The 44,028-nt window shown below is 74.9% G+C and carries 39 protein-coding genes (1 of these 39 only partly in view); 17 read left to right on the top strand and 22 right to left on the bottom strand.

Features of this window, described 5'->3' with window-relative positions:
- Positions 1-117 precede the first annotated feature (117 nt).
- The 5 genes from RND61_RS20645 to RND61_RS20630 form a co-directional block, all read right to left on the bottom strand.
- Positions 118-1,080 carry an electron transfer flavoprotein subunit alpha/FixB family protein gene (locus RND61_RS20645; protein ID WP_315879496.1) on the bottom strand — a complete coding sequence of 321 codons (963 nt, stop codon included), beginning with the start codon at positions 1,078-1,080 and terminating at the stop codon, positions 118-120.
- Positions 1,081-1,144: 64 nt separating this feature from the next.
- Positions 1,145-1,930, bottom strand: coding sequence for an electron transfer flavoprotein subunit beta/FixA family protein (locus RND61_RS20640; RefSeq protein ID WP_315879495.1), 786 nt, complete (start codon positions 1,928-1,930; stop codon positions 1,145-1,147).
- Positions 1,931-2,120: 190 nt separating this feature from the next.
- Positions 2,121-2,654, bottom strand: a complete 534-nt coding sequence (locus tag RND61_RS20635; protein WP_315879494.1) for a flavin reductase family protein — start codon at positions 2,652-2,654, stop codon at positions 2,121-2,123.
- Between the two features lie 52 nt (positions 2,655-2,706).
- Complete coding sequence (locus RND61_RS32725; protein WP_391653810.1) at positions 2,707-2,787, bottom strand: putative leader peptide; 81 nt, start codon at positions 2,785-2,787, stop codon at positions 2,707-2,709.
- Positions 2,788-2,850: 63 nt separating this feature from the next.
- On the bottom strand, positions 2,851-3,210 hold the full coding sequence (locus tag RND61_RS20630; protein WP_315879493.1) for a TlpA family protein disulfide reductase: 360 nt from the start codon (positions 3,208-3,210) through the stop codon (positions 2,851-2,853).
- Between the two features lie 241 nt (positions 3,211-3,451).
- Here RND61_RS20630 and RND61_RS20625 point away from each other — a divergent pair, with 241 nt between their 5' ends.
- Entirely contained in the window at positions 3,452-4,165 is a 714-nt protein-coding gene (locus tag RND61_RS20625) for a lysophospholipid acyltransferase family protein (RefSeq protein ID WP_315879492.1), read from the top strand.
- Between the two features lie 406 nt (positions 4,166-4,571).
- Here the strand turns inward: RND61_RS20625 and RND61_RS20620 are convergent, their stop codons facing one another.
- The 3 genes from RND61_RS20620 to RND61_RS20610 are packed head-to-tail and all read right to left on the bottom strand — an operon-like array spanning position 4,572 to position 7,884.
- The gene (locus RND61_RS20620) at positions 4,572-5,651 is read right to left on the bottom strand and encodes a threonine aldolase family protein (RefSeq protein ID WP_315879501.1); all 1,080 of its coding nucleotides are present in this window, start codon (positions 5,649-5,651) and stop codon (positions 4,572-4,574) included.
- Entirely contained in the window at positions 5,648-6,406 is a 759-nt protein-coding gene (locus RND61_RS20615) for an SDR family NAD(P)-dependent oxidoreductase (RefSeq protein WP_315879491.1), read from the bottom strand. The genes RND61_RS20620 and RND61_RS20615 overlap by 4 nt, the downstream gene beginning before the upstream one ends.
- A 59-nt stretch (positions 6,407-6,465) precedes the next feature.
- Positions 6,466-7,884 carry a DUF6421 family protein gene (locus tag RND61_RS20610; protein ID WP_315879490.1) on the bottom strand — a complete coding sequence of 473 codons (1,419 nt, stop codon included), beginning with the start codon at positions 7,882-7,884 and terminating at the stop codon, positions 6,466-6,468.
- A gap of 285 nt (positions 7,885-8,169) precedes the next feature.
- On the opposite strand from RND61_RS20610, the gene RND61_RS20605 reads away from it, so the two are divergent.
- Entirely contained in the window at positions 8,170-10,785 is a 2,616-nt protein-coding gene (locus tag RND61_RS20605) for an ATP-dependent Clp protease ATP-binding subunit (protein ID WP_315879489.1), read from the top strand.
- Here the strand turns inward: RND61_RS20605 and RND61_RS20600 are convergent.
- Positions 10,769-11,317, bottom strand: a complete 549-nt coding sequence (locus tag RND61_RS20600) for a GNAT family N-acetyltransferase (RefSeq protein WP_315879488.1) — start codon at positions 11,315-11,317, stop codon at positions 10,769-10,771. The genes RND61_RS20605 and RND61_RS20600 overlap by 17 nt on opposite strands.
- A gap of 177 nt (positions 11,318-11,494) precedes the next feature.
- On the opposite strand from RND61_RS20600, the gene RND61_RS20595 reads away from it, so the two are divergent.
- The 7 genes from RND61_RS20595 (at position 11,495) to RND61_RS20565 (ending at position 18,155) form a co-directional block, all read left to right on the top strand.
- A complete protein-coding gene (locus RND61_RS20595) occupies positions 11,495-12,430 on the top strand; it encodes a M56 family metallopeptidase (RefSeq protein WP_315879487.1) in 936 nt (311 codons plus the stop codon).
- Positions 12,431-12,583: 153 nt separating this feature from the next.
- Positions 12,584-13,294 carry a phosphatase PAP2 family protein gene (locus RND61_RS20590; RefSeq protein WP_315879486.1) on the top strand — a complete coding sequence of 237 codons (711 nt, stop codon included), beginning with the start codon at positions 12,584-12,586 and terminating at the stop codon, positions 13,292-13,294.
- A gap of 262 nt (positions 13,295-13,556) precedes the next feature.
- Positions 13,557-14,162, top strand: coding sequence for a TetR/AcrR family transcriptional regulator (locus tag RND61_RS20585; RefSeq protein ID WP_315879485.1), 606 nt, complete (start codon positions 13,557-13,559; stop codon positions 14,160-14,162).
- Positions 14,163-14,335: 173 nt separating this feature from the next.
- Positions 14,336-15,421: a WD40/YVTN/BNR-like repeat-containing protein gene (locus RND61_RS20580; RefSeq protein WP_315879484.1), complete on the top strand. Its 1,086-nt coding sequence runs from the start codon at positions 14,336-14,338 to the stop codon at positions 15,419-15,421.
- Positions 15,422-15,456: 35 nt separating this feature from the next.
- The gene (locus RND61_RS20575) at positions 15,457-16,134 is read left to right on the top strand and encodes a uracil-DNA glycosylase (protein ID WP_315879483.1); all 678 of its coding nucleotides are present in this window, start codon (positions 15,457-15,459) and stop codon (positions 16,132-16,134) included.
- Positions 16,131-17,147, top strand: coding sequence for an N-acetylglucosamine kinase (locus tag RND61_RS20570; RefSeq protein ID WP_315879482.1), 1,017 nt, complete (start codon positions 16,131-16,133; stop codon positions 17,145-17,147). The genes RND61_RS20575 and RND61_RS20570 overlap by 4 nt, the downstream gene beginning before the upstream one ends.
- An 87-nt stretch (positions 17,148-17,234) precedes the next feature.
- Positions 17,235-18,155 (top strand): sirohydrochlorin chelatase, encoded by a 921-nt coding sequence (locus RND61_RS20565; protein ID WP_315879481.1) that lies wholly within the window; start codon positions 17,235-17,237, stop codon positions 18,153-18,155.
- Between the two features lie 75 nt (positions 18,156-18,230).
- On the opposite strand, the gene RND61_RS20560 is transcribed toward RND61_RS20565, so the two are convergent.
- The 4 genes from RND61_RS20560 to RND61_RS20545 all read right to left on the bottom strand — a co-directional run bounded on the left by RND61_RS20560 (position 18,231) and on the right by RND61_RS20545 (position 23,806).
- A complete protein-coding gene (locus RND61_RS20560) occupies positions 18,231-19,295 on the bottom strand; it encodes a lactonase family protein (RefSeq protein WP_315879500.1) in 1,065 nt (354 codons plus the stop codon).
- Between the two features lie 321 nt (positions 19,296-19,616).
- Complete coding sequence (locus RND61_RS20555) at positions 19,617-21,152, bottom strand: FUSC family protein (RefSeq protein ID WP_315879480.1); 1,536 nt, start codon at positions 21,150-21,152, stop codon at positions 19,617-19,619.
- A 283-nt stretch (positions 21,153-21,435) separates the two neighbouring features.
- The gene (locus RND61_RS20550) at positions 21,436-22,533 is read right to left on the bottom strand and encodes a mandelate racemase/muconate lactonizing enzyme family protein (RefSeq protein ID WP_315879479.1); all 1,098 of its coding nucleotides are present in this window, start codon (positions 22,531-22,533) and stop codon (positions 21,436-21,438) included.
- A gap of 43 nt (positions 22,534-22,576) precedes the next feature.
- On the bottom strand, positions 22,577-23,806 hold the full coding sequence (locus RND61_RS20545) for a helix-turn-helix domain-containing protein (RefSeq protein ID WP_315879478.1): 1,230 nt from the start codon (positions 23,804-23,806) through the stop codon (positions 22,577-22,579).
- A gap of 128 nt (positions 23,807-23,934) precedes the next feature.
- On the opposite strand from RND61_RS20545, the gene RND61_RS20540 reads away from it, so the two are divergent.
- The gene (locus tag RND61_RS20540; protein ID WP_315879477.1) at positions 23,935-25,071 is read left to right on the top strand and encodes a DegT/DnrJ/EryC1/StrS family aminotransferase; all 1,137 of its coding nucleotides are present in this window, start codon (positions 23,935-23,937) and stop codon (positions 25,069-25,071) included.
- Positions 25,072-25,086: 15 nt separating this feature from the next.
- On the opposite strand, the gene RND61_RS20535 is transcribed toward RND61_RS20540, so the two are convergent.
- Positions 25,087-26,064 carry a dihydrodipicolinate synthase family protein gene (locus tag RND61_RS20535; protein WP_315879476.1) on the bottom strand — a complete coding sequence of 326 codons (978 nt, stop codon included), beginning with the start codon at positions 26,062-26,064 and terminating at the stop codon, positions 25,087-25,089.
- 88 nt (positions 26,065-26,152) lie between these two features.
- Here RND61_RS20535 and RND61_RS20530 point away from each other — a divergent pair, with 88 nt between their 5' ends.
- A complete protein-coding gene (locus tag RND61_RS20530; protein ID WP_315879475.1) occupies positions 26,153-27,139 on the top strand; it encodes an LLM class flavin-dependent oxidoreductase in 987 nt (328 codons plus the stop codon).
- Between the two features lie 3 nt (positions 27,140-27,142).
- On the opposite strand, the gene RND61_RS20525 is transcribed toward RND61_RS20530, so the two are convergent.
- The 4 genes from RND61_RS20525 to RND61_RS20510 form a co-directional block, all read right to left on the bottom strand.
- Complete coding sequence (locus RND61_RS20525; protein ID WP_315879474.1) at positions 27,143-27,946, bottom strand: carbohydrate ABC transporter permease; 804 nt, start codon at positions 27,944-27,946, stop codon at positions 27,143-27,145.
- Positions 27,946-28,848 carry a carbohydrate ABC transporter permease gene (locus tag RND61_RS20520; RefSeq protein ID WP_315879473.1) on the bottom strand — a complete coding sequence of 301 codons (903 nt, stop codon included), beginning with the start codon at positions 28,846-28,848 and terminating at the stop codon, positions 27,946-27,948. Before RND61_RS20520 ends, RND61_RS20525 begins: the two co-directional genes overlap by 1 nt.
- A gap of 50 nt (positions 28,849-28,898) precedes the next feature.
- Positions 28,899-30,155, bottom strand: a complete 1,257-nt coding sequence (locus tag RND61_RS20515) for an ABC transporter substrate-binding protein (RefSeq protein WP_315879472.1) — start codon at positions 30,153-30,155, stop codon at positions 28,899-28,901.
- A gap of 100 nt (positions 30,156-30,255) precedes the next feature.
- Positions 30,256-32,283, bottom strand: a complete 2,028-nt coding sequence (locus tag RND61_RS20510; protein WP_315879471.1) for a hypothetical protein — start codon at positions 32,281-32,283, stop codon at positions 30,256-30,258.
- Between the two features lie 344 nt (positions 32,284-32,627).
- Between RND61_RS20510 and RND61_RS20505 the strand changes: the two genes are divergently transcribed.
- A complete protein-coding gene (locus tag RND61_RS20505; RefSeq protein ID WP_315879470.1) occupies positions 32,628-33,143 on the top strand; it encodes an Lrp/AsnC family transcriptional regulator in 516 nt (171 codons plus the stop codon).
- Complete coding sequence (locus tag RND61_RS20500) at positions 33,140-33,838, top strand: HAD family hydrolase (RefSeq protein ID WP_315879469.1); 699 nt, start codon at positions 33,140-33,142, stop codon at positions 33,836-33,838. Before RND61_RS20505 ends, RND61_RS20500 begins: the two co-directional genes overlap by 4 nt.
- Before the next feature lie 451 nt (positions 33,839-34,289).
- Here RND61_RS20500 and RND61_RS20495 read toward each other — a convergent pair whose 3' ends face one another.
- Positions 34,290-34,712 carry a secondary thiamine-phosphate synthase enzyme YjbQ gene (locus RND61_RS20495; protein ID WP_315879468.1) on the bottom strand — a complete coding sequence of 141 codons (423 nt, stop codon included), beginning with the start codon at positions 34,710-34,712 and terminating at the stop codon, positions 34,290-34,292.
- 63 nt (positions 34,713-34,775) lie between these two features.
- Between RND61_RS20495 and RND61_RS20490 the strand changes: the two genes are divergently transcribed.
- Positions 34,776-35,876 (top strand): NAD(P)-binding domain-containing protein, encoded by a 1,101-nt coding sequence (locus tag RND61_RS20490; RefSeq protein ID WP_315879467.1) that lies wholly within the window; start codon positions 34,776-34,778, stop codon positions 35,874-35,876.
- Between the two features lie 14 nt (positions 35,877-35,890).
- On the opposite strand, the gene mltG is transcribed toward RND61_RS20490, so the two are convergent.
- Positions 35,891-36,754, bottom strand: coding sequence for an endolytic transglycosylase MltG (gene mltG, locus RND61_RS20485; protein ID WP_315879466.1), 864 nt, complete (start codon positions 36,752-36,754; stop codon positions 35,891-35,893).
- A 258-nt stretch (positions 36,755-37,012) separates the two neighbouring features.
- Positions 37,013-38,902, bottom strand: coding sequence for an ABC transporter ATP-binding protein (locus tag RND61_RS20480; protein WP_315879465.1), 1,890 nt, complete (start codon positions 38,900-38,902; stop codon positions 37,013-37,015).
- A gap of 119 nt (positions 38,903-39,021) precedes the next feature.
- Here RND61_RS20480 and RND61_RS20475 point away from each other — a divergent pair, with 119 nt between their 5' ends.
- The 3 genes from RND61_RS20475 (at position 39,022) to RND61_RS20465 (ending at position 43,543) form a co-directional block, all read left to right on the top strand.
- The gene (locus RND61_RS20475; RefSeq protein ID WP_315879464.1) at positions 39,022-39,471 is read left to right on the top strand and encodes a MarR family winged helix-turn-helix transcriptional regulator; all 450 of its coding nucleotides are present in this window, start codon (positions 39,022-39,024) and stop codon (positions 39,469-39,471) included.
- A 488-nt stretch (positions 39,472-39,959) separates the two neighbouring features.
- On the top strand, positions 39,960-41,759 hold the full coding sequence (locus RND61_RS20470) for an ABC transporter ATP-binding protein (RefSeq protein ID WP_315879463.1): 1,800 nt from the start codon (positions 39,960-39,962) through the stop codon (positions 41,757-41,759).
- Positions 41,756-43,543 carry an ABC transporter ATP-binding protein gene (locus RND61_RS20465; RefSeq protein WP_315879462.1) on the top strand — a complete coding sequence of 596 codons (1,788 nt, stop codon included), beginning with the start codon at positions 41,756-41,758 and terminating at the stop codon, positions 43,541-43,543. Before RND61_RS20470 ends, RND61_RS20465 begins: the two co-directional genes overlap by 4 nt.
- 46 nt (positions 43,544-43,589) lie before the next feature.
- Here the strand turns inward: RND61_RS20465 and RND61_RS20460 are convergent, their stop codons facing one another.
- Positions 43,590-44,028: the 3' portion of a metal-dependent hydrolase gene (locus RND61_RS20460; RefSeq protein WP_315879461.1), read on the bottom strand. It continues 353 nt past the right edge of the window; 439 of the gene's 792 nt are visible here — the last part of the coding sequence; its start codon lies off the right edge, out of view; its stop codon occupies positions 43,590-43,592.

Below are 44,028 nucleotides of genomic sequence, written 5' to 3'. Positions count from 1 at the left end.
CGGATCACCGCGGACGGCGTGGGCGGCGGCCGGGGGGTCCGGGCGGCGCGAAAAAACGGCCGGGGGCCGCGCGGTGGTGTTCCACCGCGCGGCCCCCGGCCGTGTGCGGGTCGCGGATCAGCCCTTGCGGGACTTGATCTCCTCGGTGAGCTGCGGGACGACCTCGAAGAGGTCGCCGACCACGCCGTAGTCGACCAGGTCGAAGATCGGGGCCTCGGGGTCCTTGTTGATGGCCACGATGGTCTTCGAGGTCTGCATGCCGGCGCGGTGCTGGATCGCGCCGGAGATGCCGGTGGCGACGTACAGCTGCGGCGAGACCGACTTGCCGGTCTGGCCGACCTGGCTGGTGTGCGGGTACCAGCCGGCGTCGACGGCGGCGCGGGAGGCGCCGACGGCGGCGCCGAGCGAGTCGGCCAGGCCCTCGATGAGCGCGAAGTTCTCGGCGCCGTTGACGCCGCGACCGCCGGAGACCACGATCGCGGCCTCGGTCAGCTCGGGGCGGCCGGTCGACTCGCGCGGCGTGCGGGAGACGACCTTGGTGCCGGTGGCCTTCTCGGAGAAGGAGACCGCGAGGGCCTCGACGGCGCCCGCGGCGGGAGCGGCCTCGACGGGGGCCGAGTTCGGCTTGACCGTGATGACCGGGGTACCCTTGGAGACGCGGGACTTGGTGGTGAACGCGGCGGCGAACACGGACTGCGTCGCGACCGGGCCCTCGTCGCCGGCCTCCAGGTCGATGGCGTCCGTGATGATGCCGGAGCCGATGCGGACCGCCAGGCGGGCCGCGATCTCCTTGCCCTCGGCGGAGGACGGGACGAGCACGGCGGCCGGGGAGACGGCCTCGTACGCGGCCTGGAGGGCGTCGACCTTCGGGACGACGAGGTAGTCGGCGAACTCGGCGGCGTCGGCCGTGAGGACGCGGGTCGCGCCGTGCTCGGCGAGCGTGGCGGCGGTGGCCTCGGCGCCGGGGCCGAGGGCGACGGCGACGGGCTCGCCGACGCGGCGGGCCAGCGTCAGCAGCTCCAGGGTGGGCTTGCGGACGGCGCCGTCCACGTGGTCGACGTAGACGAGAACTTCAGCCATGGGAATGCTCTCCTGCGAATGCGAAGTCTGAGGGGGCTGTCGGTGGCTCTGCGCTGCGCGAGCCCTAGATGAACTTCTGGCTCGCGAGGAACTCGGCCAGCTGCCTGCCGCCCTCGCCCTCGTCCTTGACGATCGTGCCGGCCGTGCGGGCCGGGCGCTCCGTGGCGGAGTCGACCTTCGTCCAGGCGCCTTCGAGGCCGACCTCGTCGGCGTCGATGTCCAGGTCGTCGAGGTCCAGGGACTGCACCGGCTTCTTCTTGGCGGCCATGATGCCCTTGAAGGACGGGTAGCGGGCCTCGCCGGACTGGTCCGTCACGGACACGACGGCCGGGAGGGACGCCTCCAGCTGCTCGGTGGCGGCGTCGCCGTCGCGGCGGCCCTTGACCACGCCGTCCTCGACGGAGACCTCGGAGAGCAGGGTGACCTGCGGGACGCCGAGGCGCTCGGCGAGGATCGCCGGCAGGACGCCCATGGTGCCGTCGGTGGACGCCATGCCGCAGATAACCAGGTCGTAGCCGGTCTTCTCGATCGCCTTGGCGAGCACCAGGGAGGTGCCCATGACGTCGGTGCCGTGGAGGTCGTCGTCCTCGACGTGGACGGCCTTGTCGGCGCCCATCGACAGCGCCTTGCGCAGGGCGTCCTTGGCGTCCTCGGGACCGACGGTGAGCACGGTGATCTCCGCGTCGTCCGCGTCCTCGGCGATCTGCAGCGCCTGCTCGACCGCGTACTCGTCCAGCTCCGACAGCAGGCCGTCGACGTCGTCGCGGTCGACGGTCAGGTCATCGGCGAAGTGCCGGTCGCCGGTGGCGTCGGGCACGTACTTCACACAGACAACGATCCTCAAGCTCACGCCGGCTCTCCTACTGCATCGTCATTACTGGCTGCCTTGTTGCACGCAGCATAGGCGCCTGATGGGGCGGTTTCCGCGCGGGGCGACGGCCGCCCCACGACGAAATATTACTCGTCAGTACACCGGGAGCATTCCCACTAAGCAAGCGCTTTGCACTGTGACCTTGCCAACGCTGAGTAACCGGAGCCTCTCAGTCCCTCAGCGCGTTGAAACGGCCGTGGTGGTACAGCAGCGGCCGGCCCTCCCGGGCCGCGGCGTCCCCGGCGACGACCTCGGCGATGACGATGCGGTGGTCCCCGGCCGGGACGCGGCCGACGACGCGGCACACCAGCCAGGCGAGGACGCCGTCGAGCAGCGGGACGCCCTCGGGGCCCGCGGTCCAGCGGGTCGGCGGGGCGAAGCGGTCGGCGCCGCTGCGGGCGAAGGTGGCGGCCAGCTCCTGCTGGTGCTCCCCGAGGAGGTGGACGCCGACGTGGGTGGCGGCGGACACGACGGGCCAGCTCGACGAGCCCGTGCCTATGCCGAAGGAGATCAGCGGCGGCTCGGCGGAGACCGAGGCGAGGGAGCTGGCGGTGAACCCCGCGGGCCGGCCGCCGTGCGCGGGGCCGCCGGGAGCGGTGATCACGGCGACGCCGGCGGCGTGCCGCCGGAAGGCGGAGCGCAGCAGCTCGGGTCCGGCTTCGGCCGTGCGCGCGTCGGTGCCGGGATCGTGGGTGACCGTCATGGAGTTGTCCTTCTGCGGGAGGTGCGTGCGCGGGGCCGTGGTCCTGGGGTGGTCAGACACCGGGACAGAGCGCGCTCGCGTGGCGGGCGAGGTCGATGTGGACCCGTCCGTGGAGAAGGAGTTCGTACGGCACGGGCGTCAGCCTGACGACGCGCGGTCGGCCGCGTCAAGGCCGCACGGGCAGATGCGATCAGCGTCACGGCCGGTCAGCGGGGGTTTCGAGGGCCTGTCCGAGTGCGGCGATCACATCGGCCCTGCGGGGCTGCCCGGCGGCGCGGCGGACGACGCGGCCGGCCGCGTCGAGGACGAGCACCGTGGGCGTCGCGGTGACGCCGAGGGCCCGGACGAGGGACAGCTCTCGCTCGGCGTCGATCTCGACGTGGGCGACGCCGCCGACCATGCCCGCCACGTCGGCGAGGACCCGCCGGGTGGCGCGGCAGGGCTGGCAGAAGGCGGTGGAGAACTGCACGAGCGTGGCCCGCTCCCCCAGTTCGGCGCCCAGGTCACCCGGGCCGAGCACCCGCCCGTACCGCTCCTCCGCGCCGTCGCGCACCACCGCAGCCCCGCTTCCCGTCGTCCGGTCTTCCCGCCCGTACAGCGCCGCGCGGGGCCGCGGCGATTCCCCCGGTGAGGCGACGTGACGAGTATCTCGCCGCATTCCGCCCTCCGAAGCGGGGTTCGGGCTGGCCTGGGCGAGGTACATGGTGCAGCATCGGGCGCAAGCCGGTTACCTACGGCTGCGTAACTTCCGCCGGGAGGACCCTCCCCAGGCAGACAGAAGAAGGGTGTTCTCTCAGATGGCAGAACTCGTCTATCGGCCGGTCGTCGGCGCCGCGCTCACGATGTTCAAGGCGCTCGACCTCAAGATCGACATTCAGGGTTCGGAGAACATCCCGCGCACCGGCGGCGCGGTGCTCGTCAGCAACCACATCAGCTACCTCGACTTCATCTTCACGGGGCTCGCAGCCCGGCCGCAGAAGCGCCTGGTGCGGTTCATGGCGAAGGACTCGGTCTTCCGCCACCGGATCTCCGGGCCGCTGATGCGGGGGATGAAGCACATCCCGGTGGACCGCGGGCAGGGCGAGGCGGCGTACCGGCACGCGCTGGAGTCGTTGCGCTCCGGCGAGGTCATCGGCGTCTTCCCGGAGGCGACGATCTCCCAGTCGTTCACCCTCAAGAGCTTCAAGTCGGGCGCGGCGCGGCTGGCCCAGGAGGCCGGCGTGCCGCTGGTCCCGATGGCTCTGTGGGGGACGCAGCGGCTGTGGACGAAGGGCCGCCCCCGGAACTTGAGGCGCAGCCACATCCCCGTGACCATCCGGGTGGGCGAGCCCGTGGAGGCGCCGACGGACCAGTACGCCGGCGCGATCACGCGGCGGCTGCGCGAGCGGGTCCAGGACCTGCTGGAGGCCGCGCAGCGGGCGTACCCGGTACGGCCCAGGGACGCGGAGGACACCTGGTGGATCCCGGCACACCTGGGCGGCACCGCGCCGACCCCGGCGGAGCTGCGCTGAAGCCGGCGCGGCCGCGCTGAGGGCCCGGTGGGACCGGACGAGCCCGGCGCAGCCGCGCCGAGCGCGTGTCGCGGGTGTGCCGCCCTTCGGGGCGCGCCCGCCCGACCGGGGGTCGGGCGGGGCCCGGACCGTGACCCGCGCGCCGGGGCCGGGCCCCTCCAGCACCTCGGCGGCCCCGGGGGCGAGGCGGCCCCGGGGCCGAAGGCGCGCCTGGCCGTGGCCGGTGGGGCGGACGGTGGGCGCGGGGCCACGGCCCGCCGCCGGGTCCCCGGGGACGGGCCCTCCCCGGACCTTCCCCGGGTACGACCGGTGCCCGGGGCCGCGCGGGACACCGCGCGGGGAAGGGCGAAGCGGCCGGCCCTTCGCGGGCATCCGGCCGGCCGCTCCCCGTGCGCGCGCCCCGCGCCTAGCGGGCCATCTCCTCCTTGAGCGCCAGGAGGAACGCGTCCACGTCGTCCTCCGTCGTGTCGAAGGAGCACATCCAGCGCACGTCGCCGGCCGCCTCGTCCCAGAAGTAGAACCGGAACCGCTTCTGCAGCCGCAGGCTCACCTCGTGCGGGAGCCGCGCGAAGACCGCGTTGGCCTGCACGGGGTAGAGGACCTCCACCCCGTCGACGGACCGGACGCCCTCGGCGAGGCGCTGTGCCATCGCGTTGGCGTGCCGGGCGTTGCGCAGCCACAGGTCCTTCGCGAGCAGCGCCTCGAACTGCACGGAGACGAACCGCATCTTGGAGGCGAGCTGCATGGACATCTTGCGCAGGTGCTTCATGTGGCGGCCGGCCTCCGGGTCGAGGACGACGACCGCCTCGCCGAAGAGCAGGCCGTTCTTGGTGCCGCCCAGTGACAGGACGTCCACGCCCGCGGCGTTGGTGAACGCGCGCATCGGGACGTCCAGCGAGGCGGCCGCGTTGGCCAGCCGGGCGCCGTCGAGGTGGACCTTCATGCCCAGGCCGTGGGCGTGGTCGGTGATCGCCCGGATCTCGTCCGGCGTGTAGACCGTGCCGAGCTCGGTGTTCTGGGCGAGGGAGACGACCTGCGGCATGGCGCGGTGCTCGTCGTCCCAGCCGAACGCCTGCCGGTCGATCAGCTCGGGGGTGAGCTTGCCGTCCGGGGTGGGCACGGTGAGCAGTTTGAGCCCGGCCATGCGCTCGGGCGCGCCGCCCTCGTCGACGTTGATGTGCGCGGACTCGGCGCAGATCACCGCACCCCACCGGTCGGCGAGCGCCTGCAGGGCGGTGACGTTGGCGCCGGTGCCGTTGAACACCGGGAACGCCTCGGCGGTCGGACCGAAGTGGCTGCGCAGCACCCGCTGGAGGTGGTCGGTGTAGTCGTCCTCGCCGTAGGAGACCTGGTGGCCGCCGTTGGCGACGGCCAGCGCGGCGAGGACCTCCGGATGGGCTCCCGCGTAGTTGTCGCTGGCGAAGCCCCGTACCGACGGGTCGTGGTGACGGCGCGCGTCGGTACGGGTGGGGAACGCCGGGGTCACGGCTTCGGGGTCAGCCACAGGCGCTGTCCATTCACTTCCTGGGCGGGCCGGTCCCAGACGCCGGCGATGGCGTCGGCCAGGTCCTTGACGTCGGTGAAGCCCGCGAACTTCGCATTCGGGCGCTCGGCGCGCATGGCGTCGTGCACCAGTGCCTTGATCACCAGGATCGCAGCAGCGGCCTTCGGCCCGTCCTCGCCCCCCGCCTTGCGGAAGGAGTCGCCGAGCGCGAGGGTCCACGCCTCGGCGGCGGACTTGGCGGCGGCGTAGGCGGCGTTGCCCTCGGTGGGGTTGCTCGCGCCGGACTGGCTGACGAGGACGTACCGGCCCCGGTCGCTGCGCTTGAGCGCCTCGTGGAAGGCGAGGGAGGTGTGCTGGACGGTGCGGACGAGCAGCTTCTCCAGCAGCTCCCAGTCGGCCGGGTCGGTCTCGCCGAACGTGGCGCTGCCGCGCCAGCCGCCGACGAGGTGGACGAGGCCGTCGACCCGCCCGAACTCCTTCTCGGTCCTGTCGGCCCACGCGCGGGTCGCGACCGGGTCGAGCAGGTCGACCGTGTCGCCGGTGACGGTGGCGCCGCCGTGGGCGTAGCGGGCGGCGTCGACGGCCTCGGCGAGGCGCCCGGGGTCGGCGTCCGCGCCGACGACGGTCGCGCCCGCCTCGGCGAGCCGCAGCAGGGCGGCGCGGCCCGCGGGGCCCGCCGCTCCGGCGACCGCGATGACGGCGCCGTCCAGCGGCCCGCCGTTCCCGTTGCTGGTCATCGTGCTCGTCTCCTCCGTCTGCGTACCGGACGTCCCGGCCGTACCCGGCGCGTGCCCGCTCACGCGGCGGCCTTCTCGACGCCGGCGGCCTTCTCGACGTCCGCGGCGGTGATGCCCCGGGTGGAGGCGATCACGGACTTCAGCTTCTTGGAGAGGGCCTCGTAGAACATGCTCAGCGGGAACTCGTCGGGCAGCACGTCGTCGACGAGCTTGCGCGGCGGCTGGGAGACGTCCAGGGCGTCGGGGCCCTTGGCCCAGCGGGAGCCGGGGTGCGGGGCGAGGTAGGTGGAGACGAAGTCGTACGCGGCGAACCAGTGGACCAGCTTCGGGCGGTCGATGCCGTCGCGGTACAGCTTCTCGATCTCGGCGCACAGCCGGTTGGTGACCTCGGGGGCGCGCTGCCAGTCGATGCGCAGGGTGTTGTCGGTCCAGCGCACCACGTCGTGCCGGTGGAGGTACGCGAAGAGGAGCTGGCCGCCGAGGCCGTCGTAGTTGCGGACGCGGTCGCCGGTGACCGGGAAGCGGAACATCCGGTCGAACAGCACGGCGTACTGGACGTCGCGGCCGTGCGGGTTGCCCTCGGCCTCGAGGCGGACGGCCTCCTTGAAGGCGGTGAGGTCGCACCGCAGCTCCTCCAGGCCGTACATCCAGAACGGCTGGCGCTGCTTGATCATGAACGGGTCGAAGGGCAGGTCGCCGTGGCTGTGGGCGCGGTCGTGGACCATGTCCCACAGGACGAACGCCTCCTGGCAGCGCTGCTGGTCGTCGAGCATCCGCTGGATGTCGGCGGGCAGCTCCACGCCGAGGACCTCCACGGCGGCCTCGGTGACGCGGCGGAAGCGGGCGGCCTCGCGGTCGCAGAAGATGCCGCCCCAGGTGAACCGCTCGGGGGCCTCGCGGACGGCGACGGTCTCGGGGAAGAGGACGGCCGAGTTGGTGTCGTAGCCCGAGGTGAAGCCCTCGAAGGTGATGCCGCAGAAGAGCGGGTTGTCGTAGCGGGTGGCCTCCAGCTCCGCGAGCCACTCGGGCCACACCATGCGCAGGACGACGGCCTCCAGGTTGCGGTCCGGGTTGCCGTTCTGCGTGTACATCGGGAACACGACGAGGTGCTGCCGGCCGTCGACGCGCTCGGCGGCGGGCTGGAACGCCAGCAGGGAGTCGAGGAAGTCCGGCACGCCGTAACCACCGGCCGCCCACCGGCGCAGGTCGGCGACGAGGGCGCGGTGGTACGCGGCGCCGTGCGGAAGCAGCGGGGAGAGCCGCTCGACGGCGGCGACGATCCGGTCCAGCACGGCGTCGGCGTCCGCGCGGGCCGGGGCGCCCTCGGCGTCGAAGTCGATGGAGCCGTCGGCGGACTGCCAGACGCGGATCTCCTCCACGGCATTCTTGAGCTGCGGCCACGCGGGGTGGTCGACCACCCGGACGTCGGTGGACAGCTCGTCACCGACAACAGCATCCTGCACAAGAATTTCCGTCATCTCACTTCCTCCACAGGAGAACCTCGCGTGAAGGCACCGTATCCATCTGCGGTTCTTCGCCACAAGAGGCTTCAGCGGAAATTATCCTGCCCACCCCCCGTGGTCACCGACGTTTTTCCCGTCTCGTGGGGTTGGGACGGTCACATCGGCCATATCGTCCGGGTTGCCACGTGACCCACGGGTGTAACGGATCCCCCCGGGGGAACCCGCGTGGCTGGATTTCGCCACGACTGGCATGAAAACCGAACGGACAGTGACGTACTGGGACAACTGGGACGGTCATTTATGAGCAATGGATTCCTCGGCCCCGAGGGCTTCGGCCCCGACCCGTTCAGTGAGTTCCTGGGCCGGCTGTTCGGGGGCACCCCGGCCTCCCCGGCCGCCCGGCGCGGACCCCGGTACATCGACATCGCGCGGATGATGAGCGAGCCCGCCCGCCGCATGGTGGACGACGCCGCCACGTACGCCGCCGAGCACGGCAGCGCGGACCTGGAGACCGAGCACCTGCTGCGCGCCGCGCTCGACACCGAGCCGACGCGCGACCTGGTCGTCCGGGCCGGAGCCGACCCCGACGAGCTGGCCGCGGAGATCGACCGCACGGCCGGCGAGGGCCCGCCGCAGGCCCGGATCGCCGTCACGCCCGCCGTCAAGCGCGCCCTCCTCGACGCCCACGACCTGGCGAGGAACATCGGCGCCTCCTACATCGGGCCCGAGCACGTCCTCGCCGCGCTGGCCGCCAACCCGGACTCGGCGGCCGGCCGCATCCTGCGCGCCGCCCGGTTCGACCCCGGCTCCGTCCCCGGCCCGCCGTCCCGCACGCCCACCCCGCGCGGCGGGCCGTCCGGCGGGTGGGAGAACAACGCGGCCGACCAGCGCCCGGCGCCCCAGCACGGCACGCCGACCCTGGACAAGTACGGGCGCGACCTCACCGACATAGCCCGCGCCGGCCGCATAGACCCGGTCATCGGCCGGGAGTCGGAGATCGAGCAGACCGTCGAGGTGCTGTCGCGGCGCGGGAAGAACAACCCCGTCCTCATCGGCGACGCCGGCGTCGGCAAGACCGCCGTCGTCGAGGGCCTCGCCCAGCGCATCGCCGACGGCGACGTGCCCGACACGCTCCTCGGCCGGCGCGTCGTCGCCCTCGACATGACGGGCATCGTCGCCGGCACCCGCTACCGCGGCGACTTCGAGGAGCGGATGAACGCCATCATCGAGGAGGTCCGGGCCCACTCCGGCGAACTCGTCCTCTTCATCGACGAGCTCCACACGGTCGTCGGTGCGGGCGGCGGAGGCGGCTCGGAGGGCGGCTCCATGGACGCCGGCAACATCCTGAAGCCCGCGCTCGCCCGCGGCGAGCTGCACGTCATCGGCGCGACCACGCTGGAGGAGTACCGCCGCCACGTCGAGAAGGACGCCGCCCTCGCCCGCCGCTTCCAGCCGATCCTCGTCCCCGAGCCGAGCCCCGAGGACGCCCTGGAGATCCTGCGCGGGCTGCGCGACCGGTACGAGGCGCACCACCAGGTCCGCTACACCGACGACGCGCTGCGCGCCGCCGTCGAGCTGTCGGACCGCTACCTCACCGAGCGGTTCCTGCCCGACAAGGCCATCGACCTGATCGACCAGGCGGGAGCGCGCGTCCGGCTGCGCTCCCGATCGCAGGACACCGACGTGCGGGCCCTGGAACGGGAGGCCGAGCAACTGGTCCGCGACAAGGACCAGGCCGTCGCCGCCGAGCAGTACGAGCGGGCGACCGAACTGCGCGACCGCATCCAGGAGCTGCAGGACCGCATCAAGGCGGGCCGGGGCGAGCCGCTGATGCGGGACGACCGCGTGCTGGAGGTGACCGCCGAGGACATCGCGGAGGTCATCAGCCGGCAGACCGGCATCCCCGTCAGCCGGCTCACCCAGGAGGAGAAGGAGCGGCTGCTCGGCCTGGAGCAGCACCTGCGGGAGCGGGTCGTCGGCCAGGACGAGGCGGTCTCCGTCGTCTCCGAGGCGGTGCTGCGCTCCCGGGCGGGTCTCGCCGACCCGCGCCGCCCGATCGGCAGCTTCCTCTTCCTCGGCCCGACCGGCGTCGGCAAGACCGAGCTGGCCCGCGCCCTCGCCGACGCGCTGTTCGGCAGCGAGGAGCGCATGGTGCGGCTCGACATGAGCGAGTTCCAGGAGCGGCACACCGTCAGTCGGCTGGTGGGCGCCCCGCCCGGGTACGTCGGCCACGAGGAGGCCGGGCAGCTGACGGAGGCGGTGCGCCGGCACCCGTACTCGCTGCTCCTCCTCGACGAGGTGGAGAAGGCGCACCCGGACGTCTTCAACATCCTCCTCCAGGTGCTCGACGACGGGCGGCTGACCGACGCGCAGGGCCGCACCGTCGACTTCAAGAACACGGTCGTCGTGATGACCAGCAACCTCGGCTCAGAGGCCATCGGCACCGGACGCGGCGTGCTCGGCTTCGGCGCGGACGCGGTGGACGACGAGGAGGCGGCCCGCGACCGGGTGCTGCGGCCGCTGCGCGAGCACTTCCGGCCCGAGTTCCTCAACCGCATCGACGAGATCGTCATCTTCCGCCGGCTCACGGAGCCGCAGCTCCGGCAGATCACCGACCTGCTGCTGGAGGACACCCGCCGCCGGATGCGGGCGCAGCACGTGTCCGTGGACTTCGCCCCGCAGGCCGTCGACTGGCTGGCCCGGCGGGGCTACGAGCCCGAGTACGGCGCCCGGCCGCTGCGCCGCACGATCCAGCGCGAGGTGGACAACCAACTGTCGCGGCTGCTGCTCGACGGCCGGCTCTCCGAGGGCGGCCGGGTCCACGTGGGCGTGGCGGACGGGCGGCTGGACTTCCGCACGGAGCAGGGGCCCGGCAGGGCTCCCGAACCGGCCGGCGGGGTCAGCCCAGCTCCTTGACGAGCAGCTCGAACTCCAGGTCGTCGCGGCGCGGCACGCCGAAGCGCTCGTCGCCGTACGGGAACGGCGTCATCCGTCCCGTACGGCGGTAGCCGCGCCGCTCGTACCAGGCGATCAACTCGTCGCGCACGGAGATCACCGTCATGTGCATCTCCCGCACGCCCCACTCCTCGCGGGCCAGGCGCTCCGCCTCCGCGAGGACGCGCCGGCCGAGCCCGCCGCCCTGCAGCCCGGGGCGGACGGCGAACATCCCGAAGTACGCGGCGTCGCCGCGGTGCTCCAGTTGGCAGCAGGCGACGGGGTCGCCGTCCCGCTCGACGACGACGAGCCGGGAGCCGGGCGTGGTGATGACCGCGCGGACGCCGTCGTGGTCGGTGCGCCGGCCGTCGAGGATGTCGGCCTCCGTGGTCCAGCCCGCGCGGCTGGCGTCACCGCGGTAGGCGGACTCGACGAGGGCGACGAGCGCGGGGACGTCCGCCTCCACGGCGTCGCGGTAGGTCTCCCGGGCCTCCCGGGGCGGTGCGGTGTCCATCGTGGGCGTTCTCCCTCGGCGTGTCGTTCGGCCACGAGCCTAACGCGCCCCTCTTCCCGGGCCCGTTGCTCCCCCGGGGCGGACACGGGGCGCCACGGAGGGCGGAAGGGCCGTGGCGTGCGTCACTTCCGTGTCCGCGCGGGCCGATGGGCGGCGCCACGCTCATAGGCTGACGCCATGTGGGTCTCCCTCGCGCTGCTCGCGCTCGGCGTGCTGGTCGCCGTCGTGGCCCCGCGCCTGCTCGCGCGGGCCGACTGGCCGGAACGCGAGCCGATCGTCGCGCTGTGGGTCTGGCAGTGCGTGGTGGCGGCGGTGCTGCTGAGCTTCGCGCTGTCCATGACGTTCAGCGCGGCGGCCTCCTGGCAGGTGGTGCGCGGCCAGGTGTTCGCCACGGCGCCGGCCGCGGTCGTGGAGGCGTACGCCCTGGGGGCGCTGGGCCCCTGGTCGGCGGCGCTCGCGGTGCTGCTGGCGTGCGGCGGGCTGTGGACCGGGGCGATGCTCACCCGCGAGGTCCGCGACGCCCGGGCGTGGCGCAGGCGACGGCGCGCCGAACTGCTGGTGCGGGCGCCGCTGCTGCCGGGTGAGGAGCCGGGTTCGGAGCCCCTGGTGCTGCTGGAGGGCGACCGGCCCGACGCCTGGTGGCTGCCGGGTGCGCGGCCCCGGCTGATCATCACCACGGCGGCGTTGCGGCGGCTGAAGGGGCGCCAACTGGACGCGGTGCTCGCCCACGAGGAGGGGCACGCGCGGGCGCGGCACGACTGGCTGCTGCACTGCGCGGCGGCGCTGGCGTCGGGGTTCCCGCGCGTCCCGGTGTTCGCGGCGTTCCGCGCGGAGATGCACCGACTGGTGGAACTGGCCGCGGACGACTCGGCGTCGAAGCGGTTCGGGCGGCTGACGATCGCGCTGGCGCTGGTCGGGCTGAACGAGGACCGGGGCGCGTTCGGGCCGTGCCCGGCGCCCCACGCCGAGGTGCCGCGGCGGGTGACGCGGCTGCTGGCGGCGGAGCCGCGGCTCACGCCGGGGCGGCGGCTGCGGCTGACGGCGGCGGCCGCGCTCGTACCGGCGGTGCCGCTGCTCGTGGCGCTGGCGCCCGGGTTGAGCGCGCTGTCCTGACCGGGGCCGAACGGGCGGCACCGAAGCCACCGACGCCGACGCGACCGGCGCCGGTACGGCCGGCGTCGATACGACCGGCACCGGCGCGGACGGCGTCGACGCGGCCGGCCCTGTCGGCGGTCTGCCCGCGCGATCCCCGGGCAGGATCCCGATATGACTCCCCCCGTACACGCCCCGTCCCCCGCCCGTTTCCCGCTCCTCCGTGCCGTGGCCGTGGGCTGCGGCGCGGCGACCGTGGCGCTGCTGCTTCTCGTGGCCGTCGCCTGGGCGCCGCTGATCGCCTTCGACCGGGCGGTGGTGGAGGAACTGCACCTGACGGCGGTGCGCCGTCCGGTGCTGACGGAGGGCATGCGGGTGCTGTCCGACTGGGTGTGGGACCCGTTGACGCTGCGCATCCTGCTGGTGGTGGTGGCGGTGGCCCTGTGGCGGGCCGGTGAGCCGGGGCCCGCGGGGCTGCTGGTGGTCGTGTGCGGGGTGGCGGCCGCGGTGCAGCAGGGTGTCAAGGCGCTGGTGGGTCGGGAGCGGCCGCGGTGGTCGGACCCGGTGGACTCGGCGGAGTTCGCGGCGTTCCCGTCCGGGCACGCCATGACCGCGGCCGTCGTGTGCGGGCTGCTGTGGTGGGCGGCGGCGCGGACGGCGCGGCGGGCCCTGGTGCGGCCGGTGGTGGTGGCGGGGGTCGTGTCGACGGCCGGGGTGGGCCTGACCCGGGTGTACCTGGGGGTCCACTGGCCCTCGGACGTGCTGGCCGGCTGGCTGCTGGGCGCCTGTCTGGTGGCGGCGGCGGCCGGGGCGTACGAGCGGTGGACGGCGGCGCGGGGGCGTACGACGGCGCTGGGGGCCCCGGCGGGGCGCGGGGCGCACTGAAAGGAGCGCCGCGGCTGCGCGGCGCACCGGTCCGGCGTGTGGGGACGGGGGCCCGGCCCCGCCGGTGCGAGGCGCCGCACGAGCGGCACATGCGGCCGGGGCGTGCGCCGGGCCGATCCGTCCGTCCGGTGCCATCACGGACCGGACGATCCCCCGCGTCGCCCGGTCCGCGTGACACACCCTCCCGGCCGACGAGGCGCTGTGTGTCGGCGAGGACGCTCTGAGTATATTGGCTGAGAGCCAATCAACGCAGGAGTCAAGCATGTCCCCGCGGAGCGCATCGGTCAATGCAGAACTCCGCCGGAGGTCCCGCGAGCGGCTCCTCCAGGCGACGGTCGACCTCGTGTCCGAGCGCGGGTACGAGGCGACGACGCTCGCGGACATCGCCGACCGGGCCGGTTCGGCGCGCGGTCTCGTCTCGTACTACTTCCCCGGCAAGCGCCAGTTGCTCCAGTCCGCCGTCCACCGCCTGATGCACATGACGCTGGCGTCGTCCCTGGAGCGCGAGCCGCGCACCGAGGACGGGCGCGAACGGCTGGCCCGGGCGATCGACGCGGTCCTCGGCCTGGCGGTGGAACAGCCGCTGCTGATGCGGACGCACATGGCCGGGATCCTCCAGGCGGAGGGGTTCGTGCGCTGCCCGGAGCAGCAGCGGCTCGCCGCGCTCCTGCGGGACACGCTCGCGCGGTACGGGGCGCGCGACCTGGACGCGGACTACCCGCTGCTGCGGGCGCTGCTGATGGGCGCCGTCTTCGCCGTGCTGCTGCCGGGCGCCCCGATGTCGCCCGCCCGGCTGAGGGCGGAGCTGTTCCAGCGGTACGGCCTCGACTGGGAGCTGGGCTCGCCCCCGGAGGGCGGGCGGCCGTAGGGCGCCGGCTCCCCGGCCGCACGGGCGCCGGACGTGCCTCGCGCCGGGCCGGGCGGCCGGGTGCACGGCGCCGACCTGCGGGGACGGCGCTCCGGCGGCCGTTGTCGGTGGGCGGGTGCAGACTGGCCCGTATCCGCGACGAAGGCGTCAAGGACGTCCTGGAGGTGTGGGCCATGACCGACGTACTGCTGACCGTGGGCACGCGCAAGGGCCTCTTCACCGCTCGCCGACGCGGCGGCCGGTGGGAGTTCGACGGACCCCACTTCCCCGCGCAGGCCGTGTACGCGGTCGGTGTCGACCTGCGCCGGGCCGTGCCCCGGCTGCTGGTGGGCGCGGACAGCGCGCACTGGGGGCCGTCCGTGTTCCACTCCGACGACCTGGGGGCCACGTGGTCGGAGCCGGCGGAGGCGCCCGTGAGGTTCCCCCGGGACACGGGCGCGTCGCTGGAGCGGGTCTGGCAGCTGCACCCGGCGGGCCCGGCGGCGCCCGGCGTGGTGTACGCGGGCACGGAACCGGCGGCGCTCTTCCGGTCGGACGACGAGGGCGAGACGTTCGAGCTGGTCAGACCGTTGTGGGAGCACCCGACGCGGTCGCGGTGGCAGCCGGGCGGCGGCGGTGAGGCGCTGCACACGGTGGTGACGGACCCGCGCGACCCCGACGCGGTGACGGTCGCGGTGTCGGCGGCCGGGGTGTTCCGCACGCGCGACGGCGGCGGTACCTGGTCGCCGTCGAACGACGGGGTCTCGGCGGTGTTCCTGCCCGATCCGCGGCCGAGGTTCGGCCAGTGCGTGCACAAGGTCGCGCAGGACGCCGGCGACCCCGACCGGCTCTACCTCCAGAACCACTGGGGCGTGTACCGCAGTGACGACTCCGGCGCCACGTGGACCGGCATCGGGGCCGGGCTGCCGTCCGACTTCGGCTTCGCGGTCGTCGCGCACCCGAGGCACGCGGACACGGCGTACGTCTTCCCGATCACCGCCGATTCGGACCGCGTACCGGCGGGTCGCCGCTGCCGGGTGTACCGGACGGGCGACGCGGGCGGCGGCTGGGAGGCGCTGACGCGGGGCCTTCCGGAGGACGACCACTACGGCACGGTGCTGCGCGACGCGATGTGCACGGACGGCGCCGACCCGGCGGGCCTCTACTTCGGCAACCGCAACGGCGAGGTGTTCGCGAGCGCCGACGACGGCGACAGCTGGCGGCAACTGGCCGCGCACCTCCCGGACGTGCTGTGCGTGCGGGCGGCGGTCGTCGGGTGACGGCGGGGGCGGGCTGCGCCAGTAGAGTGACGGCCGTGGCAGCAAGACCGTTGAGAGAAATCGTCGAGCCCGGCTGGGCCGAAGCCCTCGCCCCCGTGGCCGAACGCGTCGCGGCGATGGGGGACTTCCTCCGCGCGGAGATCGCCGCGGGGCGTACGTACCTACCGGCCGGGCCGAACGTCCTGCGCGCGTTCCAGCAGCCGTTCGACGAGGTGAGAGTCCTGATCGTCGGCCAGGACCCGTATCCGACCCCGGGGCACGCGGTGGGGCTGAGCTTCTCGGTCGCGCCGGACGTGCGGCCGCTGCCGGGCAGCCTGGAGAACATCTTCCGCGAACTCCACGCCGACCTGGGCCTGCCCCGGCCGTCCAACGGCGACCTGACGCCCTGGACACGGCAGGGGGTGCTGCTGCTCAACAGGGCCCTGACGACGGTCCCGCGCAAGCCGGGCGCGCACCGCGGCAAGGGCTGGGAGGAGGTCACCGAGCAGGCCATCAAGGCGCTCGCGGCGCGCGGCAAGCCGCTCGTGTCGGTGCTGTGGGGGCGCGACGCCCGCAACCTCCGCCCGCTCCTGGGCGACCTTCCGGCCATCGAGTCGGCGCACCCCTCCCCCATGTCGGCGGACCGCGGCTTCTTCGGTTCGCGCCCGTTCAGCCGGGTGAACGACCTGCTGTTGCGTCAGGGGGCGGAGCCGGTCGACTGGCGCCTCCCGTGACCCCGGGCGGCGTGTGGGTCCTGGGCGTCGACTCGGGCGGCTCGGGCTTCCGCGTCGCCCTCGCGGCGGTGGACGCCCCCGCCCGGCCGGCCGGTGGCGCCGCGCCGGGCCCCTCGGCCCGACCGGTGGCCGCGCGGGCCTTCGGCACCCCCGTGCCCACCGGGCCCGGCGGGATCGACGCCGGGTGGCTGGTGGAGCGGCTGGTGCCCGCCGCCCGGGAGTTGCTGGACCGGGCCGGGGCGGGCGGACGGCCCGGCGCCGTCGCCGTGGGGGCCGCCGGGATGGCGGGGCTCGGGGACCGGCTGCGGGCCGTGCTGCCCGGTGCGCTGCGCGACGCGCTGGGCGTGCGACGGCTCGCGCTGGCCTCCGACGCCGTGACCGCCTACGCGGGCGCCCTGGGCCGCGCGCCCGGCACCGTGGTCGCCGCGGGCACCGGGCTCGTCGCGCTCGGCACCGACCTGGTGCGCTGGCGCCGCGCCGACGGGTGGGGGCACCTGCTGGGCGACTGCGGCGGCGGCGCGTGGATCGGCCGGGCCGGCCTGGAGGCGGCGCTGCGCGCCCACGACGGGCGGCGCGGCGGCTCCCCCGCCCTCCTGGCCCGCGCCGAGGCCCTGTTCGGGCCCGTGGCCGGGCTGCCCGGGCGGCTGTACCCGCGCCCGGACCGGGCCGCCGTCCTCGCGTCGTTCGCCCCGGAGGTGGCCCGCCACGCGGCGGACGACCCGGTCGCGGCGGGCGTCCTCGCGCGCGCGGCACGGCACATCGCGGAGGCCGCGGCCGCGGTGCACCCGGCGGGGGGCGCCGGCGACGTGGCCCTGACGGGCGGTCTGTTCCGGCTCGGCGACCCCCTGCTCGTACCCCTGCGCGAGGAGCTGGCGCGTCAACTCCCCGGCGCGCGGACGGTGTCGGCTGCCGGCGACCCGCTGTCCGGCGCGCTGGCGATCGCCGCCGCGCTCGCCGCGGACGCGCCGGCCCTGCCCCGCGAGCCCGGCCTGCTGGACACATACGGCAACTGAGCGACTCTTCCGACAAACTGCCCATTGGGGGCGGCAATGCCCCCTCCCCGAACAGCGGGGCGGTCAAAACCAGTAGCATGCGGCGCCATGAGCTCCCCCACTGGGCCCGCTGGCCTGCCTGTACGAATGCCACGCCCCCGCCAGCCCGGGCGGCACCGTCGCCCCGAACCCCTGGCGGCCCCCGAGGGCGCGCCCGCACTCGTCCTCGCCGTCCCCGGTGAGCCTTCCGCCGCCGCGCGCGGCCTGGCGGAAGAACTCGTGAGCATCGCGCGCTCCGAGCTGCCCGGTCTGGAGGCCGCGATCGGCTTCCTCGACGGGGACGACGCCGAGTACGTGTCGCTGGCCGGGGTGCTGCGGCGGGCCGCGGCGCTCCGCGTGGAGCGGTACGAGCTGGCCAGGGCGGCCGGCCGCGAGGTCGCCGAGCCCGAGGGCCCGGCCGCGGTCGTCGTGCCGCTGCTGGTCGGCCCGGACGCCGTGCTGATGGGCCGGATACGGCAGGCCGTCGCCGACAGCGGCGCGCCGGCCGAGCTGGCCAACGTGCTGGGGCCGCATCCGCTGCTGGCCGAGGCGCTGCACGTGCGCCTCTCCGAGGCGGGCCTGGCGCGCGCCGACCGGGCGCGGCTGTTCACGGTCGCGACGGCGGCGGACGGCATCGTGCTGGCGACGACGGGCGGCGCCGAGGCCGTCCAGGCGGCCGGGATCACGGGCATGCTGCTGGCGGCGCGGCTGGCCGTGCCGGTGATGGCGGCGGCCCTGGACCAGGAGGGGTCGGTGGCGGCGGTCGCCGCGCAGCTGCGCGACTCCGGTTCGGCGCAGCTCGCGGTCGCCCCGTACCTGGTCGGCCCGGAGCTGGCCGGGGAGCTGCTGGACGCGGCGGCCGGGGCCGCGAACTGCCCGGTCGCCGAGCCGCTGGGCGCGTACCCGGCGGTCGGCAGGCTGGTGCTGTCGGGTTACATGACGGTGCTGGGCATCTCCCCGCAGCAGCAGCAGGGGGTTCCGGTCCGCTGACCGGCCCGGCCGGGGAGGGACCCGTACGGGAGGGCCCGCGCCGCGCGTGACCGCGCCGCGCGGGCCCTCCCGCGTTCAGGCGAGGACCACGCAGGAGGCGGCCGGGGCGGCCACCGCGCCCGCGCGGGACGGGACGCCGGTCACCGGGTCGACGTCGAACCACGTCACGTCGCCGGACCGCTCGTTGGCCACGTACAGCCGCCGCCCCCGCGGGTCGGCGACGAGGTCGCGCGGCCAGCGGCCGCCGGAGGGCACCGCGGCGACCAGGCGGGGCCGCTCGCCGTCCCCGTCGAGCTGGAGGACGGCGACGGTGTCGTCACCCCGCACGGCGGCCCACACGAACCGCCCGTCGGGGCTCACGGCGAGCCCGGACGGGTAGCCCGGCCCCGCCGCGCCCGCCGGCCGCACGGGCACCTCCGCCACGGGTTCGAGGGCGCCCGTACGGCCGTCCCAGCGGCACACGGTGAGGGTCGGCGTCAGCTCCGCCAGGACGTACACGTGGCCGCCGGCCGGGTGGAAGGCGAGGTGGCGCGGCCCGCTGCCGGGGCGCAGGGGCGTCTCGCCGTGGACGGTGAGCGCCCCGGTGGTCCCGTCGAGGGCGCAGACGCGTACGGAGTCGGTGCCGAGGTCCACGGTGAGCAGCCAGCGGCCGTCCGGCGAGGGCCGCACCTGGTGGGCGTGCGGGGCGGCCTGCCGGTCCGGGTCGGGCCCGCTGCCCCGGTGCCGGAGGAGCCCGGTGACCGGGCCCGGCGCGCCGTCCGGGCGGACCGGCTGGGCGCTCACGCCGCCGGAGCCGTAGTGCGCGGCCACCACGTGGCCGGCGGTGTACGCGAGGTGGGTCGGCCCGGCCCCGCGCACGGGTTCGGGGGCGCCGATCAGACGGGGCGCCGGACCGGTGACGTCGAACGCGGCGACGGCGCCCTCGTCGCTCTCGGAGACCGCGTACAGCACGGCGGCGCCGGGCCCGAGGGCGAGGAAGGACGGGTCGGCGACCGCGTCCGTGGCGCCGGTGGGAGTCAGGGCGCCGGTCGCCCCGTCGACCGCGGCGGCGGTGACGCCGTGGCCCCCCGCGGAGGTGAAGGAACCGATGAAGGCCCGTCGCGGCGCGGGCGGACCCCCCGGCGCCGTACCGCCGTCCACCGCACGGCCGGGCGCCACACCGCCGGACGCCTCACGGCCAGGCACCGCGCCACCGGACGCCGCGCTCCCCGGCGCCGTACCACCGTTCACCGCACGGCCGGGCACCGCGCCACCGGGCGCCGTGCCGCTGGGCGCCGTACGGCCGGGCGTCGCGCCCCCCGGCGCCGTGCCGTCGTCCGTCCTGTCGGCGGTCGCCCGCCGCGTGCCCCGGTCCCCGTACCGCTCCACCGCTGCCCCTCCCCAGTGGCCGTTCCTGGCGTTGCGGGGACGACGCTAGCAGCCGTGGTCCAGACCAGGCCCGTCAGGCGGGGGCGCGGCGTGTCAGGAGCGCACCAGCGACGAACGGGGCGCCGTGCGCAGCGGCCCGTCGAGTTCGGCGAGCAGCCGCTCCAGGCCGTGCAGGTGCGCCAGCGCCGGCGCGGCCGGGGGTGTCACGGGCACCGAGGGGGCGAAGGCGGCGGGGGCCGCCGCGGCGGTCTCGCGGTCGGCGGCGTCGCGTGCCCGCTCGCGCGTGAGCAGGGCCTCCACGGCGGCCTCGACCCGCCAGCACGCCGCGGCGAGCCGGGCGTCGTGGCCCGCGTCCGGGTCGGCGGCCACCGCGGCCAGCCCCCGCACCTCGCGCGCGCAGTCGTCGAGCAGGGCGAGCACCTGGCGTGCGCGGGCCTTGCGGTCGCCGAACGGGCTCAGCGGGTGCACGAGCGGTGCCAGGGCCAGCCGTACGCGCCCCAGCAGCACCTCCAGCTCGGCGGCGTGCGGGGCCGGGTCGGCGGTGGGCGAGCCGGCGAGCCGTTCGGCGGCCTCGGCGGTGCAGCGGCGCACGGCGAGCAGCGCGCGCTGGATCCAGGCGTCGTTGGTGGCGTGCGTGGTGACCGGCAGGACGAAGGTCACGGCGAGCGCCGCGAACAGCGCGCCGACCCCGGTCTCGGCGGCCCGCAGGACCAGCAGGCCCGGGGTGAGCACGCCGAGCAGCCCGTACAGGAGCCCGGCCATCACCGTCACGGCGAGCATCATCCAGCTGTACGAGACGGGGGCCGTGTAGAAGATGCCGAAGACGCACACGGCGACGAGGACCGCCGTCGGGGCGGGCGCCCCGTGCAGCGGCAGGGCGACCACCAGGCCGGCGAGGATGCCGAGGACGGTGCCCACGACGCGCCGGAAGCCCCGTACCAGGGTCTCGCCGCGCGACGCGGTGTTGACGAAGATCCACCAGGTGGTTCCGACCGCCCAGTACCAGCGCTCCTCCGAGAGGACCTGGCCCCCGGCCAGGGCGAAGGCGCACGCGACGGTGGTCTGGAACGCCTGCCGGGTGGTCGGCCGGGCCAGTCCGCGTCCGGGCAGCGGCGCGGGCACGGCGGCCGGCGGGGTCCGGCGTTCGATCGGCCACAGGGCGAACCGCACGGCGCCGGCCACGACGAGGGCGATGCCCACGGCGGCGTACAGCTCGGGGAGCTGCGCCGGGGTGGCGTGGAGGAACTGCACCACGAAGAACTGCATGAACGCGAAGATGCCGAGCGCGTGGCCGCGCGGCCCCCAGCGCCGGGCGTAGACGCCGCAGAAGACGACGGCGAGGAACGCGGCGTCCCGGCCGAGGGGCAGGTCGTGCAGGACGGTGGCGAGGGCGAGGGTGGGGAATCCGGCGGCGGGCAACAGCGCGGTGGTGGCCCGCTGGGCGCGGACGGTGCCGTCGATGACGGTGAAGAGGGCGAGCAGCGCGGCGAGTCCGCCGGTGATGGACGCGGTCAGCGACAGACCGGCCAGTTCGGCGGCCGCGACGGCGAGCCCGATGCCAAGGACGGCACGGGTCGCGTTCCTCAGCCTGAGGTGCCCCGGGTCCGGGGCCACGAAGATCCTCTTCATGACGGTGGTGCCGCCCCCCTGTGTTGCTCTCGCCGGCCGCGGGGGCGCCCGGGGGTGGTGGGCGTCCGCAGGCACGACGAAGGCGCCGCGGTCCGGATCCGGCCTCGTTGCCGTCCGGCGCTGCGCGGCGCCGCTGATACGTGGATACGACAAGAGAAGCACCCGGGGCGGCACTGGCTCAACCCAGGCGCCGGTCACTGAGCCATCGGACCAGCGAAACCCCGCCCTGGTCGGCCATCGGGAGGCCAACGGACCAGGCCGCGGCACGGCCGGTCCGCGGCGGTCACGGGCGGCCGGGCAGCTCCGACAGCCGGTGGCCGAGGCCGGGGGCGTCGGGCAGGGCGACCCGTCCGGTGTCCGCCGCTCCGGCGAAGGCCGCCGGCGCGAGCGGTTCGTCCTCGACGAGCAGGGGTCCGACGAGGTCGGCGGGGACGGTGGCGTGGGGCAGCGCGGCCGCGAGGTGGACGGCCGCGAGGGTGGCGACGCCCAGCTCCGGCATGGAGCCGATCTTCACGGCGAGGCCGGCGGCCTCCGCGAGCGCGGCGACCTGGCGGGCCCGGTGCAGCCCGCCCACCTTGAGGACCTTGATGTTGAGGACGTCGGCGGCGCCGCGCCGGACGATCTCCATGGCGTCGTGCAGCGACTGCAGCGACTCGTCCGCCATCACCCGGGGGCCGCCGCGGCCGCGCAGCGCCGCCATCCCGGCGAGGTCCCAGCGGGGCAGCGGCTGCTCGACCAGGTCGAGGCCCTCCTCGCCGAGCCGCGCCACGGTGCGGGCGGCGGTGGACGGGTCGTAGCCCTCGTTGGCGTCGAGGGACAGCTCGACGCCGTCCGGGACGGCGGCGCGGACGGCGCGGACCAGCTCCACGTCGCGGTCCGGGTCCTCGCCGCCCTTGACCTTGATGTGGGTGAAGCCTCGCGCGGCGTACTCGGCGGCCTCCTCGGTCATCTCCTCGGGCGTGCCGAGGCCGACCACCCAGGCGGTGGGCACCTCGGTGCGCAGCCGTCCGCCGAGGAGCAGGTGGACCGGCCAGCCGGCGGCGCGGCCCGCGAGGTCGTGCAGGGCGAGGTCGAGGGCGGCCTTGGCCAGGTGCTGGCCGCGGATGGCCGCGTCCATGGCGGCGTGGGCGCCGGCGAGGTCGCGCGGGTCGCGGCCGACGAGGGCGGGGGCGACGTGGCCGGTGAGCGCGGCGCGCAGCCCGTCGAGGGTCTCCCCCGTGTACGCGGTCATGGGCGACGCCTCGCCGTACCCGGTGGCGCCGTCGTCGGCGCGCACCTCGACGACGAGGCTGACGAGGTGGGGGCTGGTCCCGCTGCTGATGGCGAAGGGGCGTCGGTAGGGGGCCTCGACGACATGGCTGCGAATCGAGTCGATCTTCACGCGGCTCCTCCGGGTCACGGCCCCCGCCACCGGGGCGTCGGGCCTAGAGACGTACTCGGTAGACGATGGGCGGGCGGCCGGTGCGTCCTTCCTGCCGGCTGCCGACGGGGACGGCGACCCCGGCGCGCTCCAGGCGCTTGAGGATGCGCCGGGCGGTGCGCTGCTGGACGTCCAGGTGCTCGGCGACGCGGTGTGCGGTGATGCCGGGCCCCTCCTCGGCGGCGACCAGCTCCCGCAGCCGCTCCAGCGTCCGCGGGTCGAGGCCGGCGCGCCGGGCTAGCAGCCCGGTGCTCTCCGCCGCGGCGGGCCGGGCGCCACCCGCCGTGTCGTGGGCGATGACGATGTCGATGTCGTCCTTCATGCAGACGACGCCGGCGACCGGTCCGACGGAGCGGGCCCGGTTCACGGCCCGCCGGGCCAGCGCCTCCGCCTCGGCGGCGGTACGGCCGAGGCCGAAGCCGACGTGGGCGGTGCCGTGCCGGGCGGCGAGCCCGTCGAGGAAGGGCAGGCGGGTGAACTGGTCGGTGGCCTTCTCCAGCGCCCCGCGCGTGGTCACCACGAGACGGCCGCCGTCCGGCAGTCCGGCGAGACTGCCGCCGAGGACGGCGAGGTCCGCGGCGAGTTCCTCGTCGGCGGCCGGCAGGTCGACGATGCCGAGGGCGACCTGGGCGTCGCCGCTGTGCGCGCCGGTGGTGGCGAGGACGAGCGCCCGCAGGGTCGCGCGTATGGAGTGGCGGGACGGGGCGAGCCGTACGGCGGGGAGGCGGTGCTCCAGCCGGTGGTAGGCGGAGCCCAGGCAGGTGAGGGCGACCGTGGTGCCGTGCCGGTCGTGCGCGGCGAGGTGGAAGTCGACGAGGTCCTGGGAGGTGAGGCCGGGCCGGTACGGCAGGACGCGGACGTGCTCGGTGGGCAGCTTGGCCTCGATGAGCGTCTCCGTCACGTCGGCGCGGCCGAGCGTGTCGATGGAGACGCGGGACACGTCGTGACCCAGCCGGAGCAGTTCGACCAGGGCCCGCAGCAGCGTCGCGCCGCTGTACGGGACGTACATGGCGGGCCGGTCGATCAGGCCCGCGCCGGCGGCGAGGGCGTGCGGGACGACGCCGGTGAACAGCAGGGCGTCGACGCGGGGGCCCGCGGCGCGGACCACGTCGGGCGTCTCGTCCTCGTGCCGGTACGGGAGGGCGTGCAGCCGGGCGGCCCCGGTCTCGCCGCCGACCGCGACGACCTTGCCCACCAGGTCCTCGGGGCCTATCACGCCGACCGTGAGCGCCATCGGCCGGTCTCCGTTCGTCTTCCGAAGTGCCGCGGAGTGCTTCCGTGGGGCTGGTTGACGCCCGTCCACGGGGGTCTTAGTTTCGGCCCAGGCCATAACCGCGTGTCTGGCGGAAGGATAGTAACCCGATGCCCGAACGGGAAATCCCCTTGCCCACGATGCTCGACCCGCGCGGCAGGACGATCGGCGAGGAGGAGCGCGCGGCGGTGCTGCGGGTCCTCGACTCCGCGGTGCTGTGCAGCGCGTTCGGCACCGAGGCGCGGTCGCTGGAGGCGGAGATGGCCGCGCTGTACGGCCGGCCGCACGCCGTGGCGTGCAGCTCCGGCACGGCGGCCCTGCACCTGGCGGTCGCGGCGTGCGGGGTCGGGCCGGGCGACGAGGTGGTGACGACGCCGATCTCCGACTTCGGCACGATCGCGCCGGTCCTGGCGCAGGGCGCGCGGCCGGTCTTCGCGGACGTGCGCGCCGGGGACGGCAACCTGGACCCGGACGCCGTGGAGGCCGCGGTCACACCCCGCACGAAGGCCGTGATCGCCGTGCACCTGTTCGGCGGAGCGGCGGACGTGGCGCGGCTGCGGGAGGTGTGCGACCGGCACGGGCTGCCGCTGGTCGAGGACTGCGCGCAGGCGTGGCTGGGCGAGGACGCGTCGGGGCGGCTGCTCGGCACGGCCGGCGACGTGGCGTGCTTCAGCCTCCAGCAGTTCAAGCACATCACGACGGGCGACGGCGGCCTCACCGTGACGGGGGACCCGGAGCGGGCCCGGCGGATGCGGCTGTTCATGGACAAGGGCTGGGACCGCTCCGAGGGGCGCGTCCACCGCGAGATGGGCCTCAACTACCGGATGCCGGAGCTGGTCGCGGCCGTGGCGCGGGCCCAGCTCGGCAAGGTCGAGGGGGTCGTGCGGGCCCGGCGCGAGGCGGCCGGGCGGCTGCTCGCCGCGCTGGAGGGGCTGGAGGGGGTGGCGCTCGCCGGGGAGCCGGCGGGGCACGCGTGGTGGATGTTCCCGCTGCTGGTGGGTGACAACGCCCGCTGGGCGAAGGAGCTCGCGGCGCAGGGCGTGCCGGCGCTCCCCGGTTACCTGGAGCGTCCGCTGTACGCCAATCCGGCGGTGCCGGGCGGCCGTACGGGGCTGTGCCCGCGCGCCGAGGAGTTGATCGGCCGCACGCTGCTGGCGCTGCCCTGGAGCGAGGCGTACGGGGAGGAGCACGTGGACCGGATCGCCCGCGCCCTGCGCCGCGCCCACCAGCGGGTGGCGGCCGGGTGAGTTCCCGCGCCGGGGTCAGGCGGCGGTGTCGTCCTCCTTCGCCAGCCGTTCCAGGCAGGTGACGACGGCGCGCCGCTCGGCGTCCGACGGCGGCGGCCCGTACGGGTCGAAGGCGGCCTCCTCCGGGATGGCGCCCTCCCACACGGCGGCCCACAGCATCCGCTGCACGTAGCCCTCGATGGGCGCGTGGAACGTGGCCTCGGCGAACCGGTCCAGCCGCCCCGAGGCCCGGAGGAACCCGGCGGCGTCCCCGGCCGTCCACGCGTCCAGCACGGCGGTGGTCAGGCCCGCCCGGGCGGCGGCGATGCCGACCAGCGCCGTGTCGGCCCCCCACATCAGCGACGGGCCGAACATGCGGTCCTCGCCGGTCACGACCAGCGCGCGGCCCCGTTCCGCCGCCCGGATGGCGTCCTGGCAGTCCACCGCCCGGTCCAGCGTGGCGATCTTGATCCCGGCCGCCGACGGCAGGTCCAGCAGCCGCCGGACCAGCTCGGGGGAGTACGGGTAGCCGCCCGCCTCCGCGTGGAGGAAGAAGCCGAGCACGGGCAGCCCGCTCGCCTCCGCCACCCGCTCGTGGAGCCGTACGGCGCGCTCCACCGCGTCGGTCAGCCCGTGGTGGCGGGCCATCGGGTACACCATCACGGCGTCGGCGCCCAGTTCGGCCGCCTCCGCCGCCATCGAGACCGCGGCGTCCTCGGCGTCCTCCAGGGAGGCGCCCCGCAGCGCGCGCGGCACGCCCGCCCCGGCGACGACCGGCACGTCCACGGTCTCCCGCCACAGCGCCAGCACCCGCCGTCGGTCGGCCGCCGTCAGGTACAGCCCCCGACCCGTGTGCGCCCACACGGCGACGCCGCCGATCCGTTCGGCGGCGATCCGTTCGGCGTAACGGCGCAGGGCCGGCAGGGCGACGGCCCCGGACGCGTCCATGGGAGTGAGCACGGCGGGCAGGACGGTGCCGCGCAGCCGTCCGGCGAGTTCCTCGGGAGTGGACATGGGCGGCCCCCTGTCTGACGGTCTGTCGCCACGGTGCCCGTTCACGCTAGCCTTTGCGGCCCGGACCGTAAAGGAAGGAAGCGGTGCCATGCGCCTCGGCCTCTACGTCAACCTGTACGCCGACAAGGCCGACCGGCCGCGGCTCGCCGACGCGGTGGAACAGGCGCGGCTGGCGGAGCAGGCGGGCTTCGCGTGGGTGGTGCTCGGCGAGCGGCACCTGCACCGCCCCGGCTACCACGAGGCCGTCACGTCGCTGGCGTACCTCGCGGCGCACACCGAGCGGATCGGCCTCGCCACGGCCGGGCTGATCGCCCCCGTGTACCACCCGGTGTGGCTCGCGGAGACCCTCGCCCACATCGACGTGCTGTCCGGCGGCCGGCTGACGGCCGGCTTCGTCCTCGGCTACCGGCCGGAGGAGTTCGCGCTGTACGGCGCGGAGCCGCGCGAGCGGGTGCCGCGGTTCGAGGAGTGTCTGGAGCTGGTGACACGGCTGTGGACCGAGGACGAGGTCACCCACCGGGGCCGGTTCACCTCCCTGGACGGGGCGTTCCTGTCGCCCCGCCCGGTGCAGAGCCCGCGCCCCCGGATCTGGAACGGCGGGCGGGTGTCCGCCGCGCTGGAGCGGACGGCGCGGATGTGTGACGGCTGGACGACGTCGTTCAACGAGCTGGACGCGGACCTCCCCGGCAAGATCGCCGAGTATCTGGCGTACCCGCGGGGCGCCGCCAGCCTGGGCGCGGAGGTCATCGTCTGCCGCGAGGGCTACTGCGCGCCCACCACGCAGGCGGCGCGGGCCGCCCTGGAGGAGCCGCTGCGCGGGCTGTACGACGCGTACGGCGACTGGAAGCGCACCTCGGCGGACGCGGCGCGGTACGCGCAGGAGTGGGACGACATCGCCGCCCGGTCGGTGATCGGCTCGCCCGGGGAGTGCGCCGACCGGCTCGGCCATTACGCGGCGATGGGCGCGGACGGGGTCGTCCTGCGCGTCCAGCCGCCCGGGATGCCGCAGGCGGACGCGCTGCGCGCCATCGAGGCGTTCGGCACGGACGTCCTGCCGGGGCTGCGGGCCGCGTGACGGTCAGGCCTTGAGGCCGGTCGTCGCGATGGAGTCCGTCAGGTAGCGCTGGAGGAGGCCGAAGACCAGCAGGCAGGGCAGGACCGTGATGGTCGCCCCGGCCATGATCTGGTTGACGGGCACGTTCTCCCCCTCCAGCGTGGCCAGGCCGACGGTGAGGGTGCGCATCTCGGAGGACTGGCCGATGACCAGCGGCCACAGGAAGTCGTTCCAGTGCCACAGGAAGACGAAGACGCCGAGGGTCGCCAGGACCGGGGTGATGAGCGGGACGACGACGGTGGTGTAGATCCGCCACTCGGACGCCCCGTCGATCTTCGCGGCCTCGAACAGCTCGTCGGGAAGCTGCGCGATGAACTGCCGCATCAGGAAGACGGCCTGCGAGTTGGCGAGCGTGGGCACGATCAGGCCCCAGTACGTGTCCACGCCGCCGAGCCGCGAGACGAGGACGAAGTACGGGATGAGCGTCGCCTGGAACGGCACCATCAGCGTCGCCAGGAACGACCAGAACAGCACCTCGCGCCCCGGGAACCGCTTCTTGGCGAAGGCGTACCCGGCCATGGACGAGAACAGCAGGATCAGCACGACCGACACGAGCGAGTACACCAGGGAGTTGGCGGCCCAGCGGGTGATGTCGGCGCCGGACAGGACGGCGGAGAAGTTCTCCCACGTGGCCCGCGTCAGATCGAAGGCGCCCGGCAGCGTCTTCCCGCCCGGCGGCGCGAACGCGACCAGCACCATCACCACGAAGGGCGCCAGGGTCACCAGCGCCACCAGGAACAGCAGAACCGGCAGCCGCAGTCTCGCCATCACTCGTCCCGTCCGATCAGCCGGCGCTGGATCAGGGAGAACACCAGGACCACCAGGAAGAGGACCAGCCCCAGCGCGCTCGCGTAGCCGAAGTCGAAGAACTTGAAGCCGGTGTCGTACAGGAGGTACACGAGCGAGTAACTGGCGCGCACGGGTCCACCCGCCGTCATCACGTACATCGCGTCGAACACCTGGAACGCCCCGATCGCCTCGATGACGAGGACGAAGAACAGCACGGGGCGCAGCAGCGGCAGCGTGACCCAGCGCAGCCGCCGCCAGCCGGTGGCGCCGTCGATGACGGCGGCCTCGGTGACCTCGCGCGGGATGGACTGGAGTCCGGCGAGGAGGATCAGCATCGAGTAGCCGAAGCCCTTCCAGGCGGACGTGGCCGCGATGGAGGGCAGGACGAGCCGCTCGTCGCCGAGGAAGTCGACGGGGCCGAGGGAGAGCACGCCGAGCGCCGCGTTGAGCAGGCCGTCCTCGACGTCGTAGATCCACTTCCAGATGACGGCGGCGAGCACGATGCTGGTGACGTACGGCAGGAAGAACACGCCGCGGAAGAAGCCGCGGAGCCAGACCGCGCGGTGCAGCAGCAGGGCCGTGCCGAGGGAGAGGCCGACCGTCAGCGGCACGAAGAACAGGGTGTACAGGGCGGTGACGCCGAGGCTGGACCAGAAGAGGTCGTCCTGGAGGAGCCGCGCGTAGTTCTCGGCGCCGATGAACCGCCAGTCGCCGCTGAGCCGGTAGTCGGTGAGCGACAGGAACGCGGCGCCGATCGTGGGGCCGAACCGGAAGACCGCGAACAGCAGCAGCATCGGCGCGACGAACAGCAGCCCGGCGCGCGCTTCACGGCGGCGGGCGGGCCGGGTCGGGCGGTCCGCCGGGAGGGGTGGGCCGGGCACGGGGACGGGTTCGGGGGTCGGGGCGGTCCGCTCGCCGGCCGTGCCCGCCGTCAACGCTGCCGTGCCAGCAGGTCGTCGGCCCGGGCGGCAGCCGCGTCCAGGGCCTCCTTGGGGCTCTTGCGCCCGGTGAGCGCGGCCTGGATCTCGGGGGCGATCAGGGACATGAGCTGGCGGGCGACGGGGCTGGGTTCACCGGGGTAGGCGAACGGCAGCGCTTCCTGGAACCGCTTGGCGTACGGGGCGTCGCTGGGCACCGTCACGTCGGTGCGCGGGGAGAGGAAGCCGCTCGCCTTGCCGAGGCTCTGGATGCGGGCCGGCTCCGTCATGAAGGCGAGGAACTTCTCGGCGCCCGCGGTGTTGCGGGAGTCGGCGTTGAGGCCCAGGCCGCCGGGGACTCCGAAGGCGACCTGCTTGACGTCGCCGAGCGGCTTGCCGACGACGACGTTCTCGGCGCCCCACGCCTTGCGGGCCAGGTCGGCGTCGGCGAGCGTGCTGGAGAAGCCCATGGCGACCTGCTGCTTGCCCATGGGGTGGTCGGCGAAGATGTTGGTGTTGGTGAGGGCCGTCCGGGGGACGGCGCCCGCCTTGTAGAGGTCGGTGAGGAAGGTGAGGGCGGCGACGCCCTCGGGCCCGTTGAAGGCGGCCTTCTTGCCGTCCTCGGAGAACACCTTGCCGCCGGCCTGCCACAGGAGCGGGTAGAAGTTCAGGTTGAGGGTCGCCTCGTTGCTCGCCGAGTAGTCGAGGGTGGCGACGCCGGCCTTCTTCAGCTTGGGGGCGGCGGCCTTGACCTCGTCCCAGGTGGCGGGCGGCTCGGTGATGCCGGCCCGGTCGAGGAGCTTCTTGTTGTACAGCGTCGTGGTGACGGTGTGGTAGATCGGCACCGCGTACAGCTTGCCGTCGTGGGTGAGGGCCGTCAGGGCGTTGGGGAGGAACTTGTCCTTGACCCCCTCGACCGCCTTGTCGACGGGGCCGATGGCGCCGCTGGCGAGGTACTGCGGCACCTGGTCCGGGTTGAGCAGCACCACGTCGGGGCCCTTGCCGCTGCCGAAGGCGGTGGCGAGCTTCTCGTCGCGGTTCTCCCAGGGCTGCTGCTCGACGGTGACCGTGGTGCCGGGGTGGGCCTTCTCGAAGTCCTTCTCGATCTGCGCCCAGTAGGCGGAGTTGACCTCGGGGTCCGCGATGACGGGGTACATCCAGACGGTGACGTCGTTCGTTCCGGCCCCGCCGTCGCCGCCGCAGCCGGCCAGCAGGGAGGCCGCGGCGAGGAGGGCGAGGGGGGTGATGGCGCGCTTGGAGCCTGTCGTCATGGAGGGCCTCCGCAAGGCCTGAGAAGGATACGCGTGCCCGGTCACTTTCGGTCGGGGCCGAAAGTAACCGGGCAGAAAACGGCTGTCAATGGGCGCGGCTTCAGCGTCGCACGTCGACCTTGTAGAGCTCCGGGCCGCGGCTGAAGTACAGCCACCCCTCGTGGGCGGCGAGCCGCCGGTGCGGGAAGTTGACCAGGAGGCGCGGGTCGCGGTCGGGGAAGAGCGGGTCGATCCGGAAGATCAGCGCGCCGTCGACGGAGACGTACAGCTTCTGGCGGCTGACCGCGATCGCGCCGTCGTTGCTCCGGGTGCCGAGCTTCAGGCGCCTGAGGACCTGCGCGCTCTCCGGGTCGATGGCGAAGAGCGTGTGCCCGGAGAGGGCCCACACCACCCCGCCGAAGACCTCGATCGCGCTGACGGCTCCTATCCCCTCGACGAGCTCCAGCTCCCACAGCTTCTCACCGCGCTCGACGTCCCAGGCGAAGGCGGCGCCGGTCTTCCGGGTGGTCGGGGTGGTGCTGAGGCCGCCGAAGATCGACGCGCCGCCGTAGACCACGCCGTCGTCGGCGGCGAGGGCGACGACGGACATGTCCTGCACGACGTGGCGGACGAACGTCCACTCGCCGGTGTCCTTGTCGTACAGGGCCAGGCCGCCGCCCAGGCGGTTGCCCTCCGGGACCGTGCCGACCGCGATCTTCCCGTCGACCTCGGCCAGGGCGCGGGCCCGCGCCTGGAGCTGGGGCTTCAGAGTGAGGACGACCTCGGGGTTGGCCGGGGTGCCGGGCGGGCCCCCCGGGGAGTACTCGGGGCTGTTCCACTCCTGGTCCGGCCGGTAGCGGAACAGCCGGGCGTCGGGGTACTGGCCGATCCAGACCGTGCCCTCGGAGTCGCGCAGGATCGCCTCGATCTGGCCGAAGCGGTGGAAGGACACCGCGCCCGTCGAGGTGTTGAGGGACGACAGGCCGCCGTTGAGGAAGCCCCCCACGTACAGGGTGCGCCGGCCGCCGGCCGCGATGGCCTGGATGTCGATCGGCTCCCTGCGGATCTTCGTCCCCAGGACGGCGTGCGCGCCCGTGGTCGGGTTGTACCGGAACATGTCGCCGCGCCACAGGGTGCCGACGACGCTCCGGCCCGGGTAGTCGGGCAGGCCCAGTTCGGCCCAGCCGAGCGCGCGCACGTTCTGCACCTTGCCGTCGAGGATCAGGCCGGTGCCGGTGATCTGCCCCGTGGCCGGGTCGTAGCGGCGCAGCTCGCCCCGCTGCACGAAGTACACCCCGCCGTTCTCGTCCGGCGGGGAGACGCTCAGGCCGTGGGCGTCGGGGATGGGGTCCGACCACGTGCGGGTGGCGAGGTCGAAGACGAACAGCGGGCTGGGGGCGTCGGAGCCGATCCGGGCGTACAGCCGGTTGTCGTACGCGTTGAGGTCGTAGACCTGCTTGCCCGTGATGCTGCCGAGCCCGGGCGGGGTGGGCAGCTCGGTGAAGACGCCGGTGGCCGGGTCGAGTTCGGCGATGTGGGCGGCCGCGTAGGAGCCGGTGTAGACCTTGCCACCGGAGCAGGCGATGCTGCGCACGTACGTCTGGCCGGGGACGGCCTGGCCGAAGTCGGTGAAGGAGCGGGTGGCCGGGTCGAAGCGGAAGACCCTGCCGCCGGGGAACGTACCGCCCCACACCCTGCCCTCGGAGTCGGCGGCGAGGCTCCAGATGAACGTCTGGCCGGCCACCGGGAGGCCCAGGTCCTCGGCGACGTCGCCGGAACCCGGCGTCCAGCGGTACAGGTGCGCGTTTCCGTAGGTGCCCGCGTACACGCCGCTGGGGGCCGCGGTGACGGACCAGGCTCCGTCACCCCCCGTCAGCGGCGCGCTGACCAGCAGGTCACCGGTGGTGGGATCCACGGCGTTGAGACGGGCGGGCTTGCCCGTCGACGCGTTCCACAGGGCCTGCTTCCCGGACGGGCCCGGGGCGACGGTGCCCCCGAGCAGCAGGACGTCGGCGAGGGGGACTCCGATGAACTCGGGTTCACGCATGAGCTGGCTCCCGGATTCGGCGTGTGCTTCGGGAGAGGGGGGCAGGAGGGTCGCGGAGAAGACCGCGGTCGAGCCGGCGAGGAACGCGCGTCGCGTCGCCACAGACGGAACACCTCCCTGGAGGAAGAGAGTTACGGCACTAGCCGAAAGTGATACGCCGCAGCTCATGGGCCGTCAACGGTACTCGTCGCCGCCGCGGCGCTCCGGTCCGACACACGGGCCCCTCCGGCGCGTCAGCCGGAGGGGCGACACCGTGGTCACGGGGTGTGCGGCCGCTTTCGGGCCGGGGTTCCGGCGATTTTGGGCCAACTCCTCGGCCAGTCGGGCAGAAACGGCCCTCCCCCATATGGAGCCCATCGGACCGCCGGCCGGACCCGGACGGCGGACACGGTGCCATTGGTACAGTCGCGATACGGACCGCCCGGCCACGAAGGGGGCGAAGGACCATGCCGATAGACGAACTGGACACCCGGATCCTCCGGCTGCTGATCGAGCAGCCCCGCACGAGCGTGCGGGAGTACGCGCGGATCCTCAAGATCGCCCGCGGCACGCTCCAGGCGCGGCTGGACCGGCTGGAGCGGGACGGCGTGATCACCGGGACGGGCCCGTTCCTCTCCCCCGCCGCGCTGGGCCACCCGGTGCTCGCCTTCGTCCACGTCGAGGTGACCCAGGGGCACCTCGACGAGGTGGGCGACGCGCTGGCCGCCGTACCGGAGATCGTCGAGGCGTTCTCGATCACGGGCGGCGGGGACCTCCTGACCCGGGTGGTGGCCCGGGACAACGCCCACTTGGAGGACGTCATCCAACAGCTCATCCAACTGCCCGGGGTCGTGCGGACGCGGACCGAGGTGGCGCTGCGCGAGCGGGTGCCGTTCCGGCTGCTGCCGCTGGTGGAGGCCGTGGGAAGGCAGTCGCGGGCCGCGTCGCGGACGCCCCGGGCGGGCGGGGGCGAGGTGCGGTGACCGCCGTCGTCTTCGACCTCGACGGCACGCTCGTCGACAGCGAGCCGAACTACTACGAGGCCGGCCGCAGGCTCCTCGCGGGCTACGGCGTCACCGGCTTCGACTGGGAGCGGCACACCGACTTCATCGGCATCGGGACGCGCGAGACGCTGGAGGCCCTCAAGGCCGAGTACGGCATCGACGCGCCGCTGGAGGAGCTGCTCGCCGGCAAGAACCGGCACTACCTGGAGCTGGCCCGGGCGGGGACCGCGGTCTTCCCCGAGATGCGGCTGTTCGTGGAGCGGCTGCACGCCGACGGGGTGCCGACGGCGGTGGCGTCGGGCTCCTCCCGGGCGGCGATCGAGGCGGTCCTCGCCGGTACGGGCCTGGCCGGGTACTTCCGGGCGGTGGTCTCGGCCGAGGAGGTCCCGCACGGCAAGCCGGAGCCGGACGTGTTCCTGGAGGCGGCCCGCCGGCTGGGCGCCGACCCGGCCGACTGCGTCGTCGTGGAGGACGCCCCGCCGGGCGCGGAGGCGGCCCACGCGGCGGGCATGCGCTGCGTCGCCGTGCCGTACGTCCCGGCGACGGCCGACGCCCCGGCGTTCCAGCGGGCGGGCCTGCTGTTCCGGGGCGGCCAGAGCGCGTTCCGCGCGTCGGAGGCGTACGACTTCGTCCGGCGGCGCCCGGGCGCGTGGGGCGCGCGGCAGAGGGGATAGGGGCCCGCACCCCGGGCCCGGGGCCTGCTCCCCCCGGCCCGGGATCCGCGTCACCATCCCGGGGTCCGCTCATCCCGGCCCCGTCCCGTCCGCGCCGCCGCCCGGTCCCCCGTCGCCCCGGGCCCGTCCGCGCCGTCGCTCGGGAGGCCGTGCCCCGCCCCGGGCCGCGGCGGGCCGTGTCCACGGCGCCGGGGCGCCGCGTCCGGGAGCGGCGGCGGTGGCGGTGGCCGTCGGGTCCTCGTACACGGCGTCCTCGTGCCGGACCGGGTCCAGGCGGAGGGGCGGCTCGGCGGTCTGCCCGGTCACGCGGGTTTCGTGCGCGCACAAGGGGGCGATCCGCTCCGGCCCGGGGCCCGCGCCCGCTCGGGTCGGAGCGGTGCGGCGGCGGGTGTCCGGCACGGGCGCGCCGGAGGCGCGCCGTCACCGGCGAGACGGGGCCGCCAAGCGCGGGCTACCCCAGGAAGCTGAGACGGACCGTGCGGTCCGGGTTGTCCTTGTTCGTGTCGACCAGGCACACCGACTGCCAGGTGCCCAGGGCCAGACGGCCGGCGACGACCGGGAGCGTCGCGTGGGGCGGGACCAGGGCCGGGAGGACGTGGTCGCGGCCGTGGCCGGGGGTGCCGTGGCGGTGCTGCCAGCGGTCGTCGGCGGGGAGGAGGGCGTGCAGGGCGGCCAGCAGGTCGTCGTCGCTGCCGGAGCCCGTCTCCATGAGGGCGACGCCGGTCGTGGCGTGGGGGGTGAAGACGTTCAGCAGGCCGTCGCGGCCGGCCGCGACCTCGTCGAGGAAGGCGGCGCACGCCTCCGTCAGGTCGTGGACGGTCTCGCGGTGTCCGGTGGTGATGCTCAGCGTGCGGGTGGTGAATGCGTCGCTCATGTCTCCATGGTGCCCGCTCGGCGGGCCGGGAAGATCCGCCGCGCCCGGGTGGTTGGTGGAATCGTGAACGATTTCGAGGTGCGGGACGTGGCCGTGGTCGTCGTGGGCGCCGGGCAGGCCGGGCTGTCCGCGGCGTACCACCTGCGGCGCGCCGGGTACGTGCCGGACCGGGACTTCGTCGTGCTGGACCACGCTCCGGGGCCGGGCGGGGCCTGGCAGTTCCGGTGGCCGTCACTGACGTACGGCAGGGTGCACGGGATGCACGCGCTGCCCGGGATGGAGCTGACCGGGGCGGACGCGAGCCGTCCGTCCGCCGAGGTGATCGGCGGGTACTTCGCCCGGTACGAGGAGGCGTTCGACCTGCGGGTGCACCGGCCCGTCGACGTGACGGCGGTGCGGGAGGGGGACGGCGGCCGGCTGCGCGTCGAGACGTCCGAGGGGGTGTACGCGGCGCGGGCGCTGATCAACGCGACGGGCACCTGGGACCGGCCGTTCTGGCCGCGCTACCCGGGACAGGAGACGTTCCGGGGGCGGCAGCTCCACACGGCCGACTACCCGGGGCCCGGGCCGTTCGCCGGGCGGCGGGTGGTCGTGGTCGGCGGCGGGGCCTCCGGTACGCAGCACCTGATGGAGATCGCCGACGTGGCGGCGGGGACGACGTGGGTGACGCGGCGCGAGCCGGTGTTCCGCGAGGGGCCTTTCGGCGAGGCCGAGGGGCGGGCGGCGGTCGCCCTCGTGGAGGAGCGGGTGCGCCGGGGCCTGCCGCCGCGCAGCGTGGTGAGCGTGACGGGGCTGCCGTTGAACGACGCGGTCCGGGAGGCGCGGGCGCGCGGCGTCCTGGACCGGCTGCCGGTGTTCGACCGGATCACCCCGACCGGCGTCGTGTGGGACCCGGGCGCGGCGGGCGACGGGGGGCGGTTCGTGGAGGCGGACGTGATCCTCTGGGCGACCGGTTTCCGGGCGGCGATCGACCACCTGGCGCCGCTGCGGCTGCGCGAGCCGGGCGGCGGCATACGGGTGGACGGCACCCGCGCCGTGCGCGACGGGCGGATCCACCTCGTCGGGTACGGGCCGTCCGCGTCGACCGTCGGCGCCAACCGGGCCGGGCGGGCCGCCGTACGCGACGTGCGGCGGCTCCTGGAGCGCGAGCCGGTGCCGGCCTGAGCGCCCGTCTTCGGTCAGGGGGTGGCGTTGCGGCGGTTCTCGTTGAACTCCTCGACGTTCGCCAGCTGTTCGTCGTAGTCGGCGGTGAAGCGCGTGTCGCCGGGCTTGACGGTGACGAAGTACAGCCAGTCGCCGGGCGGCGGGTCGATCGCGGCGCGCACGGCCTGCTCACCGGGGTTGCCGATCGGCGTCGGCGGCAGCCCGGCGGTGGCGTAGGTGTTGTACGGGCTCTCGATGCGGGTGTCGGCGTGGGAGGTGTCGAGGGTGGAGCGGTCGAGGGCGTAGTTGAGCGTCGAGTCCATCTGGAGGGGCATGCCGCGGGCGAGCCGGTTGTGGATGACGCGGGCCACCTTGCCCATGTCGTCCTCCGTGTCCGCCTCGGCCTGGACGATGCTGGCGATGGTGACCGTCTCGTAGAGGCTGATGCCGTTGCGCCGGGCGCCCTGGGTGACCTTCGCCTTCCCGAACCGCTCCCCCGCCGTGGTGATCATGTACCGGAGCAGGCTCCGCGGCGTGGTCGTGCCGTCGAACGGGTACGTCGCCGGGAACAGGAAGCCCTCGGGGTTGCCGCGCGCGGCGGCCGGCAGGCCGAGCCCGGCGGTGGCGGCCTCGGCGCGGGTGGTGCCGGGCGGCACGCGCAGGGCCTCGTCCACGGCTTCGTAGACCTGGCCGGCGCGCCAGCCCTCCGGGATGAGCAGCGTCCGGGTCTTCTGCGGCGGCTTCCGCGGCGCGGGGGGTTCCCGGAAGAGGAGGAGCGGCACCAGGGTGGCCGTCGCGACGAGGGCGAGCACGCCGGTGATCAGGACCACGCGGCCGCGGCGGGTCAGTCGGGGCCTGGGGCGCCTGCGGTGGGACGTCCTCTGTGACTCGTGCCTCATACGGGCACGCTAACCCTCAGACTTTAAGAAATTCCGCATATAAGACATAACGACACGTATGACAGAACAAACGAACGCGGGATCGGGTGTTCGTCAGAACGTGTGGTCGTACCGGTTTCGTCGCCCCGCTCCTCCGTGGCGCAGGATGCTTACGGTGCGCAAGCGACGGGCTGCAGACCGCGATTGCGTAGTCCCACACCTGTACGACGCACAAGGAGACTCACCTCATGGACCTCATCACCCACCTGCTCGCCGGTGTCATCCACTTCGTGGGCTGGCTGGTCTGACGCTCGCTCCGTCCGGCGCCGCCGCTCCCCCGTCCCACGGGAGCGGCGGCGCTTCCGCGTCCATCCGCGCGTCACCCTGGACCAGCGCCGCGTACCGGCCGCCCCTGGCGAGCAGTTCGGCGTGGGTGCCGCGCTCGACGATGCGGCCGGCGTCCAGGACGACGATCTGGTCGGCGTCGCGGACGGTGGAGAGCCGGTGGGCGATGGTGATGGTCGTCCGGCCGGCGGACAGGTCGTCGATCGCCTGCTGGACGGCCTGCTCGGTCCGGGTGTCGAGGGCGCTGGTCGCCTCGTCGAGGATGAGCACGGGCGGGTCGCGCAGGATGGTCCGGGCGATGGCGAGGCGCTGCTTCTCGCCGCCGGAGAAGCGGTAGCCGCGCTCGCCGACCAGCGTGTCGTACCCGTCGGGCAGCGAGGCGATGTGGTCGTGGATCTGGGCGGCCTTGGCGGCGGCCTCGATCTCGGCGTCGGTGGCGTCGGGCCGGGCGAAACGGAGGTTGTCGGCGACCGACGCGTGGAACAGGTACGTCTCCTGGGAGACGACCCCCACCGCGCGGGCGAGGCTGTCGAAGTCGAGGTCGCGGACGTCGACGCCGTCGAGCGTGACCCGGCCTCCGGTCACGTCGTAGAGGCGGGGCACCAGGTAGCTGAGCGTGGACTTGCCGGAGCCGGTGGCGCCGACGACGGCGAGGCGGCTGCCCGCCGGTACGACGATGTCGATGCCGTCGAGCGTGGGGCCGCTCTTCTCGTCCTCCTCGTCGTAGCGGAAGTCGACGTCCTCGAACCGGACTTCGCCGCGGATCCTCTCCAGGCGCACGGGCCGCTCGGGCTCGGTGATGTCCACCGGCAGGTCGAGGTACTCGAAGATCCGCTGGAAGAGGGCGAGCGAGGTCTGGATCTGCACGCCCGTGGAGAGCAGGCTGACGGCGGGGCGGAACAGGCCCTGCTGGAGGGAGACGAAGGCGACGAGCGTGCCGATGGAGATCGCCGGTCCGCCCGCCTGGAGCGCGAGCCCGGCCGCCCAGTAGAGCAGCGCCGGCATGGCGGCCATGACGATGCTGACGGACGCCATCCGCCACCGCCCGGCCATGGAGGCGCGGACCTCCAGGTCGACCAGGCGCTCGGACTCGGCGGCGAAGGACCGGGTCAGCGAGTCGGCGCGGCCCATGGTGCGCCCCAGCAGGACGCCGCTGACGGACAGGGACTCAGTGACCGTCGCCGCCATGGCGGCCATCTGCTTCTGCCGCTGCGTGGTGATCGCCTTGCGCTCCCTGCCGACCCGGCGGCTGATCCACACGAAGACGGGCAGGAGGAGGAGCGAGACGACCGTGAGCCGCCAGTCGAGCGCGAGCATCGCCACGACCGTCGCGACGACGGCCGTCAGGTTGGAGACGAGCGAGGTGGCCGTCGACGTCACCGTGGCCTGCATGCCGCCGATGTCGTTGGCGATGCGCGACTGGACCTCGCCCGTGCGCGTCCTGGTGAAGAAGGCGAGCGGCATGCGCTGGAGCTGCGCGTAGACCGCCGTGCGCAGGTCGTGCATGACGCGCTGTCCGACCGTGGTCGAGATCAGCGTCTGCAGGACGCCGAAGACGCTGGTCACCACCGCGGTGAGGATCATGCCGAGCGCGAGCAGGCTGAGCAGCCCCGTGCGCCCCTGCGGGATGGCCGTGTCGAGGATCTCGCGCAGGAGGAACGGCGAGGCGACCCCGACCAGGGAGGAGGCGCCGACGAGCAGGCCGACGAAGGCGAGCCGTCCGCGGTAGGGGCGGAAGAGGCGCAGGATGCGCCCGATCTGCGCCGGGGGCTGGTCCGGATCGGGGGGTGGCGGAGTCCAGGTGGACTCGGCGTGGATACGCATGGGCTCCTTCCGGCCGGTCGGTCGCGCGCCCCGCGGGGGCGGGGCACGGTCCTGCGACGCAGAGCGTACCTCATTGTTACCTATCCTCACAATGAGCATGGTCCTGATACTCTTCGACCATGAATGCATCCGACGCCGACGGCCTGCTCGCCGAGCAGTTGCTGCGGCTGACCCGCCGCCTCCACCGCAGCCAGCAGCGGGAGTTGGCGGCCGCGGACCTCAGCATCACGCCCGCGCAGTCGCGCCTCCTGCGCACGGTCGCGCACTACGAGCGGCCGCCCCGCATGGCCGACCTCGCCGAGCGGCTGGAGGTCGTCCCCCGGGCGGTGACCAGCCTCGTCGACGGGCTGGAGGCGAGCGGCCGGGTGCGCCGCGTCCCCGACCCGGCCAACCGCCGCGTCATCCGGATCGAGCTCACCGACGAGGGGCGCGCCACGCTGAGGCTGCTGAGGAGCGCGCGCCGGGCCGCCGCGGAGGACGTCCTGGCCCCGTTGACCGCCGAGCAGCGCGAGGTGCTCGGGGGTCTGCTGTCCGCTCTGGTCGACGGAGTGCCGGAGCAGCGCCGCTGAGCCGCCGCGCGCGCCGGCGAGGGGCCGTGCGCCACGGGGAGGATCGGGCCGACCGCTGATCCCAGATCAAGAGGGCGCACCCTCCGGCCGGGGGACGGGGTGCGGCGGTCACCGGGTCGCAGGTCACCAGGTCGCGGGTCACCGGGTCGCGCCGACCGCTTTCAGGCTCCGCCGGGCCCCCGGCCCGTCCGGCCGCCGCGGCGGCCGGTGGCCCGCCGGGCGGCACACCGGCGGCGGGCGCCGAACCGGTGATCACGCCCGTGCCCCGCGCCGCCCCACAGGCAGGGGGTGAAGCGCGGGGACAGGCCCGGCACCGAAGGCCGGGACGAGGACGGGCCATCGGCCTGTTCCGTGCGCGCCCGCGGGAAAACCGATTGCCCCGGGCGGGGCCCCGGGGTCAACCTGACACGTCTTCGCGTCGCCGTCGCCGTGTTGGCCCCGGCCCCTCTCCCGCTCCGCAATCCGACCGCCGAACCGCCTGGGACGTCATGCAGCTCCGTCACCTTCCGTACAGCGACCCCGGGGAACCCGACGTCCGTTCGGGTTCCCGCTTCCTGCTCTGGCTGCTCACGCGCCGGCTCGGCGGCCAACTGGCCTCGCTCGGCTGGGGCCTCCTGATGAACCTGGGCATCGTCGGACTGCCGCTGGGCGTCGGTTTCGCCGTCCAGGCCGTCGTCGACGGCTCGGGCGGCCGGCTCGCCCTCGCCGGCGGACTGATCGCCCTGTTCGGTGGGGCCCTCACCCTCGGCGACCTGATGCTGCACCGGACGGCCGTCGCCAACTGGATCGGCGCGGCGACGCGGGTGCAGCAACTGCTCGCCCGCAAGGCCGCCGAACTCGGTTCGGCGCTCACCCGGCGGGTCGCCGCGGGCGAGGTCGTCGCCGTCTCCACCGGGGACGTGGAGAAGATCAGCTGGTTCGTGGAGGCGCTGTCCCGGTTCGCCGCCGCGGCGGCGACGCTGGTCGCCGTCTGCGTGGGCCTCGTCCTGTACGAGCCGGAGCTGGGCGTCGTCGTCGCGCTGGCCGTGCCGGTGCTGGCGCTCGCGCCGCTGCCGCTGCTGCCCCGCGCGACCCGGCGGGCGGACGAGCAGCGGGAGAGGGCCGGCCGGGCGACGGAGCTGGCCACGGACACCGTGGCGGGGCTGCGGGTGCTGCGCGGCATCGGCGGCGAGGAGCTGTTCCTCGGCCGCTACCGCGCCGTGTCGCAGGAGGTGCGGCGGGCCGCCGTCCGCAGCGCCCGCTCGTGGGCGCTGATCGCGGCCGTCCAGGTGGTGCTGCCGGGGCTGCTGCTGACCGGGGTCGTCGTGTACGGGGCGCGGCTGGCGCTGGAGGGCCGGATCGCGGTCGGCGACCTGGTCACCGTGTACGGCGCGGTACTGCTGACCCAGTACCCGCTGCGCCAGTTCGAGGAGATCGCGATGGCCTACTCGTTCTCGCGGCCCTCGGCCCGGCGCGCCGCGCGGGTGCTGGCGCTGTCCCGTACCGCGCCGGGGGCGGGCGCCGCGCGGTCCGTGCCGGAGGGCGGGGACCTGTACGACCCGGCGAGCGGGGTGCTGGCCCCGGCCGGGCGGTTCACCGCCGTCGTGTGCGGCGACCCGGACGCGGCGGGGCGGCTCGCCGAGCGGTTGGGCGGGCATCCGGCGGAGCCCGGCGGGGAGCACGTGCCGGTCCTGCTGGGCGGCGTCCCGCTGGACGGGCTGCCCCTGGAGGCGGCCCGTACGGCGGTGCTGGTCCAGGACAAGGAGCCGGTGTTGCTCTCCGGGACGCTGCGGGAGCTGCTGGACGTGCCGTCGTCCGGCGCGGTCGACGCCGGCGAGGCGCTGGAGGCGGCGCGGTGCGGGGACGTGCTGGACGCGCTGGCGCAGGCGTCGCCCGAGCCGGGCGGCGACCCCATGGACACGAGGATCACCGAGCGGGGCCGGTCCCTGTCGGGCGGCCAGCGCCAGCGGCTCGCCCTGGCCCGGTCGCTGGTGGCCGACCCGGAAGTGCTGGTCCTGGACGAGCCGACGTCGGCGGTGGACTCGCACACCGAGGCGCGGATCGCCGAGGGCGTGCGGCGGCTGCGCGAGGGGCGCACGACGGTCGTGCTGGCCTCGTCGCCGCTGCTGCTGGACCTGGCCGACCGGGTGGTGCTGGTGCACGGCGGCCGGGCGGTCGCCGCGGGCACCCACCGGGAGCTGCTGCGCGCCGAGCCGCGGTACCGGGCGGTCGTCTCCCGCGGCGCGGAACCCGCCGGGGCCGCGGACCTCCGCACCCCGGACCTCGTCGACATCGAGGAGACCGCATGATCGGCCTGGCACCGCCGCCGTACGACCCGGCGGCCCCGCAGTCCGCGACGACGCTGCCCGTGGCGGGCCCCGACACGGTCCGCGGGTACGTACGGGAGCTGCTGCGCCGGCACCGTACGGCGTTCGCGGTCCTGGTGGCCGTCAACGCCGTCGCGGTCGTCGCGTCGATGGTCGGCCCGTACCTGCTCGGGTCGCTGGTGGAGCGGATCTCGGCCGGGGCGGGCGGGATCCGCCTGGAGGGGACGCTGCTGCTGTTCGCCGCCGCGCTCGCCGCGCAGACGCTGTTCGTGTGGCTGATGCGGCTGCGCGGGGCGATGCTCGGCGAGGAGATGCTGGCCGATCTGCGCGAGGACTTCCTCGTCCGGTCGGTGCGGTTGCCGCCCGGTGTGCTGGAGCGGGCCGGGACCGGTGACCTGCTGTCCCGGATCACCACCGACGTCGACCGGCTGGCCGAGGCGATGCGGCAGGCCGTGCCGCAGTTGGCGATCGGCGTGGTCTGGGCGGCCCTGCTGCTGGGCGGGCTCGCGGTGACCGCGCCGCCCCTGGCGCTCGCGGCGCTGGTGGCGGCGCCGCTGCTGGTCGCCGGCTGCCGCTGGTACTTCCGGCGGGCGCCCGCCGCGTACCGCTCCGAGGCCGCCGGGTACGCGGCGGTGGCCGCCGCGCTGGCCGAGACGGTCGACGCGGGCCGCACGGTGGAGGCGCACCGGCTGGGGGCGCGGCGGGTCGCGCTCTCGGACCGGCGGATCGGGCAGTGGATCGGCTGGGAGCGGTACACGCTCTCCCTGCGGTCGGTGCTCTTCCCGGTGGTCAGCCTCACCCACATCACGGTTCTCGCGTCGGTGCTGCTGATCGGCGGGGTGTTCGTGCTGCGGGGCTGGCTGGACGTGGGCCAGTTGACCACGGGCGCGCTGCTCGCGCAGATGCTGGTGGACCCGGTCGGGATCATCCTGCGCTGGTACGACGAGCTGCAGGTCGCGCAGGTGTCGCTGGCCCGGCTCGTCGGCGTCCGGGAGATCGAGCCGGACGCCGGGGACGGTTCGGTGCGGCCGGACGGGCGGGACCTGCGCGCGGACGAGGTGCGCTTCGGGTACCGCGAGGGCGTCGACGTGCTGCACCGGGTGTCGCTGGAGGTGCCGCCGGGGACGCGGCTGGCGCTGGTCGGCCCGTCCGGCGCGGGCAAGTCGACGCTGGGCCGGCTGCTGGCCGGGATCTACGCGCCGGGCTCCGGCCGGGTGACGCTGGGCTCGGCGGAACTGGCGCGGATGCCGGCCGAACGGGTCCGCGAGCACGTGGCGCTGGTCAACCAGGAGCACCACGTGTTCGTCGGGACGCTGCGGGACAACCTGCTGCTGGCGCGGTCCGGCGCGGACGACGGGGAGCTGTGGGAGGCGCTGCGCGCGGTGGGCGCCGACGGCTGGGCGCGGGCGCTGGCCGACGGCCTGGACACGGAGGTCGGCTCCGGCGGCCGGGGGCTCACCCCGGCGCGGGCCCAGCAGGTGGCGCTGGCCCGGCTGGTGCTCGCGGACCCGCACACGCTCGTGCTGGACGAGGCGACGTCGCTGCTCGACCCCCGGGCGGCCCGCCGTCTGGAGCGGTCCCTGGCCCGGGTGCTGGAGGGCCGTACGGTGGTGGCGATCGCGCACCGGCTGCACACGGCGCACGACGCGGACCTGATCGCGGTGGTCGAGGACGGCCGGATCAGCGAGCTGGGCAGCCACGACGCGCTGGTCGCGGCGGACGGGGCGTACGCGGCGCTGTGGATGTCCTGGCACGGGCGACCGTGACGGCGCGCGGGGCCCGGCCGCCCGCCGGGCCCCGGCGGCAGGCGGTTCAGATCACGCCGAGCGCGGACGCGCCGCCCAGTCCGCCGAGCACCGTGAACACCGGCATCAGCACCCTGACCTCCACCCAGCTGCCCGCCTTGAAGCGCAGCGCCTTCGGCGGCCCGACCGGGTACCAGCGCTTCCGCCGGATCGGCAGGGGCCACAGGACGGGACAGCCCGACACGGTCAGCGCGTCGCCGACGTCGTGCACCAGCGCGCCGAGCACGATGGGGAGCCCCAGCCACAGGTACTCCTGGCCGGGCGCGTCGAACAGCCAGCCCGCGCCGCCGCCGGGCTGGTCCAGGATGCCGGCGAGGATCCAGGCGCCGGCCGCGCCGAGCAGCCACACCAGCACGTCGCTGGAGACCCGGGCGGCCCGCCACAGCAGGCCCTCGACGGCGAGGACGAGGTGGACGAAGAGGAGGCCGAGGACGGCCCAGCGGTCA

It is taken from the genome of Streptomyces tamarix (assembly GCF_032423885.1).
In the GTDB taxonomy this organism is placed as follows: Bacteria; Actinomycetota; Actinomycetes; order Streptomycetales; family Streptomycetaceae; genus Streptomyces; species Streptomyces tamarix.
Note: the sequence above shows the minus strand (reverse complement) of the source record. Positions and strands in the feature narration are given on the sequence as shown.

Coding starts and splice junctions, on each gene's coding strand:
- RND61_RS20645 (WP_315879496.1), bottom strand. CDS start 1,080: ATGGCTGAAGTTCTCGTCTACGTCGACCACGTGGACGGCGCCGTCCGC.
- RND61_RS20635 (WP_315879494.1), bottom strand. CDS start 2,654: ATGACGGTCACCCACGATCCCGGCACCGACGCGCGCACGGCCGAAGCC.
- RND61_RS20625 (WP_315879492.1), top strand. CDS start 3,452: ATGGCAGAACTCGTCTATCGGCCGGTCGTCGGCGCCGCGCTCACGATG.
- RND61_RS20615 (WP_315879491.1), bottom strand. CDS start 6,406: ATGACCAGCAACGGGAACGGCGGGCCGCTGGACGGCGCCGTCATCGCG.
- RND61_RS20610 (WP_315879490.1), bottom strand. CDS start 7,884: ATGACGGAAATTCTTGTGCAGGATGCTGTTGTCGGTGACGAGCTGTCC.
- RND61_RS20605 (WP_315879489.1), top strand. CDS start 8,170: ATGAGCAATGGATTCCTCGGCCCCGAGGGCTTCGGCCCCGACCCGTTC.
- RND61_RS20600 (WP_315879488.1), bottom strand. CDS start 11,317: ATGGACACCGCACCGCCCCGGGAGGCCCGGGAGACCTACCGCGACGCC.
- RND61_RS20595 (WP_315879487.1), top strand. CDS start 11,495: ATGTGGGTCTCCCTCGCGCTGCTCGCGCTCGGCGTGCTGGTCGCCGTC.
- RND61_RS20590 (WP_315879486.1), top strand. CDS start 12,584: ATGACTCCCCCCGTACACGCCCCGTCCCCCGCCCGTTTCCCGCTCCTC.
- RND61_RS20585 (WP_315879485.1), top strand. CDS start 13,557: ATGTCCCCGCGGAGCGCATCGGTCAATGCAGAACTCCGCCGGAGGTCC.
- RND61_RS20580 (WP_315879484.1), top strand. CDS start 14,336: ATGACCGACGTACTGCTGACCGTGGGCACGCGCAAGGGCCTCTTCACC.
- RND61_RS20565 (WP_315879481.1), top strand. CDS start 17,235: ATGAGCTCCCCCACTGGGCCCGCTGGCCTGCCTGTACGAATGCCACGC.
- RND61_RS20555 (WP_315879480.1), bottom strand. CDS start 21,152: ATGAAGAGGATCTTCGTGGCCCCGGACCCGGGGCACCTCAGGCTGAGG.
- RND61_RS20545 (WP_315879478.1), bottom strand. CDS start 23,806: ATGGCGCTCACGGTCGGCGTGATAGGCCCCGAGGACCTGGTGGGCAAG.
- RND61_RS20540 (WP_315879477.1), top strand. CDS start 23,935: ATGCCCGAACGGGAAATCCCCTTGCCCACGATGCTCGACCCGCGCGGC.
- RND61_RS20535 (WP_315879476.1), bottom strand. CDS start 26,064: ATGTCCACTCCCGAGGAACTCGCCGGACGGCTGCGCGGCACCGTCCTG.
- RND61_RS20530 (WP_315879475.1), top strand. CDS start 26,153: ATGCGCCTCGGCCTCTACGTCAACCTGTACGCCGACAAGGCCGACCGG.
- RND61_RS20525 (WP_315879474.1), bottom strand. CDS start 27,946: ATGGCGAGACTGCGGCTGCCGGTTCTGCTGTTCCTGGTGGCGCTGGTG.
- RND61_RS20515 (WP_315879472.1), bottom strand. CDS start 30,155: ATGACGACAGGCTCCAAGCGCGCCATCACCCCCCTCGCCCTCCTCGCC.
- RND61_RS20505 (WP_315879470.1), top strand. CDS start 32,628: ATGCCGATAGACGAACTGGACACCCGGATCCTCCGGCTGCTGATCGAG.
- RND61_RS20495 (WP_315879468.1), bottom strand. CDS start 34,712: ATGAGCGACGCATTCACCACCCGCACGCTGAGCATCACCACCGGACAC.
- mltG (WP_315879466.1), bottom strand. CDS start 36,754: ATGAGGCACGAGTCACAGAGGACGTCCCACCGCAGGCGCCCCAGGCCC.
- RND61_RS20480 (WP_315879465.1), bottom strand. CDS start 38,902: ATGCGTATCCACGCCGAGTCCACCTGGACTCCGCCACCCCCCGATCCG.
- RND61_RS20475 (WP_315879464.1), top strand. CDS start 39,022: ATGAATGCATCCGACGCCGACGGCCTGCTCGCCGAGCAGTTGCTGCGG.
- RND61_RS20470 (WP_315879463.1), top strand. CDS start 39,960: ATGCAGCTCCGTCACCTTCCGTACAGCGACCCCGGGGAACCCGACGTC.
- RND61_RS20465 (WP_315879462.1), top strand. CDS start 41,756: ATGATCGGCCTGGCACCGCCGCCGTACGACCCGGCGGCCCCGCAGTCC.